The 57,671-nt window shown below is 57.1% G+C and carries 45 protein-coding genes (2 of these 45 only partly in view); 24 read left to right on the top strand and 21 right to left on the bottom strand.

Going from position 1 to position 57,671, the window contains the following annotated elements; genetic code table 11:
• From ACR0AU_RS19125 to ACR0AU_RS19100, 6 genes are all read right to left on the bottom strand, one after another.
• Positions 1-929 carry the beginning of a Tc toxin subunit A-related protein gene (locus ACR0AU_RS19125; protein ID WP_170734058.1) on the bottom strand. Its footprint begins 2,431 nt before the window's first position, so the window shows 929 of its 3,360 coding nt (coding positions 1-929); its start codon is at positions 927-929; the stop codon falls past the left edge of the window.
• Positions 930-948: 19 nt separating this feature from the next.
• Positions 949-7,896: a neuraminidase-like domain-containing protein gene (locus ACR0AU_RS19120; RefSeq protein WP_480796098.1), complete on the bottom strand. Its 6,948-nt coding sequence runs from the start codon at positions 7,894-7,896 to the stop codon at positions 949-951.
• A gap of 28 nt (positions 7,897-7,924) precedes the next feature.
• Positions 7,925-15,892, bottom strand: a complete 7,968-nt coding sequence (locus ACR0AU_RS19115) for a SpvB/TcaC N-terminal domain-containing protein (protein ID WP_480796097.1) — start codon at positions 15,890-15,892, stop codon at positions 7,925-7,927.
• A 296-nt stretch (positions 15,893-16,188) separates the two neighbouring features.
• The gene (locus ACR0AU_RS19110; protein WP_170515080.1) at positions 16,189-16,776 is read right to left on the bottom strand and encodes a Smr/MutS family protein; all 588 of its coding nucleotides are present in this window, start codon (positions 16,774-16,776) and stop codon (positions 16,189-16,191) included.
• Positions 16,776-17,816: a murein transglycosylase A gene (gene mltA / locus ACR0AU_RS19105; protein WP_170408811.1), complete on the bottom strand. Its 1,041-nt coding sequence runs from the start codon at positions 17,814-17,816 to the stop codon at positions 16,776-16,778. The genes ACR0AU_RS19110 and mltA overlap by 1 nt, the downstream gene beginning before the upstream one ends.
• Positions 17,813-18,472, bottom strand: a complete 660-nt coding sequence (locus ACR0AU_RS19100) for a Tim44/TimA family putative adaptor protein (RefSeq protein WP_170399461.1) — start codon at positions 18,470-18,472, stop codon at positions 17,813-17,815. The genes mltA and ACR0AU_RS19100 overlap by 4 nt, the downstream gene beginning before the upstream one ends.
• A gap of 108 nt (positions 18,473-18,580) precedes the next feature.
• Here ACR0AU_RS19100 and ACR0AU_RS19095 point away from each other — a divergent pair, with 108 nt between their 5' ends.
• Both ACR0AU_RS19095 and secB read left to right on the top strand, forming a co-directional pair.
• Complete coding sequence (locus tag ACR0AU_RS19095) at positions 18,581-19,081, top strand: FxsA family protein (RefSeq protein WP_170636831.1); 501 nt, start codon at positions 18,581-18,583, stop codon at positions 19,079-19,081.
• Between the two features lie 54 nt (positions 19,082-19,135).
• A complete protein-coding gene (secB, locus tag ACR0AU_RS19090) occupies positions 19,136-19,639 on the top strand; it encodes a protein-export chaperone SecB (protein ID WP_170399455.1) in 504 nt (167 codons plus the stop codon).
• 25 nt (positions 19,640-19,664) lie between these two features.
• Here the strand turns inward: secB and dnaQ are convergent, their stop codons facing one another.
• Genes dnaQ through ACR0AU_RS19070 form a run of 4 tightly spaced genes read right to left on the bottom strand, consistent with a single transcriptional unit; the run spans position 19,665 to position 22,399 of the window.
• Entirely contained in the window at positions 19,665-20,387 is a 723-nt protein-coding gene (dnaQ, locus tag ACR0AU_RS19085; RefSeq protein WP_170399452.1) for a DNA polymerase III subunit epsilon, read from the bottom strand.
• Complete coding sequence (gene coaE / locus ACR0AU_RS19080) at positions 20,380-20,973, bottom strand: dephospho-CoA kinase (protein WP_170734061.1); 594 nt, start codon at positions 20,971-20,973, stop codon at positions 20,380-20,382. The genes dnaQ and coaE overlap by 8 nt, the downstream gene beginning before the upstream one ends.
• Positions 20,970-21,803 (bottom strand): shikimate dehydrogenase, encoded by an 834-nt coding sequence (locus tag ACR0AU_RS19075; protein WP_170515525.1) that lies wholly within the window; start codon positions 21,801-21,803, stop codon positions 20,970-20,972. Before ACR0AU_RS19075 ends, coaE begins: the two co-directional genes overlap by 4 nt.
• Positions 21,800-22,399 carry a nucleoside triphosphate pyrophosphatase gene (locus ACR0AU_RS19070; protein WP_170734063.1) on the bottom strand — a complete coding sequence of 200 codons (600 nt, stop codon included), beginning with the start codon at positions 22,397-22,399 and terminating at the stop codon, positions 21,800-21,802. Before ACR0AU_RS19070 ends, ACR0AU_RS19075 begins: the two co-directional genes overlap by 4 nt.
• A 404-nt stretch (positions 22,400-22,803) precedes the next feature.
• Here ACR0AU_RS19070 and hemJ point away from each other — a divergent pair, with 404 nt between their 5' ends.
• The 7 genes from hemJ to ACR0AU_RS19035 all read left to right on the top strand — a co-directional run bounded on the left by hemJ (position 22,804) and on the right by ACR0AU_RS19035 (position 30,180).
• The gene (gene hemJ, locus ACR0AU_RS19065; protein ID WP_170399440.1) at positions 22,804-23,253 is read left to right on the top strand and encodes a protoporphyrinogen oxidase HemJ; all 450 of its coding nucleotides are present in this window, start codon (positions 22,804-22,806) and stop codon (positions 23,251-23,253) included.
• 126 nt (positions 23,254-23,379) lie between these two features.
• Complete coding sequence (rho, locus tag ACR0AU_RS19060) at positions 23,380-24,651, top strand: transcription termination factor Rho (protein WP_170399438.1); 1,272 nt, start codon at positions 23,380-23,382, stop codon at positions 24,649-24,651.
• Positions 24,652-24,682: 31 nt separating this feature from the next.
• Positions 24,683-25,969, top strand: coding sequence for a tRNA uridine-5-carboxymethylaminomethyl(34) synthesis GTPase MnmE (gene mnmE, locus ACR0AU_RS19055; RefSeq protein WP_480796096.1), 1,287 nt, complete (start codon positions 24,683-24,685; stop codon positions 25,967-25,969).
• Positions 25,970-25,981: 12 nt separating this feature from the next.
• Positions 25,982-27,850 carry a tRNA uridine-5-carboxymethylaminomethyl(34) synthesis enzyme MnmG gene (gene mnmG / locus ACR0AU_RS19050; RefSeq protein ID WP_480796095.1) on the top strand — a complete coding sequence of 623 codons (1,869 nt, stop codon included), beginning with the start codon at positions 25,982-25,984 and terminating at the stop codon, positions 27,848-27,850.
• Entirely contained in the window at positions 27,847-28,470 is a 624-nt protein-coding gene (gene rsmG, locus ACR0AU_RS19045; RefSeq protein ID WP_170649056.1) for a 16S rRNA (guanine(527)-N(7))-methyltransferase RsmG, read from the top strand. The genes mnmG and rsmG overlap by 4 nt, the downstream gene beginning before the upstream one ends.
• The gene (locus ACR0AU_RS19040) at positions 28,463-29,266 is read left to right on the top strand and encodes an AAA family ATPase (RefSeq protein ID WP_170408801.1); all 804 of its coding nucleotides are present in this window, start codon (positions 28,463-28,465) and stop codon (positions 29,264-29,266) included. The genes rsmG and ACR0AU_RS19040 overlap by 8 nt, the downstream gene beginning before the upstream one ends.
• Before the next feature lie 20 nt (positions 29,267-29,286).
• Entirely contained in the window at positions 29,287-30,180 is an 894-nt protein-coding gene (locus tag ACR0AU_RS19035) for a ParB/RepB/Spo0J family partition protein (protein WP_480796094.1), read from the top strand.
• Here the strand turns inward: ACR0AU_RS19035 and ACR0AU_RS19030 are convergent.
• Genes ACR0AU_RS19030 through rph form a run of 4 tightly spaced genes read right to left on the bottom strand, consistent with a single transcriptional unit; the run spans position 30,170 to position 32,995 of the window.
• Positions 30,170-30,523, bottom strand: a complete 354-nt coding sequence (locus tag ACR0AU_RS19030; RefSeq protein WP_170399420.1) for a YbaN family protein — start codon at positions 30,521-30,523, stop codon at positions 30,170-30,172. The two genes, ACR0AU_RS19035 and ACR0AU_RS19030, sit on opposite strands and share 11 nt — an antisense overlap.
• Positions 30,524-30,526: 3 nt before the next feature.
• Positions 30,527-31,681, bottom strand: coding sequence for a radical SAM family heme chaperone HemW (hemW, locus tag ACR0AU_RS19025; protein ID WP_480796093.1), 1,155 nt, complete (start codon positions 31,679-31,681; stop codon positions 30,527-30,529).
• Positions 31,671-32,285 (bottom strand): RdgB/HAM1 family non-canonical purine NTP pyrophosphatase, encoded by a 615-nt coding sequence (rdgB, locus tag ACR0AU_RS19020; RefSeq protein ID WP_170636838.1) that lies wholly within the window; start codon positions 32,283-32,285, stop codon positions 31,671-31,673. The genes hemW and rdgB overlap by 11 nt, the downstream gene beginning before the upstream one ends.
• Positions 32,282-32,995, bottom strand: coding sequence for a ribonuclease PH (rph, locus tag ACR0AU_RS19015; RefSeq protein ID WP_170399411.1), 714 nt, complete (start codon positions 32,993-32,995; stop codon positions 32,282-32,284). The genes rdgB and rph overlap by 4 nt, the downstream gene beginning before the upstream one ends.
• 112 nt (positions 32,996-33,107) lie before the next feature.
• Here rph and hrcA point away from each other — a divergent pair, with 112 nt between their 5' ends.
• Both hrcA and ACR0AU_RS19005 read left to right on the top strand, forming a co-directional pair.
• Positions 33,108-34,172 carry a heat-inducible transcriptional repressor HrcA gene (hrcA, locus tag ACR0AU_RS19010; RefSeq protein WP_170515497.1) on the top strand — a complete coding sequence of 355 codons (1,065 nt, stop codon included), beginning with the start codon at positions 33,108-33,110 and terminating at the stop codon, positions 34,170-34,172.
• A gap of 10 nt (positions 34,173-34,182) precedes the next feature.
• The gene (locus tag ACR0AU_RS19005) at positions 34,183-34,746 is read left to right on the top strand and encodes a nucleotide exchange factor GrpE (RefSeq protein ID WP_170399405.1); all 564 of its coding nucleotides are present in this window, start codon (positions 34,183-34,185) and stop codon (positions 34,744-34,746) included.
• Between the two features lie 31 nt (positions 34,747-34,777).
• On the opposite strand, the gene mutS is transcribed toward ACR0AU_RS19005, so the two are convergent.
• Entirely contained in the window at positions 34,778-37,390 is a 2,613-nt protein-coding gene (gene mutS, locus ACR0AU_RS19000) for a DNA mismatch repair protein MutS (protein ID WP_170734103.1), read from the bottom strand.
• A gap of 161 nt (positions 37,391-37,551) precedes the next feature.
• On the opposite strand from mutS, the gene ACR0AU_RS18995 reads away from it, so the two are divergent.
• Complete coding sequence (locus tag ACR0AU_RS18995; protein WP_170466734.1) at positions 37,552-39,807, top strand: NADP-dependent malic enzyme; 2,256 nt, start codon at positions 37,552-37,554, stop codon at positions 39,805-39,807.
• A gap of 3 nt (positions 39,808-39,810) precedes the next feature.
• The gene (locus ACR0AU_RS18990) at positions 39,811-40,683 is read left to right on the top strand and encodes a ribokinase (protein ID WP_170734067.1); all 873 of its coding nucleotides are present in this window, start codon (positions 39,811-39,813) and stop codon (positions 40,681-40,683) included.
• On the opposite strand, the gene msrA is transcribed toward ACR0AU_RS18990, so the two are convergent.
• The 3 genes from msrA to ACR0AU_RS18975 all read right to left on the bottom strand — a co-directional run bounded on the left by msrA (position 40,680) and on the right by ACR0AU_RS18975 (position 43,086).
• Positions 40,680-41,351, bottom strand: coding sequence for a peptide-methionine (S)-S-oxide reductase MsrA (gene msrA / locus ACR0AU_RS18985; protein WP_170399396.1), 672 nt, complete (start codon positions 41,349-41,351; stop codon positions 40,680-40,682). The two genes, ACR0AU_RS18990 and msrA, sit on opposite strands and share 4 nt — an antisense overlap.
• Positions 41,352-41,442: 91 nt before the next feature.
• Positions 41,443-41,724, bottom strand: coding sequence for an SCP2 sterol-binding domain-containing protein (locus ACR0AU_RS18980; RefSeq protein WP_480796092.1), 282 nt, complete (start codon positions 41,722-41,724; stop codon positions 41,443-41,445).
• A gap of 135 nt (positions 41,725-41,859) precedes the next feature.
• Positions 41,860-43,086: an argininosuccinate synthase gene (locus tag ACR0AU_RS18975; RefSeq protein ID WP_170426327.1), complete on the bottom strand. Its 1,227-nt coding sequence runs from the start codon at positions 43,084-43,086 to the stop codon at positions 41,860-41,862.
• Between the two features lie 138 nt (positions 43,087-43,224).
• On the opposite strand from ACR0AU_RS18975, the gene ACR0AU_RS18970 reads away from it, so the two are divergent.
• Both ACR0AU_RS18970 and ilvA read left to right on the top strand, forming a co-directional pair.
• The gene (locus ACR0AU_RS18970; protein ID WP_480796091.1) at positions 43,225-43,992 is read left to right on the top strand and encodes a hypothetical protein; all 768 of its coding nucleotides are present in this window, start codon (positions 43,225-43,227) and stop codon (positions 43,990-43,992) included.
• Between the two features lie 57 nt (positions 43,993-44,049).
• Positions 44,050-45,276 (top strand): threonine ammonia-lyase IlvA, encoded by a 1,227-nt coding sequence (gene ilvA, locus ACR0AU_RS18965; protein WP_480796090.1) that lies wholly within the window; start codon positions 44,050-44,052, stop codon positions 45,274-45,276.
• On the opposite strand, the gene ACR0AU_RS18960 is transcribed toward ilvA, so the two are convergent.
• Positions 45,273-45,602, bottom strand: a complete 330-nt coding sequence (locus ACR0AU_RS18960) for an Hpt domain-containing protein (RefSeq protein ID WP_170515482.1) — start codon at positions 45,600-45,602, stop codon at positions 45,273-45,275. The genes ilvA and ACR0AU_RS18960 overlap by 4 nt on opposite strands.
• A 142-nt stretch (positions 45,603-45,744) precedes the next feature.
• On the opposite strand from ACR0AU_RS18960, the gene ACR0AU_RS18955 reads away from it, so the two are divergent.
• Positions 45,745-47,019, top strand: coding sequence for a SpoIIE family protein phosphatase (locus ACR0AU_RS18955; protein WP_170399510.1), 1,275 nt, complete (start codon positions 45,745-45,747; stop codon positions 47,017-47,019).
• Here the strand turns inward: ACR0AU_RS18955 and ACR0AU_RS18950 are convergent.
• Positions 47,016-47,459, bottom strand: coding sequence for an NUDIX hydrolase (locus ACR0AU_RS18950; RefSeq protein WP_170734069.1), 444 nt, complete (start codon positions 47,457-47,459; stop codon positions 47,016-47,018). The genes ACR0AU_RS18955 and ACR0AU_RS18950 overlap by 4 nt on opposite strands.
• Positions 47,460-47,535: 76 nt before the next feature.
• Between ACR0AU_RS18950 and hslO the strand changes: the two genes are divergently transcribed.
• From hslO to ACR0AU_RS18910, 8 genes are all read left to right on the top strand, one after another.
• Complete coding sequence (hslO, locus tag ACR0AU_RS18945) at positions 47,536-48,522, top strand: Hsp33 family molecular chaperone HslO (RefSeq protein WP_480796089.1); 987 nt, start codon at positions 47,536-47,538, stop codon at positions 48,520-48,522.
• Positions 48,512-49,111: a CoA pyrophosphatase gene (locus ACR0AU_RS18940; RefSeq protein WP_170399354.1), complete on the top strand. Its 600-nt coding sequence runs from the start codon at positions 48,512-48,514 to the stop codon at positions 49,109-49,111. The genes hslO and ACR0AU_RS18940 overlap by 11 nt, the downstream gene beginning before the upstream one ends.
• Positions 49,108-50,262, top strand: coding sequence for a CCA tRNA nucleotidyltransferase (locus ACR0AU_RS18935; protein ID WP_480796088.1), 1,155 nt, complete (start codon positions 49,108-49,110; stop codon positions 50,260-50,262). Before ACR0AU_RS18940 ends, ACR0AU_RS18935 begins: the two co-directional genes overlap by 4 nt.
• Positions 50,263-50,456: 194 nt before the next feature.
• Positions 50,457-52,295 carry an ABC transporter ATP-binding protein gene (locus ACR0AU_RS18930; protein ID WP_170734073.1) on the top strand — a complete coding sequence of 613 codons (1,839 nt, stop codon included), beginning with the start codon at positions 50,457-50,459 and terminating at the stop codon, positions 52,293-52,295.
• Positions 52,292-54,124, top strand: a complete 1,833-nt coding sequence (locus tag ACR0AU_RS18925) for an ABC transporter ATP-binding protein (protein ID WP_170734074.1) — start codon at positions 52,292-52,294, stop codon at positions 54,122-54,124. Before ACR0AU_RS18930 ends, ACR0AU_RS18925 begins: the two co-directional genes overlap by 4 nt.
• Before the next feature lie 39 nt (positions 54,125-54,163).
• Positions 54,164-55,387 (top strand): class I SAM-dependent RNA methyltransferase, encoded by a 1,224-nt coding sequence (locus tag ACR0AU_RS18920; protein WP_170734075.1) that lies wholly within the window; start codon positions 54,164-54,166, stop codon positions 55,385-55,387.
• A 22-nt stretch (positions 55,388-55,409) separates the two neighbouring features.
• Complete coding sequence (locus tag ACR0AU_RS18915; protein WP_170515151.1) at positions 55,410-56,195, top strand: ion transporter; 786 nt, start codon at positions 55,410-55,412, stop codon at positions 56,193-56,195.
• Positions 56,196-56,257: 62 nt separating this feature from the next.
• The gene (locus ACR0AU_RS18910) at positions 56,258-56,776 is read left to right on the top strand and encodes a L,D-transpeptidase family protein (RefSeq protein ID WP_170399336.1); all 519 of its coding nucleotides are present in this window, start codon (positions 56,258-56,260) and stop codon (positions 56,774-56,776) included.
• Between the two features lie 7 nt (positions 56,777-56,783).
• On the opposite strand, the gene ACR0AU_RS18905 is transcribed toward ACR0AU_RS18910, so the two are convergent.
• Positions 56,784-57,671, bottom strand: the 3' portion of a protein-coding gene (locus ACR0AU_RS18905) for a sulfotransferase family protein (RefSeq protein ID WP_170734076.1). It continues 546 nt past the right edge of the window; the window shows 888 of its 1,434 coding nt (coding positions 547-1,434); the start codon falls outside the window, past its right edge — the gene reads right to left on this strand; it ends in the stop codon at positions 56,784-56,786.

Here is a 57,671-nt window from a genome sequence, read left to right as displayed (position 1 = left end):
CCTGTTGGCGTTGTGAAATTGAAGGGGAACGCGCCTTCAAGCTCGACCAATGCATTGCCCATCGGATCAAGCCCTTGCGCCCGAAGTTGCGCAAAGGTGCGTGGCGTGGTTGTTCCACCCGCAGGTGAACGCTGCGGCTTGTCGCCCAGTAAATTCGAGGCGAGCACATAGATCTGCAGCGCTTCCATGATGGCTTCGCGCGTGAATTGCTGGAACAGGTTGTCACCCCAGGCAATCAGATTGTCGAGGTACTTCATCACCACGTGCATCATGAATGAAATCGTCCGTGTGCGCGCGACTGCAAAGGGCTGAAACGGGGTGTTTCGCACCGCTTCATACCCATTTAGGATCGCTTCTTTCTCGGCCAGCTCCGCGTCGGTGCATTCGTCGTTTGGGTTGCTGAGCAGGGTCAACAACGTATCGATGGATTGGGCTTCGCCCTCGCGAAAGGCAAGGAAACGCCAATAGCGTGTGGGCACCGGTACATCGGGGTCATTCTCGGTCGGATCGAAAATCAGATGGAACCAGCGTTGCGCTTCGGCGAAACGTTGGGTCTTGGACAAGTGCACCGCAATGGTCAGCGGCACATGGAACATCAGTTCCCAATTGTAGTTGGCATAAGGCCCACCCATCCGCGTGTCAATTTCCTTCGGGAACGAATGGATGTCGATCTTGTCGGTTTCCTGCGGGGAATAGAGGGAATTGAAGAATGACTTGCGCAAGCTTTTGTGAAACTCCGGGGACAACATCCCGGGCACACCCTGTATGTTCAGACGCTCGATCAACTCCGACACGAAGGGGTGGAAGAAGTTTTCAAACGTGTAGTCCCAGTGTTTTTCATAGCTGATAAGCTTGATCTTCTGGGGGCCGAAAATGTCCTGATCAAGCAGGTGATGATAGCCGTAAGTGCTGATCTTGCTGGTATCCATGATCAAAGTCCTTTCCGGATCAAGTGCGACGCATGCGGACGGTGCTGCCCATCGGGCCGATGTCGCGGTCGCCAAAGCGGACCGTGCCACCGGTGCCCAGCGCTGTATGGACAAAGGCGTCTTCGGTCACGAATGCACGAAGAGTGCTCAGGTCGGCGCTGCCAAAGCCGGGGATTGCAGTCACCCGTTCAATCCGGTCGGGCTGCTCGGCAAACGGCTCGAATGCCAGCACCATGGTATCGATTGTCGGGTCAACCTCGGCCACGCGGCCAAAATCAAGCCAAGTCACAACTTCGACGATCCGCTGCTTCGTGGACACGTAGAACACATGTCGCGGGTCGGCATAGAAGAACGGCGACTCCCAGGCTTCTCCATTGGTCGGGTGATGCGGCTGTGTGGCCTGATCGGGCGCCTTATTGGACAGCAACCGATGCGTGATCCCGTCATTGGAATAGATCGCTGTAAGGCGGTTTGACCCGGTCGACGTAATACGTTTCGGCAAGAAATGCGGCGCCTTCTTGGGTGAGCGCGTATCGGGTGTGCTAAACGTGTTGTACATAAAGAACGAAACGCCCAGCCAATCCTTGTACGAGATCGATATCCGCATCCCGTTGGTCCATGGGAATGAAGACAGGCGGATGCCTTTGCGGAAATTGCGCATCTCTCGGGCTGGCACGTTTTCGCGCAGCAACAGGGGCTCATCAGGATCCGAACTGCGCGGCGGTTGCCAAACGCCATCCACCCGTTCAGTCCAGTTCAGCATGACCTTGACGTCAAAGGTGGGTTCATCAACATCCATCAACGATGACGCCTCAACCTCGGCCAGCGGGCCTGATCCCGCATTGGGTGTTCCTTGTGCCGTGTTTTCCGGCATCATCTTGATCCAGAACAGGAACAGACGATTGTTCCAGACCAGCGGCATGACCGGATTATCCTCGATATCCAGCGGGATTTTCTCCCACGCGCTCCACGAGCCGTAGGCACGGGTCCGGTGGTAATAACTGCGTTTGGCCCCGGCGGTGCGCCCGATAACATGCAACACGTCGTCTGCAGCACCGGGATCGCCTTCGATCTTGTAGAGACCGCATACTTCCAGCTTGGCGACCTCTTCCAGTTTCTGCAGATACCCGATCAGCGAGGTGGCTGCGCGTTCCTCGGTGATGTCACCCTGCAGCAACTCACTCATCGCCTCGCGGAAGAAGGGTGACTGGTCGTCGCGCAATTCCGGCTCCATCCAGTTTTCAGGGTACAGGAAGATTTTCCGGTTTGCCTCCCACACGCGGTAACGCTTCATCCACTCCCAATGCTTGGACCGAAGGCTGGATGCAGCCACACGGGGTTCAAGGTTCATCAGGCAGCGCTCGGTAAAGATCTGTACCGAGGACAATGCGTGACGAACCCGCGAAGTGAGCATGCACGGCTCCATCTGCACATCCATCAGGAAGTATTCGAACAACTTTTCGGGCGTGTTGATATGCGCCGCATCCGGACGCCCGCGCAGATCGTGCAGGATATGCGCCACCAATGCATCACGCTGGCGCTTGCGCAGGCGGTCATTGATCGGTTGCAGGATTTTCAGCCAGTCGTCCGGGCTGTAACGCGCACGAAGGGCGGCGCGGAAATTCCGCACAATGGGTCCGGTTGGGGCGGGTGTTGCGGCGGCGATCAGCGCTGTCGCCGGAATCCCAAGTGCCGTCAGCCATTGGGCGATGTCATGAAGCCGCTCCAGAACGGCCAGATCGCCAATATCGGCTGGGGTGAGTCCGAAATGTACCAACAGGGCGGCGATATCCACGGGATCCCAGCGCGTGACTTGGAACAACTCAGCCTCGGCGTCGGCTATGGCGACCGCTGGATTCTCGGCTATCGAGACCAGCCGGGCATTTTCAGGGGCATAAGCCGCCTTTAATCGCGCCATGCGCAGGTGGGCCGTTAGCACCCCCATCAGCGCGGCAGAGGTCGGATCATCGGGTGTACCGGTGACGGGCAGGATGTTTGGCCAGGCCGCACCCGCAATCTGCAAATCGCCATGTGTCGTCAGGTGCAAGATCTCAGCGACGTCAAGTTTCAGCGTTTCGGACAACCGTGCAATGCGGCGCGTGCGCAGGTAGGCCGCGCCCAGATGCGATACAGGATCAGCCGGGTAGAGATGCGAAGCGCCGATGACCTCAGTTCCTCGGCCCGGTGCACTCCAACGCAACGCCAGACGGTCGGTCACATTGGCCACGCCCAGCGCGATTTCGACCAAAGTGCCTGCGCGAAGCTCGATCGCGTTGGTGTTTGACCATATGCCGCCCGCCTCGGTTAGAAGAACAGGTTCGCCCGCGATGCTGAGTGTCACGGTCGCGCCCGCATCAGCTTCGACATCAATGTTGAAGAATCCGTTTTCAGGCGCTTCCAGATATCCCCGTAACCGGATCGAAATCGAAGAACCTGGTGTGGTTTGATTGTCTGGCAGCACTGTTCCAGTGGAGGCAAAATCAATCGCGCCAGATATGGTTTCGACCCGCGCAGGCGGTGCAGTGTGGGCCGGACCATCGCTGATTTCAGCACTCAGACCCCCGGATTCGAGCATCAGGGCATCCTCAAGCGCGGAGCTGGCTGGATCAGTCGCCGCATGGAGAACCTCGGCCTTTTCGAACAGGACGGCTGCCAGATCAGCCTCAACCTCGATCGCGGTACCCAGAAGCTGCAGCGCCACCTGGCGTTTCCGTCTTGAGATCAGCTGCGGCAGGATTCCTTCAAGCAGGTCACGATAGGCCTCGGCCTTTGATGCGGTTGAGCTGCGGTATGCGTCGTGAAGCGGGAGCAGCTCGGGGAAGCGGGTGAAGAATGGCTGTGATTGTGCCTCGCTGGCGTTGAACAAAGCGTCAATTGCTGGCGCGAAGGCAGCAGGTGTCCCGGCGACGGCCTGCAGGGCATCTCTGACAGTGGTCGACATCAGCCCGTTGAAAACCAGAACCTTGCGGAAATCGTCATAAGCGATTTGATCGGGCGCCTCGGCCAGGATCACCGGCTCTAGCGCAGGGGCAGAATGGTCATAGGTAACCTCGGCCGAGGATGTGGCTTCCAGATATCCGAAGAACTGCTCGGTCGCTTCGGCCCCATAGACCAGAGCCATGTGGGACCGGGCAATACCGCCATCGGGATCGTCCACCAGAACAAAGTCATTGGTGATCGCCGCAAACCCTGCACGCAGATCGCGCGCCAGGGTCGTGATGTTTTCTGCGGGCGGTGTCGTCTGGCCACTTGGGTCATGGTTCAACAGCAGCGCCAGCGCTGTTTCCAGCGACAGGCCTAGCTCGGACAGGCGATGCACCAGATCGATAACCGTCAACAGAGCGGGTGCAGTGGCGTCTTGCGGGCCATAAGGGTCAAGACCGGTGGCTTGCAGCAAACGCTCCAATCCCGGCACGCTTTGCTCAAGCGCGCGCGCCAACCAGCCGCGACGGTAGATTGCGCTGACCGTCTCGATGGTCAGGGGTGTCGTGTCATCGAACCCCAAAACAGCGACGATCCGGTTAAATTCCGGACCCGTCAATGAAAAGGCCGCGCGCAAGGTTTCAACCTCGGGCAGCAACAGGGCCGCAGGGTCTGTAAGCACACCGCCAAAACCGTCCTCGGCAAAGGCGGGGTTTTCGCGAGCAGGCCGCTGGAACATTTCACGGAATAGCGCGGCGGTTCCATTGGTGCTGATTGGTCCAAAGAGGGCCAGGATCGGGCGCAGCGCGTCCTCGGGCCTTAGCTCCAGCGCATCAAGGGCCGACATGGCGATGCCCAACTGTGGCAGGAGCTCGGCAAAACCGGCGTCCATGCGAGCCAGGTCTACCTGCGCGTCGGCACCGTCCGGCATCTGGTTCGTCGGATAAAGCGCCGAGATGATAGCATCCGTGTCGGCAATGCTAAGTTCCAGAACACGCCACAGGCGGACGAACCGGTTAATCCGGATAAAGTCATTCCATTCAAGGCGGTTGGACAGCGGATCAGGGTCTGGGTGACGCAGTTCAAGCGCGCTTAGGTCGCACATATCCGACGGGTCTTGCGGATTTGTAAGCACGATCAGACCCATGATCCGGTCGAAAGTAGTGTCATCAAGCAACCATGCCTCGATATCACCCCCAAAGCGTTCAGGCTCGACCCCTGCCGCCATCCGGCTTTGTAGTTCTGCGAAGTTGATCGCGCCGTCCCGGAAGGCCCGGATATCGTCGAAGCCCAGGCCAAGATGCTCAAGCTTCGGGATCAGCGCGGCTCCGGGGTTCACGAACTCGGTCTTTAGGATGTTCACGAGATCAACCGGCGTGATCTCGGTGCGGCGGCACAGGTCGCGCACGCTTTCCAAGCCATCACGCACTTCGGCTGCGCTGGCACCCGCATCAAAACCATAAAGCGAACGCACTGTCAGATCGGGTCGCGCTGACCCGGCAACTGACACGCTTTCGGTCAGGACGGCGTTGAGACCGCGCGAGATGTTCAAGCGCTGCAGCCAGATGTCGCGCCATCCGTACGGTGCATCGTCCAGCGCGTCTGACGAACGCAAGTCGGCCATAACCCGATGTAAAGGCGCGTCGAAACGATTGAACAGGGCCTTCAGTGCCTCCAACGAACGGTCAAACGGCAATGGGATGGGGAACTGGGCGGTGGCCAGCGTGGCATAGGCGGCATCGCGTACAAATTGAGGGCTGGCCAACAACTCTTCAGGCGGTGTTTGACCATCGGTCGAATGACCCTGATATCCACCCAAAGACATGCCGTTGACAACGAAATGCTCAAGCACCTCGTTCACCAAGTCGATGTATGGCACAGGCGTCAGAGTGTTTTCGCAAGTCAGAGGCAGGTGTTGAATATCAGGCCGCCGATCAAGCAACACATCAAGTGGATTGGTGAAGCCGTTCGGAATCTCGGTCGCGGGGCGATCGAGAAACAGCAGAAGATCGACAAGATAGGCTGCGGGGCTGAGGACTGACCGGCAATGCTCGCATCCGCAATAATCCATCGAACCGAAAAGCTCTTCTAATGTGGAGTATGCGAGCACATCGCCAAAATTGTCCGACCCGCCCGGGGTAGGGTTCAAAAACCCGTCAGCAGCGCCCACGCTGGGGCCGATCGCTGGCATCATCCGATGAGTCATATAGGCGGTGGCCAGATTCAGAACCGCTCCATGGACCTGTTCTGCCTTGCGGTAGATCTGCATCGCGACGGCCTCGTTCAGAACGGCCTTGTGGGCGCGCAGGAACTCATCTTGTGGCAGCGCCACGACCGTATAGGCCGAATCCAACCCTGCAGCCAACATGGCATTCATACTGCTGTCGTCGGGCGAGATCTGATAGACCCGCTGAATGCGTGAGATTTCGCGCACCACTTCTGGCGGTTCGTCCAGCGCATTTTTTGCAATAAAGCGCGCAACGGGCTGCTGGCCTATCTGGAAGGTATCGGCATGTTTTGCGAGGAAATCATGCACGTTATTCGACAGCCCTGTATCGACCAATGGCGTCTCCTGCGCCCGGACCATTTCCGCAACAACCGCAGTCGGGAAAGACAGCCGCACCTGAGCGGCCATGAATTCTGCATAGTTGGCGCGTCTTTCGGCGGCATCCCGGCCCTGAACTGCCTCTGGCACGGGGTCGGTGTCATCCATGATCGCGGCCCAGGCATCGGCTTTATGAAAACCCGCCTTCACTAGGCCTCCCAACGTACCGTCCGCATCGCCATCGGTGTCACGGTGCAAGCGTTCGACCAGCTTGGAGTTGTTGAGCGTCAGATAGGCAAGCTTGCCATCGGTCTGCAAACGGGCGGCTTTGTCCTGACCCAACTTACCCTCTACCTCGGTCCAGAATGTATCGAGATCATCACCATGCGCCGCATGGAGCGCGGCAAAAGTTTCGCGCTCGTCATCCCGCGTCAGCGAAAGTGCAAGCAAAGGCTGCATTCCGGCCAAAGCCCCGGGAGGGGGCGTATCCAGCCGCACGCGCGCGGAAACTTCGGTAAATCGGGCAAGGGAGGCATCTGTCTGATCCGCCAGTTTGGCGTCGATCAATCCTTCATCCAGCGCGGATTTCCAGATTTGCGCCACTTTAGCAGGGGGCGTGCGGAAAACCGCGGTGTCATCGGCGGGAACACCTGCACGTAAAAGCGCATAGAACAGGCCAGAGTCGATGCGTTGACCACGCCGTCCAGCGGTCTTGTCAGACAACTGCTGGGATAGCGACGCCAGTGCCACGGCGCGCGCGTCCCAACCTGTTTTATTGGCCAGATATGTGATGTCCTGACGGGTGTCGCTTTCTTCAAGTTTCGACAAGGCACCGTTGAACTGACCAGAGAGCGCCTTGGTCAGTGTGGCGTGTTCTGAAGACAGTTTTGCGGCACTTTCAGCAGGCAGAACCACGGAAAGCTCGGAATCCGGTCCGGCGTCATATTCCACCGCCGAAGCGGCAACCACATCGTCATTCAAACGCACCTGCACCTGAAGGTCTGGTGCATCCTTGCCGCGCTTGGTGATCTGATCTCCGGTAAACACAATCTCGAAGGCACCGCGTTTACCGGTTGTAGCCTTCCCCAGTTCAACGTCGCCGCCGACACCTTTGTCGACAACAACAACAGCAAGGCCATCAACAGCCGCACTTTGCGCACTTATAACGCGACCGCTGACACGGTAGGTGCCAAAATCCGTCGGCGTGTCCAGTCGAGCGACCAGATCGTTAATCACAGCTGCCGTTCTTTTATCGACACTGCCGGTCGGGGACAGATCGGCCTCTTTCTGAACCAGGCGAACGGCTTCAGTGGTGCCTTTTCCGTAGGTCGGTGTGCGGCCATCCTTTTCGCGCGACACGATATCGGCCAGCGCTCGGCGCGCGTTGATATCATTGGCCAGCAGCAAGCCTTCACGCAGCAGTGCCAGCAAAGCGGATTGCAGATCGCCCACCGTAGCGCGGCGCATTCTGGGCTTTAGCGGATGCGTAACTTTGGTCATGAGGAGGTACCCTTTCTGACAACTGCGTTCACCATTTCAAATGGCCTTTGATACCCTGGCCTTGCAGGATCGACATCGTGCCTGCCGCGCCCAGGCCAAGGTATCCAGCGGACCGTCGGAAGAAGCCGCCAACGCCGCCCTGACGATGGCCTGCATCGATTTCGTCCACCCAAAAATCGGCCGCTTCGCGCGCGGCGGTTTTTTCGCCTTTGATTGCGGAGCGAGCTTCGGTTCCGGCCAGTGCAATTGAGCCGAAAGCTGCGAGCCCGGCGGCAAGGACCGATCCGGCACCACCACCCGTGACGAGCTTGCCCGACACCGAGACCACGTTGAGAGTGCCCGAGGCTGTGCCCTCGACCACATTTGCAGTGCCCACGCCGGTCTCGCCTTCGGCGATTTGCGTGATCCCTGTGCCAACCTGAATGCCGCTGGCCGCCATACCGATCACCATGAGCCCACGGCCCATGACCCCTAGGATGGCGCGGCCCCCGGACAGGGTCTGCGACACTGCCTTGCTGCCCCGCATTGCTTTGGCGAGCTTGGAAATTGAGGTGATTTTGCCTTGCTTATTCACCATGTTCATGGTGTCGACTTTTTGCACCATCGACGCAGTATCGGGCGCAGCGCCCGGGCGGTAGACTTGCACGGTGCCCTTGATCATGCCGGTATTGGTGTCGAATGAGGTCAACATTCCGTTCCCCTGTTTCGGGATCTCGATCAGCGTCCAATTGCCGTTGCCATGCGCCACCAGGTGAGACCGGACTCCGGCGACCTTCACACCCTGGGCATGGGTGGTGTTGACGTCTGCAAAGGAAACCATGGCAGTGGGCGGGTGCGTGTGTGCGATAGCCGTCGTTCCCTTTGGAATCGAGACCTCGGGCTTGGTGGCCGTGCCCTTCAATATCTTGAACGTGTTGTTCTCTTTGATAAGGGCAAACTCCTGCACGCTGCCTTCGGTGTTCCTGACCTGAGTCGCCAGCGCATCAAGCGTCTCAAGACCCTTCTGCAACGATGCAACTTCAAGGCCTCCGTTGGGCACAGTGGGCGGCGCAGTGCCCTCGGGATCGTCGAGCGTTACCGGGTTGTTATAGGCATAGGCATAAAGGTTCAGCCCACCTTCAATTCCGATGGGATCGGCGCTGATCCATCGGCCGAGCCAAGGGGCGGCATAGCGGGCACCATGATGGTTAAGCCCGGTTTCGGCATCCCGCTCCATCGCGGTATATCGAAAACGTTTCGGACCTAGGCCAGCGGTGGCAACGCCTTGATAGGTGGTGCTGCCGAAGGGGCTGTATTCCTCGTAAGACAGAACATTGCCATTCTCGTCCAGTTCGATCCCCACACTGCCCACATGGTTACTGTGCTGATAACGAATGACGCGGCTGACCGCACCACCGGCGATCGTCGTCTCAACCAATGCGATACGGCCAGCTTCGTCCCCCACATGCAGGGTCTCTCGGGTCCGCGGGTTTGCACCCGGTTCGCGGATAATGTCGAACCCACCCAGCGAGATCGTTTCGCGCCGAATGGCTCCTGCAGCGGTTTCTGTCACTTTTCGGATGCGAGTCCCGTCAGATGCGTAAACAAAGAATGTGCGGTCCCCTTGGTGCGCCAGGCCGTCCGCATCATCAGGTCCAACTGCCTGACGGCGGCACATGCGCAGTTGGTTGTCGTGGTCCCATGAGATCTGATCGAGATGAGAAAGGCGCAGCATGTTGCCCATCGCATCATAGCCGTCACCGCCCTGACTGATGATATCATTCAAGGCACCGACCGATGTTTGACTTAAGCGGTTCGAGGATACCCCCGCGGCCAGATCGCTGTCCTCGCCATAGGTGTAGGTCCGCGTCCAACCGGGCGCCACCGGATCAGAGCCCCGGTGGCGCATCTCAATCAAGTTGCCCGCAATGTCATAGTGAAAACGCTCAAGATACCGGCCAAGGGCGAAACCATCACCGCGGTGTGGCAGCCGGGTTCGCGCGGCGTCGTTATAGCTGTGGGCGCTGGGTGCGCCGCCTTGCTGGCCCAGATGTTCGCGGCCCGTCGCCTCGATCAAACGATGCAGGGCATCAAACGTATAGTCGTTAGAGGCATCAACACGGCGATTGCGGAAAAAGATCTGCTGTTGCGCGCTGTCGCGGATGTGGGTCACGTGGCCAGACACATCGTATATCATGTGCTGCGCCTGCAAGTGGCATCCTGGCCAGCCTGCAACTGGCGGTGTCGGACAGTCCAAGCCAAAACCCGTTGCATCGCGCCGGGTGATGATGCGTTCGGTGAGACGGGTCAACGGATCATGCAGGATTTCTGTTTCAACCGCGTTGCCATAGATGATGCGTTCGCGGTCGCCCCAAGGGTTATATGCAATGCTTGAGACCACGGCATGATCCGCAGTGGCGGGATCCAACAAAGTGTCAGGTGCCGCGGGTCGTGCGTGCCAGGTGTCCACCCGATCAAGCCGCGAGGACGGGTTATAGCGGTACTGCACAACCTGGATGCGCGCGCCCGGCGATTGCGATTGCAGCGGCACCAGTTGGACCGGACGGTCCAGCGCGTCAAAGCGGGTTTGCCCTGCGAAAATCTCGGGCTCAGTCGCCACGGGTGTGGCCCAATCGAGCGTGGTGCGAAACTCCTGCGCCAGTTGCCGCTGGCTGCGGATTGGGTTGCCTTTGAAATCATGGGCCAAAATTTCCATCGTGCCGGATTGGTCGCGGCTGATCGCAATGCGTTTGCGATGGTTCAGGGCTTCGGGCGTCGGCAGCGATTCTCCGTAGATCGTTTCATCGATCCGCAGCTCAGGACCCGCATTGATGCTTAGATGAGTGGCGATGGGTCGGCGCAATACATCGAATTCGTGGCGCAGCCGGTGGTCGCGCGCATCCCACGTAAACGCCGTTTCGCCACTTACATCCGTTAGCCGCCAACGGGTACCGCCCTCCATACTGTCGGTCCGAATGGCGGTGCTGAGCATGTCGAAAGCGGTACGCTGAACCTCGCGCCCAAGCTCATCCCAGGTTCGGCGCGTATTGCCTTCGATATCGATTTCGGTCGCAACGCGGTGGAGTGTCTCGGTCGGTAGGGTGCCCGGGGCCGTGTTGCTGTAGAGCGTGCGGTTCGTGGTGAGGCGCGCGATCAGCGCACCACGGGTATCCGCCAATGCCCGCATCGGTGTGGCATCATAAAGCGCCGATTTCGATGCAGCCTCAGTGGCGCGCTGCCGGTCTTCGGGATCGGGGAAACGGGTAGCCAACGCCTGCGCTTGCGCCGGATCAGTGCGCAGCGCGTGCCAAGTGGGTAAATAGGCAGCCTGCGGCAACCTACGGAAATGGTCGCCAAGATCGGGGTCTTGGGCGGGATCCGAAATCAGTACAGTATCGCCCTGGTCCCATGTCGTCTGGTCCCAAACAGAAAACCGGTGTTTGCTCCATGTATGATCGGGATTCAAAATCCCGATCTCTCTGCCCAATGCGTCGTAGAAGAAAATTGGGCTTACACCGATGCGGATGTCGGACTCATAGGTCGGGCGATCTGTGAAGAACGGTTCGAACTGTCGAACAATATTGCCTTTGTTGTTGCGCACTTGCCAGCTGGTACCGACCCAGCGTGGCGACGGCGATGCGGACATAACCGGTCGACCATCAGGACCCAACAGGATGTTCCCCGAGCCATCACGCGTTGGGACCGGACCGTCTTCGGCCTGAATCTTGCGTTGAATTTCCTGCCCCATCCCATCTGTAAAGGTGAGTTCGGCCAGGAACGGTGTGGTTTGACCCGGCAAAAGATCACTGTCGTGAACCTCTCGATGCAGGGAAAGACCGATGACGGGTGATGGGACAGGATCCCCACGAGAGTGATAATAGGCCCAGGGATCATAAACATAACGCATTGTCGCGCGCCCAAGTGCTGCCAGAGCTTCAGGTCCACGCGGATTAGTCAGCACTTGGGTGCGTGCTGCAGGCACCAGTGTCGGATCAAAGCCATCCAGCCTGTCACCTTCGTCGGGCCCATCGACCTTGCCCATTCGGGCCATGCCGGTCACGCGGCCATAGGCGTCAAAGACCACCTCGCTGCGATTACCGTTCTCATCGGTCAATACCAAGGCTTGCAAAACGCGATAATCCTGTCGGCGTTCGGTGATTGCGCCTGCTGGACCGGTCGAGCGTACCCCTGCCGACATGCGATTGCCCAATGCGTCCTGCGTTTCCTCGATCAGCAGGTCGAAAGCGTCATAGCGGGCTGTTGTTTCCGTATGTGTTGCAGGCTGATGGAACGGGTCCCGCAGGCGATGTGGTCGAAAGAAATGCTGTCGTGCAAATGCCAGCTCTTGCGCGGGCGTATCACCGCTTGAGGGCGACAAAAGCTGACGGTCCGATGGGCGCCACCACTGGCCGTCGCCGTCAATCTCGGTGTATCCCGCCTGCGCCATCTCGGCCGCACCAACGCGGCCTCCATAAACCTGCGTGACAAGACCCGGCGTGAAGGCCAGTTGGAAGCTTTGATGGAGAAGCCCCAAACTGCCCATCTGGCCAAGCGGCAGTGGGCCGGTCAGCGTATCATCCCTGAAGTACTGACGGCGGTGTTCGATCAGACGACGCTGCACCTGACCCGCGGTTGGGGTCGCTTCATAAGCAAGATCGGCTGCAGCGTTCGCCTCTGTCTCGATCTCATCAAAGGACAAACGCGTACCCGGCGCTGGGCTTAAGCCGGTAAGCTCAAAGCTTTGTTCTTCACATGACACCGGGGCGCGGTAGGTTTGATCTGTCGCGATCAGGTCCGTGACGCGCCGCGTGTGTAATACCGCATGTAACTGCGCCTGACGCGCCTGATCTTCAGGCGTCAGCGTCGGATCAGGTGTTTGCCGGCCATACATGACATCGACGCGGCGCAGTTCAGTCCCAAACGGGTCAACCTCCAGTATGACCTGATGCTGAAGGCGTGGGTCATCGGGGATCCGCTCATAATGCGCGGTTAGACTTTCCCGGGCATGGGTCAGAAACACGGCATGACGGTTGGGTCCACGGGATTGCAGAAGATGCACAGTCTGCGTTTGCTCGACCACCTGATAGGGGTGACCGTTGGGATAGCCGGGCTTCGCCCTGCCATCGAGCGCATAGGTTTCACGCCGAAGCACCGTGCCGCGAAGCGCGCGCGCAGCCTCGCGGGTTTCTCCGGTTGTCAATCCGGGTGGCAACACCGTGTCTGGCAAAAGCCGCCGTCGCGCTTCAACATCGTCGTCACGCCAAGCGGGTGCGCGCCAGTATTCCCCACGATCCTGCCCATCAAGCAGACCAGCCAAGACATCGGGCAGACTACCTTGGTCGAGATACACGCCGGTATGAAACCATGTTCTGGTCAGTACGGGCGGAACATGAGATGCCGGGTCTTCGTTTGATGCCAGTGGCCCCAGCGCATCTGACGAGAGCGTCGCAAATTCCTCGGTGTCCCATTGTTCGACCATGCCGAACCCGCGAAACTCACGCTCGACCCCGTCGAAATGACCATGGTGAAAGGCAAAGCGAGATACGAACCGTGTCTGCGCCACACGATCATGTGTGACGATGCGATCAACGACCTGCACGGGGAAGGGCAGCCGGGTGGCCCAAGGACGACCCTCATAAAGGTCCTGCAGATAAAACCGCGACGACGAGGCATAGCGCAATTCGGTCTCGCCACCGAAATTGTTGACATATCGGGTCATGAGGTGCGGTTTTTGTCCGCCCATCAGATCGACGTAACGCAGAGGCTGACCTGCGTCGCGGGACAAAGTAGAGGACCACACAAGACAGGCGGTGCCCGTTCCAAATAGATCGAGCAGATCAACCGAAGTTTCGGTATCAAGCGGCGGCACATTCCCTAGGCGTCGACGCGGTGCAAGCCGGTTGCCAGACATGTTGAAATAGAGGTCGATACCTTCTGCACCCAGATAGACAATGTCGGTGGTGCCCGAGCCGTCGATATCCGTCAGGCGCAGGCGGCTGCGGTCGAACATCTCGAGGCGATCAAATTGCGGCGCGTCGTCCATAGCCACTTTGGTGCCGAAACGCCCATATCCGCAATTGGGCCAATAGGCGACTTCACCACAGCGGATACGAACCAGATCAGACAATCCGTCGCCGGACATATCCGCCAGAAAAATTGCAGCCTCAGGATCGGAAAACACAAGTCGGGGTCCGTCAGTGTCGTTCCATGGCTGCGCTTGCCTGCGCGCGGGGCCAAACCCGGCCTCGCCTTCAGAGGGGTGCCAGACAAAAGCGGTGTCCTCGGTCAGAAGAATGTCTGCAAGGCCATCGCCAGTCAGGTCAACCATCTTCATGCTGTCATTGGACGCATCTACATGTGGCCAATATTCAAACGCGCGGAAGTCGGACCAACCTGATTGCGCGTCGCGCTCATGGAACCCCGGGGTTGTCCGGTCCATTACCACCAGATCCGGGCGACCATCACCAGCAAGGTCCATCCATTGGCCTGACTCAGCAAATGCAGGCCGCTCGGCAACCAGCACGGGGGCCGCAAAGCGCGCCGTGCCGTTCATTGGCCCAAGGTTGCGAGTGTAATGCCAGGCACCCGGGGTCGAGGTCAGAATTCCACCAACACTGTCACCGTCCAAATCAACCCAGTTTGCCGGATCGGTAAGTCCGGCCGGAGCGCCTTCGGTCTGCCCGCGGTCAAGGCTGTGCACAATATCGTTCACCTCGGCCCGGCTATATGTGAATTCCACGGGCGGAATCGCCTGACGCCGATAGGCAAGGAACGTGGCTCCGTTCACATCGCGCGGTGCAACAGTATCGTCCGGAGCGAAGCCCGACTGCGCGACCGCCATGAGGAATGAGCCATAGCGCGTACTGCCGAGGTGCTGACGCTCGTCATCAGTGTCAGCACCGGGAGGGGTGAAATCGTCATAGGAAAACTCAGTTGCCTTCACGAGACCGCGATAGCCCGGTTCGCCCGTCGGCAGGTCGGGGATATCGTGAAATGTCAGAATTCGATGGCAGCGGCGATAGCGCCGAACCTCAAAGCCCGCGCGGTAGCTTGATGTGGGGTCCGGGCGCACTTGCCAATTTCGGCCGGGATCAGCGGATGCATGGACAAACTCATTCTGCGCGTCCGCCGCCACGTTGGGATCAGGTGCGATTGGCATCAGGTGGTCTTCGCCATAATCGAATACGACCGTGAACAGCCATCCAGCTGCATTCACATCCGGATCAACCAAACGAGAGACCCGATTACCATAGCGGATGCGTTTCAGGTACCGCTCGGCTGTGCGGGACCGATTGGCTTCGTGCGCCTGCGCCTGATCGATGCCAACTGCGTCTTCGGCGACATGCTCGTATCGGATGGCGTTGCCTTTGTCGTCGAAGGTCTCGGACAACAACCAGCGAAATACACGGGCGGGGTCGTTCGGGTCTGCCACCCTTGATAGGCCTGACGCGCCATAGATCGAAGTGACGTTTTCGCGCGACGTGACACGCCAATGCGCGATACCCGTCGCCTCGTCTGTCCACCGCTCAATGCGGGCAAAAGTGCTTTCGATCCGTGGGTGGAACCTGTGGATGGTCACACCTGGAAACCGCGCGCGATCTTCCCATTGTGCCCCCTGAGAATCGAGCAGCGGCACCAGATCTTCAGACCCCGAAATCAGGAAGACATCAGATCCGGCGGCATCGTCGTATTGGGGCAGGCCTTTTTCCGTTTTGCGCGTGATCTCGGGCAGCGAAAGTGACCATCCAAAGCCGAAAATGCCGCTGCTGGTGCCAGCCTCATAGCTCAGTTGCAACTCTGGTGTGAAACCACCGCGCCCGGGGCTGACAGGAACCGGAATCGTCAAAGACGCAGACCCGGTCACCGGGTTCGAGGTAATCTTTTCACCAATACCAGAAATCGCGCCACCGCCTTTCGGCAGATTGAGCGACAGCACATCTTTGTTGGCGCCATTGTCACCTGAAATGGCGGAAGCTTCCGACCTTTGGGGTCGGGAAATGGCAGTGGAGCCCAACATTTGGCCACCATAAATTCGTCATAAAAATATCAGCGCCACAGGGGTGCTTTACGTAGGGTAAGCAATCGGAAACCGCTGGGTCAATGCAATCAGATGGGATCGGCGATTGTCTGCCATACCGTTCTGGTTGTGTTGTTAAGCACAACCTCGCAAGCCTTGGACAAGGCTACAAAGTTTCATTGCGCCGGTGGTTTATCACCGGGTTGCTGGGTCCGAAAGAAACAGAACCGGTACGGGTAAGGCAGGCTTTGCGGGCGATGCCGATCCATGTGGACCAGCTAGAATCAGCGATCCGGCTAGCGGACGCGCCTGAGGTAAACGTAATAGGCGCCATCACCGCCATGGCTTATATGTGCGGGTGTTACCTGCAGCACCGCTTGTGCAAGTGGCGGAATAGACAACCAGTGGGGCACCTGATTGCGCAAGACCCCACGCGGCGTTGGAATGGGTCCCGGTTCGTCCCGGTCCTTGCCCTTGCCGGTGATGACAAGCACCAGCCGTTTGCCCTGTGCCTGTGCGGTCAGGACGAACCGAACCAATGCGGGATGGGCTGCGCTCATGCGCATCCCGTGCAGGTCCAGCTTGCCTTCGGGCTTGAGCTTGCCGCGTTTCATGCGACCAAAAGACTTGGTGTCCATCTGCACCGGATTTGTCCGTAAACCTTCGGTGATCGATGGCTTCAGGTTATTCCGTGACGGTTTGGTTGGCGCAGTCTGACCCAGTTCAAAGGCTTCTATCCGCGCCTTGGGCGTTTTGGTCGGTTTGGGCTTGGGCAAGGTAGTGGGGTGCACAGTCTGAGGCAGTTCGGGGTGCAAACGCTCAGCCTGTTTGGCCACCTTGCGCCACAAATCGATCTCATCCGCAGTCAGTTTGCGCCGGGTCATCAGAACTCATCCGGTAACAGGGCGTAGGCCCTCTGGATCGGCAACAGCACAACCATACGGCCGGGATCCTTCAAGCGACCGGCGGCCTGCCCGGCATCATCCCCTGTGCCAAAGAAAATGTCGGCACGTTGCGCACCCTTGATCGCCGATCCGGTGTCTTGTGCGATCATCAATCGGCGCAGCGGGTTTTTGCCATCCTTTTCTACCCAAACTGGCGCGCCCAAAGGTGTATAAGCCGGATCTGCCGCGATACTGCGCATCGTGGTCACTGAGCGGTTCATGGCGCCTAACGGCCCGAACTCGGGCGCGACACGCGTCACTTCACGGAAGAAAACATACGAAGGGTTGTGTAGTAACAGCTCAGCCCCGGCTTCAGGGTTTTTGCGTACCCAGGTCCGGATCATCTGCGCGCTGACCTGGTGCGCGCCCAGCGCACCCCGTCGGACCAGTTCCGCGCCGATCGAGCGATAGGGATGCCCATTCGCACCGCCATATCCAACCCGCAATGCACCGCCATCGGGCAGACGTATCCGGCCCGAGCCTTGAATTTGCAGAAAGAACAGCTCAACAGGGTCATCGACCCACGCTATCTCAAGGCCCCGACCTGTCAGGGCGTCACCGGTCAGCAGGTCACGGCGACTGAGCCACTTGCCCGCCTCTCGCGCCTCGGGCGGCATCCGGTAGAGTGGATAGCGGTATTTGTCAGTTGGGGTTTTCGACCCATCCAGTTCAGGTTCAAAATATCCGGTGAACAGGGCGTCATCGCCGTCTTCGACCAGAACAGGACGAAAGAACAGCTCGAAAAAAGCCCGCGCCGCGCCAGGTTCATAACTCTGAGCCACGCCACACAGCGCCTGCCAATCAGGATCGTCCAGATCACCACAGGTGTTCAGAAAAACCGAAAGGGCCGCCCCGTGATCGTCGGCGGCCCAGCCATCGAGGTCATCGAATGACAGGATGGATCGCGTCGCCTCGGCTCCGGCGGCGCTGGCAGTGGTCATGACGACCCCCAGAAATAGCGACCGGAGCGCTGCAATCATGCGTCCGTGGCAACAAGCAGCCAGTTCGGATCGTCCGCGCCCATGACACGGGCAAAGGTCCAGCTGTCCTTTTGGCGTTTGACGGTGTTCGGGTTGCCTTCGACAATATCCCCGCCGCGATCGCGCACGACCGACGTCAGCTCACCGATAAAGCGCATGGTGATCTCGGCCTGATTGGTATCCTTATCGAAGGTCGCATCGACCAGAGTGGTTTCACGCACCCCGATGAATTCGGCTTCGATGGTCAGACCTTTGTCTTCGCGATCCGCAACAACCGATACAAAACTGTCGAATACTTCTTCGGACAGGAACGGCTGGATTTCGTCCAGATTGCCCTTTTCAAAGCCCATCACGATCATCTCATAGGCGCCGCGCGCGCCCTGTACAAATTCGCTGACAGAAAAACTGGGTTCGACCCGCTTCATTGCGGCCAAAGTTTGCGCCTGTTCACTGTCTTCGGCTACATGGTCGGTGATGTCGTGATCTGGCCCGCCTTCAATCACTTCGAAATCACGGCGCGCGCCATTGGTATCAGGCTGTTGCTGAAGGGGCGGTTTCTCAAAACCTTCGCGTGTACCCAACACGCTTTTCAAGCGCAGGATCAGGAAAATGGCAATTCCGGCCAGCACCAGAAGCTGGATCAGGGGTGAGTTCATTTCGTCCTCTTTTCAGAACCCGGGCTTTGTATACGCTGCCCTCTGCCACTATGTAGGTGACAGTCGGGGCCAAGTCCACAGCCCGGACCATGCTAAAGGATACCGCAAATGTACTTGTTCTTGGCTTTTTTATTGGTTCCGATCATCGAGATCGCCCTGTTTATCCAGGTTGGCGGTCTGATCGGGCTTTGGCCGACGCTTGCAATCGTGGTTCTGACTGCCGTTCTGGGCACGGTTCTGGTGCGGACACAAGGTCGCATGGCGCTGGCGAATTTGCAGCGATCCTTTGCCGAATTGGACGACCCAACCGAACCGCTGGCCCATGGGGCGATGATCTTGCTGTCCGGTGTTTTGCTGCTGACACCTGGGTTTTTTACCGATGCCATTGGTTTTGCGCTGCTTGTTCCCGGCATCCGGGTCGCAGTGTTCCGCTATCTCAAGTCTAAGGCGACCATCACGCATTTTCAAATGGGCAGCGGCGCACAATTCAGGTCGGGGCCAAACCCGTTTGATCAGGACGATGTGATAGATGGCGAATTCACCGAGGTTCGCCCTCGCCAGAACTCCGGAAAGCCGTCGAAGTGGGTGGAAGGCCCGCACCAGCATTGAGCTATCCGGCCCAAATTGCTAAGCAGTGCCGAATTTCAATTCCGGAGAAGTTTCATGGCTGACGAAAGCCCTGCAGAAAACACCGCCGCACAGGCAGCCCCTCAGATCCAGATGCGCGTTCTGGGACAGTTCATTCGCGACATGTCCTTTGAAAACGTCATGGCGCAAAAAGGCGTCTCAGGCGACGTACAGCCCGAGATTTCAGTTCAGGTCAACCTGGACGCAAAGAAGCGCACGACCGAGCACCAGTATGAAGTCTCGATCAAGCTAAAACTGACATCCAAGGCCAAGGGCCTGGAAGACGTCCTGTTCCTGTGCGAAATCGACTATTGCGGCCTGTTCCACGTGGAAGGTGTGCCCGAAGATCAAATGCATCCGTTCCTGATGATCGAATGCCCGCGCATGCTGTTCCCGTTCCTGCGCCGCATCGTCAGCGACATCACACGCGACGGTGGCTACCCGCCGGTCAACCTGGATAACATTGATTTCGTGGCGCTCTATCGCAACGAACTGGCGCGCCGTCAGGCGGCCGCTCAAGAGCAAAAAACCGACGCCTAAGGTTTTGGTCCGCGTCTGGTTCGTGTCAGGCGCGGGTCCACAGGGCGTTCTCGCCCAGCTTTTCAACAAATTTCTGATGTGCTGCGCGCTCATCCTCGGTGATCCGGGATGGCAGGGCATCCGGTCGCGCTGTCGGGCGCCATTCCTCACCACCGCCAGACGCTGCACTTGCCGACGTTGACAATCCAAAGTCGGGCTGACGGCCTCCGATCAGCTCCAGATACACTTCGGCCAGAATTTCCGAGTCAAGCAGCGCGCCGTGCAGCACCCTGTTCGAATTGTCGATGCCAAACCGGCGGCACAATGCATCCAACGAAGCGGGTGATCCCGGAAACCGTTTGCGGGCAATGGCCAGCGTGTCGATTGCCTGATCCATCGGGATCAGCGACACCCCCATCCAGCCCAGTTCGGCGTTCAGAAACTTCATGTCGAACGAAGCGTTGTGGATCACCAGCTTGGCGTCACCCACGAATTCACGAAACCCTTGCCCAACCTTGGCAAAGACAGGTTTGTCCTTCAGCGTCACTTCGCCCTTTTCCGGCGGGCGCGGGTTTTCCAGCAGGTCGGGGCCGATGCCATGCACACCAAATGCCTCTTCCGGCATAGAACGCTCGGGGTTGATGTAGACGTGATAAGTTTCTCCTGTGGCAACGTGGTTCCACAGCTCAACCGCGCCGATCTCGACGATCCGGTCGCCGCTTTCGGGATCAAACCCTGTGGTCTCGGTATCGAGTACAATCTCACGCATCTGCCAACCCTGCCCGTATCTGCCTGACGATATCCTGCACCTGCGCGCGAGCATGGTCCAGAGTATCCGTGACAATCACGAAATCCGACCGCCCGCATTTCTCTTCGTTTGGCATTTGCTTGGAGCGAATCTGCTCAAACTGCGCCTCATTCATCGTGCCGCGCGCCATGACCCGTCTTTTTTGTTCTTCAGCAGAGATTGAAACACAAGCAACAGCATCCATCGCCGCATCACCACCGGTTTCAAACAACAGCGGAATGTCGAATACCAAGATATCGGCGGACGACGAAGAACGAAATGAGGCGCGATCCGCCGCTACCAGAGGGTGTACGATTTTTTCAATTGTTTTTAGCGCGTCAGGATCATTCGCAATGATTTGCTTCAATGCATCCCGGCTGACCGCATCCTCGGCAATGGCGGTGGGAAACGTAATCCGCACGGGCTCAACCGCCGCGCCGCCCTTTGCATAGAGCCGATGCACCGCAGCATCCGCATCCCAAAGCGCACAGCCTTCATCTGCAAACATCTGAGCGGTCGTGCTTTTTCCCATTCCGATTGATCCGGTGAGCCCCAGCGCAAAACTCATGCCAAGGCCGCCGCGCGGGTTTCAGCGTCCACTTCGGGGCGAACACCGAACCAGCGTTCAAACCCGGGAACAGCTTGATGCAGCAACATTCCCAGCCCGTCGACCGTTGTACATCCAACCTCTTCCGCCTGTTTTAACAGATGCGTTTGAAGCGGCGCGTATACCAGATCGGTGACAACAGCGCCGGGTTGCAATCCATCCAGTGGAACGCGTAACTCTGGCTGCCCTTGCATACCCAAAGACGTGGTGTTCACGACTAGTTCTGCGTCTTCGATCACATTTCCCGCCTGCACCCAGTCAACGACCGTAATCCGTTGGCCGAACTCTTCCTTCAAATGATCCGCACGGGTGCGGGTGCGGTTGGTCAACAGGATTTCAGGCACTCCGGCTTCTGCCAGCGCTTGAAGCACCGCCCGCGCAGCACCGCCCGCACCAAATACAACCGCAGGCCCATCCTGCGGGTTCCAATCGGGCGCACCGCTGCGAAGATTGGCCATGAACCCGTAGCCATCCGTATTATCCGCGTGAATTGAACCATCCTCGCGGAATACAAGCGTATTTGCCGCCCCGATGACTGAGGCACGGTCCGAGACATGATCCGCCAACCGCAAAGCAGCCTCTTTATGCGGTACGGTCACGTTGGCCCCAACAAACCCAGCCTTGGGTAGTGTCCGCAGAACGGTTTCCAGATCGGCCGGGGCGACATCCATTGGGATGTAGTGCCCCACCAATCCATAGGTTTTCAGCCAATGCCCGTGCAGTTTTGGCGAGCGGGAATGTGCAATGGGTTGCCCAATCACGCCGGCCAGAGGAACGCGATGCTCCGTCATTGATCGATTACTCCCTTTGCGGCCAGAAAATTGAGCAACTCTAACAGGGGCATACCCAAAACATTAAAATAGTCGCCGTCAATGGTAGCAAACAGGCGCACGCCTTCTTCTTCCAGTTTATAAGCCCCCACTGCGTGCCGAATACTGTCCCAGTTCCGCGCCACGTAATCACGTAAATAAGCATCCGAGCTGGCCCGCATCCGCAAACGCACCTGACCGACTTGCCGCCAGATGGGCTCACCATCCTGATAGATCACCGCCGCCGACAGCAACATATGTCGCTTGCCGCGCATTGCTTTAAGCTGCGCCAGTGCTTCTTCCGGCGTTTCCGGCTTCGACAGCATCTGACCTTCGAAATCCAGAACCTGATCGCAACCCAGAACCATAGTGCCGGGCACTTTGTCACTGATCTTACGTGCTTTCATTTCGGCAAGCGCATCGGCAACATCACGGGGCGGAGCTCCCTCAGCCATCAGGGCGCGTTTGGCTGTGTCTTCATCCACCCGCGCGATCTGAACCGAAAACGGGACGCCTGCGTTTCTGAGCAACTGCGCGCGGATCACGGACCCTGAGGCAAGGACTATGGGGACAGTCATGTGGAAAACCCCGTGTGAAAATCAATGAGTAGTCTCGAATGGTTTGTATGGCTTTCCGGTTGACACGCAACCCCGGGAATTTGGCGCAAGACTTCCCCGAGTCGCCCGGATCCTGTCCAGACGGGACAAGGATAAGTTGGAATACTCGGATAAGCATCCCGTCCCGGATTGTTCCAATGGTTATCCACAATTCAGCCCGAGCTTCTATCTCATAATTTATTGTTATTAATAATTTTTTTTTCTTGATCAACAGATTCTGCGCCGATGTGCTTCACTTTTTCCACCTGGGGAAAAAGGCAGGACAAAAAAGTAATCCACCGAATTTGACCTCCCTACAAAACCATCATCCTTTTTCTTTCTTATTTTTTTTATTAGGAGGGTTTCAGGTAAGCCCGGAATACCCAATGACCGATATTCTTTTCGCAATATACCCTTGGGTGAAATCGCTGCACATCATGGCCGTGATTTCATGGATGGCTGGTTTATTCTATCTGCCCAGATTGTTCGTGTATCACGTTGAAAAGGCGCAAGCCGTAGAGGGTGCGCAACAGATTTTCTTTGAAATGGAAGAAAAGCTGCTGCGTGTGATCATGCGCCCCGCAATGGTCGTGGCCTGGGTTTGCGGGCTGATCATGGTGTTCACGCCTGGTATTGTCGGATGGGATTGGAGCTGGCCGTGGGTCAAAGGCGCAGCAGTGATCGGCATGACATGGTTTCACCATTGGCTTATGGCTCGGCGCAAGGACTTTGCTGAGGGGCGAAATAAGCTGACTGGGCGGCAGTACCGCATGATGAATGAGGTTCCGACCGTTCTAATGGTTGTTATCGTTCTAGCGGTCGTTGTGAAGTTCTGAGGGCCTGTTTGACTCTTCTTAGGTAAGCGCTTATCTAACGCGTAACGCGCCCGTCCGGGCGAGGTATCTTCCGTTCTGAAATTCCACTCTGGTGCCGCGATCCAAGCGGCCGAGGTTCGTATCATCATGACAACTGAATCCCTGAATCTGGCCGATCTGAAGGCCAAAAGCCCCAAAGACCTTCTGGCCATGGCCGAGGAGCTTGAGGTCGAAAACGCCTCAACCATGCGCAAGGGCGAGATGATGTTTCAGATTCTGCGCGAACGTGCGGATGAGGGCTGGACCATCGGTGGCGACGGCGTGCTGGAGGTTTTGCAAGACGGGTTCGGGTTTCTGCGTTCGCCCGAAGCGAACTATCTACCCGGACCGGATGACATTTACGTTTCGCCTGACATGATCCGCAAGCATTCGCTGCGCACTGGAGATACGGTTGAAGGTGAGATCAAAGCGCCTGACGAGAATGAACGTTACTTTGCGCTGACAAATGTCACCAAGATCAACTTTGAAAATCCGGACAAGGCCAAACACAAGATTCTGTTCGACAACCTGACGCCTCTGTATCCGGATGAGCGTCTGAAGATGGAAATCGAAGATCCGACCATCAAGGACAAGTCTGCTCGCGTGATCGATTTGGTTTCGCCGATTGGTAAAGGTCAGCGATCGCTGATCGTGGCGCCTCCGCGGACTGGTAAGACGGTGATCCTGCAGAACATCGCGCATTCCATCGAGCAGAACCACCCGGAATGTTATCTGATCGTCCTGCTGATCGACGAACGCCCGGAAGAGGTGACCGACATGCAACGCTCGGTGAAGGGTGAGGTTGTGTCTTCGACCTTTGATGAACCCGCGACTCGCCACGTGGCCGTGTCGGAAATGGTCATCGAAAAGGCCAAGCGCCTGGTCGAGCATAAACGAGATGTTGTTATTCTGCTCGATTCGATAACAAGACTTGGTAGGGCATTCAACACTGTGGTGCCATCTTCGGGTAAAGTTCTGACCGGTGGTGTGGATGCAAATGCTCTGCAACGGCCCAAGCGCTTCTTTGGTGCTGCGCGGAACATCGAAGAAGGTGGATCGCTGACCATCATCGCCACCGCCCTGATCGACACCGGCAGCCGGATGGACGAAGTGATCTTCGAAGAATTCAAAGGCACCGGTAACTCGGAAATCGTTCTGGATCGTAAGATCGCAGACAAACGCGTGTTCCCGGCAATCGACATCCTCAAATCCGGCACCCGGAAAGAGGATCTGCTGGTCGACAAGGGTGATCTGGCCAAGACATTCGTTCTGCGCCGCATCCTCAATCCGATGGGCACAACAGATGCAATCGAGTTCCTGTTGTCGAAGTTGAAACAAACCAAGACGAACGGCGAGTTCTTCGATTCAATGAACACCTGACAAGGTTCTGGCACTGACGCGGGGGCTATCAATGGATACGATTTTCGCCCTGGCCAGCGCCCAGGGCAAAGCAGGCGTGGCTGTGATCAGGCTTTCTGGTCCGCAGGCATATGCCTCCGCCAATGAGTTGTCTGGCGGGGGCCTGCCAAGGCGTGGAATGACAGTACGAACACTCAGCGCGTCGGATGGATCGCGGTTGGATGAGGGCTTGGTTCTGACGTTTCAGGCCCCGTCCAGCTTTACCGGCGAAGACGTGGCCGAGCTTCAGATTCACGGAAGTATGGCGTCAGTCAACGCTGTGCTGACCTCTCTTTCGGATATGGACGATCTTCGGCTGGCCGAACCTGGTGAGTTCACGCGTCGTGCACTGGAAAACGGCAAGATGGATCTGGCGCAGGTCGAAGGCCTTGCTGATCTGATTGATGCAGAAACCGAAGCACAACGGAAACAAGCGCAGACGATTTTGGCTGGTGCTTTGGGCACATTAGCAGAAGGTTGGCGGCGTGATCTGATCCGCGCGGCCTCCTTGTTGGAAGCCGTGATTGATTTTGCTGATGAAGAGGTGCCGACAGATGTATCACCTGAGGTTCGGACGTTGATCTCTGGTGTGATGGCCGAATTGACCCAAGAAGCCAAAGGTGTTCGGATCGCCGAGCGCATTCGCACCGGCTTTGAGGTCGCCATAGTTGGTCTTCCGAACGCAGGAAAATCGACCTTGCTGAATGCGTTGGCAGGGCGGGAAGCCGCTATTACCTCGGAATATGCCGGGACAACCCGTGATGTGATTGAAGTTCGTATGGACTTGGACGGATTGCCTGTCACGCTGCTGGACACGGCCGGTTTGAGGCAAACCGATGATCACGTTGAAAACCTGGGAATTGAACTGGCGCGCAAACGGGCAGAGGCGGCCGATCTACGAGTATTTCTGTCGGATGAGCCTGATCAGCTAGGTGTACCGATGCAGGCAGATGACATTCATGTTCTGCCAAAATCTGACCTGCGTGAGCCCTTTTCCGGTGGTATATCGGGAAAAACCGGGCACGGGATTGACCAGTTGATAGACAACATATCGCGTGTACTGACTGTTCGAACAGCTAGCCATGGTATTGCAACGCGGGAACGTCACCGTATTGCGATGACTAAAGCATCGGACGCACTTGCGGCTGCGCGAGATGTTCTGGAATCAGGTCCGGACATGTATGATATAGCTGCTGAAGAGTTGAGAACGGCAATTCGGTCGCTTGAATCTTTGGTTGGCAGGATTGATGTCGAAACCCTTTTGGATGAAATCTTCGCAAGTTTCTGTCTGGGAAAATAGGGAGTGTTTCACGTGAAACATTCGAGATTTGATGTTGTAGTCATTGGCGCTGGACATGCCGGTACCGAAGCTGCCCATGCGGCAGCACGGATGGGTGCGAACACGGCGCTGGTTACTTTGTCCGAACAGGACATCGGTGTCATGTCCTGCAATCCTGCGATCGGAGGGCTAGGGAAAGGTCATCTGGTCCGTGAAATCGATGCAATGGACGGGGTCATGGGTCGTGTGGCTGATCGTGCCGGCATTCAGTTTCGTCTATTGAACCGACGTAAAGGACCAGCTGTTCAAGGCCCAAGGGCGCAAGCGGACCGTGCGCTTTATCGGACCGCGATGAAGGAAGAAACGAAAAAACAAGACAATTTGTCGGTGATCACTGGGGAAGTGATCGATTTCCTAATGGATGGTGACTGCGTAATCGGTGTCAAACTAGCCGACGGTTCCGAGGTCCCAGCTCAGACAGTTGTTCTGACGTCGGGTACATTTCTGCGCGGTGTAATTCACATAGGAGACGTTACAAGGCCAGGTGGACGCATGGGGGATCGTCCATCGGTTAGGTTGGCTGAGCGCCTTGACGCTTTTGAATTACCGACGGCACGGCTGAAAACAGGTACGCCACCGAGGTTGGACGGACGAACCATAAATTGGGATATACTTGAACGACAGGATGGCGATGCAGAGCCAACACTGTTTTCATTCATGTCCCAAGCGGTGACGGCGCCGCAAATCGCCTGTGGAATAACTCATACCAATGCTCAGACGCACGGAATAATCGAGAAAAATCTATCGCGATCAGCAATGTATGGAGGTCATATTGATGGTGTTGGTCCCAGATATTGCCCTTCAATCGAAGATAAAATCGTCCGATTTGCGGAAAAGGAGTCACACCAGATATTTCTGGAACCAGAAGGCGTGCGGGATCATACGGTGTATCCAAACGGGATTTCAACGTCTTTGCCCGAAGATGTACAAGTCGAATATGTCCAATCCATCGTAGGATTGGAAAGCGCGGTAATCCTACAACCCGGATACGCGATTGAATACGACTACGTTGACCCGCGCGTTCTATCTGCGTCTTTGTCTGTGCCCGATGTTCCTGGTCTATATCTTGCAGGACAGATCAATGGGACCACAGGATATGAGGAAGCGGCCGCGCAAGGCCTCGTTGCAGGTTTGAATGCAGCTCTGGAAACACAGGGACGTGCGCCAATACATTTTACACGCTCAGACAGCTATATTGGCGTGATGATTGACGATTTGACAACTCGGGGCGTTGCCGAGCCTTATCGGATGTTCACATCCCGTGCAGAGTTTCGCCTATCACTTCGTGCTGACAACGCAGATCAAAGACTGACTCCGATTGGCGAGCAGCTGGGCTGTGTGGGTGAACTCCGCCGCAAGGTTTTTGCTGAGAAATCAGAAAAGCTTGAAAAAGCAAAGAATAAACTGACAGAGACCACATATACGCCAAAGCAAATTCGCGAAGCTGGTATCAGCATAAATCAAGACGGAAACCGGCGTGATGGAATGGCGGTTCTTGCTTTTCCAGAAGTATCGTTTGAAGACATGGTTTTGCTCGAACCCGATCTACAGAATACAGACGATGAAATTCGCCGTCAGGTCGAGCGCGATGCGTTGTATGCAAACTATATTGCGCGCCAACAACGGGATGTCGAAGCAATGAAGCGCGATGAGGCGCATGAAATTCCTCGGGATTTCAATTATTTTGCGCTTGATGGTCTGTCGAATGAAATGAAGCAAAAGCTATCGCAGGCGAAGCCTGCGAATATTGCGCAGGCGAGTCGGGTAGAAGGTGTCACGCCTGCGGCTTTAACTCTCGTCCTGGCGAAGCTCAGGCGTGATGTGAAAGCCAGAAAAGCATGATTTATCAGAACGTCGCTTCTGCGGAGGCTCTGGATGTTTCACGTGAAACATTCGAACGCCTGGTGATCTATGTATCTCTGCTTGAAAAATGGAACCCAAAAATCAATCTGGTTTCAAGAAATAGTCTTGAAGAGATTTGGATTCGCCATATCAAAGACTCCATTCAAGTTTTTCAGAACGCAGATCGGGTAGATCATTGGGTGGATTTAGGCAGCGGAGGCGGCTTTCCTGGCATGGTCTGCGCCATCATGGCAATTGAATCTGCGCCTGAAACGCGTTTCACATTAGTCGAAAGCGACCAACGTAAATCCGCATTTCTTCGAAGTGTGACCAGAGAGAGTGGCGCCAATTGTTCCGTGATCTCTCGTCGAATTGAAGCCATTGATCCCTTGCATGCGGACGTGCTTTCAGCTCGGGCTCTGGCTGATCTGACCACTCTAATGTCATTTTGTGACAGGCATTTAAGTAAAAACGGTACAGCGTTGTTGCCAAAAGGCGCAACCTGGAAAAAAGAGCTGGAAGATGCGCGCAAAGAATGGAAATTCGAGGCTGAACCCATTAAGAGTTCAACAGAACCCCAAGCCGTTATCCTGAAAATCAAAGGAGTTGCACGTGGTTGATCTGTCTCGTCCTGCTGGGCCTCGGATTATCGCGGTTGCTAATCAAAAGGGCGGGGTCGGGAAAACCACTACAGCGATCAATCTGGCAGCCGGATTGGCCGAGGCCGGATGCAAGGTTCTTGTGGTCGATCTCGATCCTCAGGGAAATGCCTCTACGGGTCTAGGGGTCGAAGATCGCGACTGGACGACATATGATCTTCTTCTCGACGATGCACCCTTGGAAGCTGTGGTGCAGGAGACCGAGATCGGTAATCTTTTTGTGGTTCCGGCGACCGTAGATCTCAGCTCGGCAGATATTGAGCTGATCTCGAATGAAAAGCGCAGTTATTTGCTGCATGACGCGCTTCGACAGACTGCAATTGATGCTTTCGATCTGGACTTTGTGCTGATTGATTGTCCGCCGTCCTTGAACCTGCTCACCGTAAACGCAATGGTAGCAGCGCATTCCGTCCTTGTACCATTGCAAAGTGAGTTCTTTGCGCTGGAAGGCCTGTCACAATTGATGTTGACCATTCGCGAGGTTCGTCAGACCGCCAATCCTGACCTCAGAATCGAAGGTGTTGTGTTAACGATGTATGACAACCGCAACAACTTGTCCCGTCAGGTCGAAAAGGATGCGCGTGACAATCTGGGTGAGATGGTATTTAAAACCAAGATACCCAGAAATGTGCGGGTCAGCGAAGCACCATCTTACGCGCTTCCTGTGCTGCAATATGATTCGGGTTCGCTCGGGGCGATGGCTTACCGGTATCTCGCCCGAGAGGTTATGCACAAGAACAACAAGGTAGCCATTTAAGTGGCCGTGAGGAGGGCAACATGAATGCCAGGAAAGGAAAACCCCGAGGATTAGGTCGCGGGCTATCTGCGTTGATGGCTGATGTCGCGCCAGAAGCTGACGGTCGGATTGTATCTGAACCCCGCCGTCCGGATCTCACGGTACCGATCGAAAAACTGCAGGCGAACCCAGATCAGCCGCGCCGCCGTTTCGCGCAAGAGCAATTGGATGAGCTTGCGGCCTCGGTCAAGGAAAAGGGTATTATCCAGCCGCTGATTGTCCGCAGCATCGATGGCGGCCAATACGAAATCGTTGCGGGTGAACGGCGCTGGCGTGCTGCGCAGATGGCGCAACTGCATGATATTCCGGTTATTGTTCGTGAATTTGATGACACCGAAGTGCTTGAGGTCGCGATTATCGAGAACATTCAGCGCGCAGATCTGAACGCGGTGGAAGAGGCGGCAGGCTTTAAGCAATTGATGGATCGCTTTGGTCACACGCAAGAAAAGCTGGCCGAAGCGCTTGGTAAAAGCAGAAGCCATATCGCTAATCTGCTGCGTCTTTTGTCACTCCCATTGGATGTACAATCCCTTGTAATAGAAGGAAAATTATCCGCCGGTCATGCAAGGGCGTTAATCACGGCAGAAAACCCATCGGAGCTGGCGAAACAGGTGGTTCGTGAGGGCCTTTCGGTGCGTGCGACCGAGGCATTAGTGAAAAAGCAGCAAGGTGGGACGGATAAGCCGGCTCCGAAATCCAGAAGCCTGAATGCTGGGAAGGACGCAGACACCCGAGCGCTTGAAAAGGATTTGTCTGCGATTCTGGCGATGAAGGTGACGATCAACCATAAGGCCGGATCTGAATCCGGGCAGGTTGTGTTGGCTTATGAGAACCTGGATCAGTTGGATGATCTGTGCGCAAAGCTCAGCCGTTAGGTCGGGTCCAGATAAAGAGCATCACAGCGCTGAGCACAATGGCCTGAATGATCAGGACGTGAGAAGGAACCGAAAGCAGAACCGATAAGCCAAATACGGCGGCAACCGAAAGGGTGGCCGCCTTTTTTGCACCGGGTCTGATCGCGCCAGAGCTTTGCCAATCGATGATCATAGGGCCAAAGGTTCGATGGCTCAGCAACCAGTTATGCAGCCGTGACGATGAGCGAGCAAAAAAGAACGCGGCCAACAGAAGAAATGGCACCGTCGGCAGCAGCGGCAGAGCGACTCCGATCATGGCAAGCGCAACGCATAATAACCCCAATCCGGCCCAGAGAAATTGCATCTGTTACTCCAACAGCTCTCGGATTACCGCGTTGAGCACGGCGCGCCCGTTTGAAGTGGCGCGCAATTGAATGCCATCAAGGGTTAGCATGCCCAGATCGATCAGCGAATCAAGTTTGTCATGCGAAAGTTCTTCACCTGCAAGCCGAGTATATCTGTCTATATCTAGGCCCTCGACCAAACGCAGACACATCATAAGGTATTCTGAGGCTTGTTCACGTTGGCTAAGCTCGAACCGATTGCTTTCGCCGTGCCCGTTGGAGGCAGCCTTCAGCCATTTGTTTGGTGAAAGGTGAGTTTCTGTTGCGAATTTTTGGCCACCCTTTGTGATCCGCCCGTGCGCGCCGGGTCCAATACCGATGTAATCACCATAGCGCCAATAGATGAGGTTATGCCGTGATTCCGCTCCGGGCCGGGCGTGGTTTGAAATCTCATAGGCAGGCAGCCCATGCGCTTCGCAGATTTCCTGCGTTGCCAGATACATATCTGCGGCGTTGTCATCCTCGGGCAGACCGCGCAGCTTGCCCAGGGCATAGCGATCACCAAACGCTGTGCCTTCCTCAATGGTCAGTTGGTATAGCGACAGGTGATCAACTGCCATCGATAGGGCTTCGGTCAGCTCAGCACGCCAGGCGTCCAGAGTTTGATGCTGGCGGGCATAGATCAGATCAAAGCTCACACGGTCAAAGCAAGAGCGCGCGATATCGAAGGCAGCGCGAGCCTCGGCAACCGTGTGAATGCGCCCCAGACGACGCAGGTCATCGTTGTTCAAGGCCTGAACACCCATCGAGATGCGGTTCACGCCCGCATCATGATAGGCGGCGAACCGCCCGGCCTCGACCGAGCCTGGATTGGCCTCAAGCGTGATTTCCATATCGTTGGCCGATCGCCAAATGGCGCGGGCCTTGTCGATGATAGCTGCGACGGTCTCAGGCGCCATCAGTGATGGAGTTCCGCCGCCAAAGAAGATTGTGTTCAAAACCCGGTCAGGAGTTTCTGTGGCCGAGAGGCTCAGTTCACTGAGATAACACTCAAGCCATTGTTTTTGATTAATATTCTTGGAAACGTGGCTGTTGAAATCGCAATAGGGGCACTTGGCCTCGCAAAAGGGCCAATGCACATAAAGGCCAAAGCCCCCGTTTCGCCAATCATCCGCCAAAGCAGCCTTTCACGAACATCTCCACCGCGCGCCCGCGATGGCTGATCTTGTTCTTTTCCCAGCGATCCATTTCAGCAAAGGTAATGTCGTGCCCCTCAGGGACAAACATCGGGTCATAGCCGAACCCGTCCTTGCCACGGATCGGCCAAGTCAGGTGACCGGGCGCGATGCCCTCGAACACTTCGTCATGCCCGTCGGGCCAGGCCAGAACCAGAGTGCAGCGAAACTGGGCCATACGCGGGTGGGGGGCGTTTTTCGCCTCTAGCTCATTATGGGCGCGAGTCATCGCCATCAGGAAATCGCGGCCACTGCCGGTTTCGGCCCAATCGGCGGTGTAAACACCGGGTGCGCCGTCCAATGCATCGATGGTGATCCCGGAATCGTCCGACAAGGCAGGTAGGCCGGTCGCCTTTGCAGCTGCGTGGGCTTTGATCCGGGCGTTACCGACGAAGGTGTCCTCGGTCTCTTCCGGTTCTGGCAGGTTCATTTCGCCCGCGCCGACAACCGTTACGCCAAAGGGCTCAAGCAGATGCGCCATCTCCTCGAGCTTGCCTTTGTTGTGGGTGGCGACCAGCAGTCGATCACCTTCGAACCTGCGAGTCATGCGGTTGCAGCTTTCTGGGCAGCAGCAAGTTCACCCACGCCTTTCTCGGCCAGGTCCATCAGTTGATCCATTTGCGCGCGGCTGAAAACGGAACCTTCGGCGCTCATCTGCACTTCGATCAGCTTGCCCGAGCCGGTCATGATGAAATTGCCGTCAACGCCAGCTTCGCTATCTTCGGGATAGTCCAGATCTAGCACGGGCTGACCGGCATAAATTCCGCATGAAACGGCGGCAACAGGGTCTAATAAAGGGTCAGAGATCACATCGCCTGTTTTCATCAGCTTGTTCACAGCCAGACGCAGCGCCACCCAACCGCCAGTGATCGAGGCACAGCGGGTGCCGCCGTCGGCTTGAATGACATCGCAGTCAACAGTGATCTGCCGTTCTCCCAAGGCAACCCGGTCTACACCGGCGCGCAAAGCGCGGCCGATAAGGCGCTGGATTTCCACGGTGCGTCCGCCTTGCTTGCCGCTGGCAGCCTCGCGCCGCATCCGCGTATTGGTCGCGCGGGGCAGCATGCCATATTCAGCGGTGACCCAGCCCAGGCCCGAGCCCTTTATAAAAGGCGGCACCCGATCCTCAATTGTGGCGGTGCACAGCACATGCGTGTCGCCCATCTTGATCAGGCAAGAGCCTTCGGCATGTTTGGTGAACCCCGTTTCAATTGAAACGGCGCGCATTTCGTTTAGATCACGTCCTGAGGGTCGCATGAGAAATCCTTTATCTGCTGGGTTGGGGATACCGTCCTGCGGCGTTACGATGCAAGCCCGATTGACCTTTCATTTGCCTGCGATTTAATGACGATCCAGCAGAGGGCCGCCGATGAGCGAAGCAAGCAAAATTCTGGACGAGATGAATGACCGGTCGCGTGAGGTGTTCCGGTTGATTGTCGAAAGCTATCTGGAAAGCGGTGAACCCGTGGGCAGCCGGACTCTGACGCGCACATTGTCCGAGAAAGTCAGTGCTGCGACCGTACGCAATGTGATGCAGGATCTTGAATTTCTGGGTTTGCTCGACAGTCCGCATGTCAGCGCTGGTCGAATTCCAACACAGCAGGGGCTGCGCATGTTCGTGGACGGATTGCTGGAAATGGGCGATCTGGGTGCGGATGATCGGCAGAAGCTGGACGAAACACTAGGCTCTAACGCGGGCGATGTAGGGGGTATGCTCGATCGCGTGGGCTCGGCTTTGTCACACGTGACACAAGGGGCTTCGCTGGTTCTGACGCCAAAGCATGAGGCCGAGATCAAGCATATCGAGTTCGTCTCGCTTGGTCATGACCGGGCCTTGGTGGTTTTAGTGTTTTCGGACGGGCAGGTGGAAAACCGGCTGTTTACACCTCCGCCTGGCCAAACACCCAGTTCGATGCGCGAGGCAGCCAATTTTCTGAATGCACTCATCGAAGGTCGAACGCTTGGCGAAGTGCGGCGGCAGATGCTGTCGCAGATCGACGCGCGGAAACAGGAAATCGATGTTCTGGCGCGTGAGATGGTCGAGAGCGGCATTGCCGCATGGGACGGGGACGGTGGCGACTCGGCCCGGCTGATCGTGCGCGGGCGTGCGAATCTGTTAAATGAGCCGGGTCAGGCAGAAGAGCTTGATCGAATCCGCACCCTGTTTGACGACCTTGAACGCAAACGCGATATCGCCGAATTCCTTGAATTGACCGAAGAAGGCGAAGGTGTGCGCATTTTTATTGGCTCTGAGAACAAACTTTTCTCACTTTCGGGTTCCTCTTTGGTGGTGTCTCCATATATGAACGCTGATCGTAAGATAATCGGTGCGGTTGGGGTCATTGGACCCACACGTCTGAATTACGGGCGAATCGTACCAATCGTGGATTATACGGCGCAACTGGTCGGCAAGCTGATTTCCGACCGGAGCTAGAGGGTAAGAGATGGCAGAGCCCAAGAACGAAGATTTTCTGGACGACATCATGTCCGCCGAGGCGGAAGAGTTTGCCGAAGATTTTGCTGAGATCAGCGATGAGGCGCTTGAGGTCGATCAACTGCGTGCTGAGCGCGATGATTACAAAGACAAGTTCATGCGTGCGCTGGCCGATGCCGAAAATGCGCGCAAGCGTGGCGACAAGGCGCGTCGGGATGCGGAACAGTATGGCGGGTCAAAACTGGCCCGCGACATGCTTCCGGTTTACGACAATATGAAACGCGCGCTTGAGGCCGCGACGGATGAGCAGAAAGAGGTTGCCGCCGGCTTGCTGGAAGGTGTCGAGTTGACCATGCGCGCGCTGAAGGATGTGTTCCAGAAGCATGGGATTGAGGTGATTACGCCTCAGGTCGGGGACAGGTTCGACCCGAATGTGCATGAGGCGATGTTCGAGGCCCCTGTGCCCGGAACCAAGGCCGGCGACATCATTCAGGTGTCGGCAGAAGGCTTCATGCTGCACGACAGGTTGTTGCGACCGGCGCAGGTTGGGGTGTCGTCAACGCCCGCAAGCTGAACAGTTCCTGGGTCAACCGGGTTCGAGGCGGTCAGGATCTGGCCGCCTCTTTCAGTTTGTAGATCAAGTCCAAGGCTTCGCGGGGGCTGAGTTCATCTGGAAGGATGGTTTCCAGCATATCAGCAACGGGCGAGGTTTTTGGCGCAGGGGGAGGCGGCGGCGCAGCTGAAAACAGGGGCAGATCGTCGATCAGTGCTTTCTGCTTACCGCCTTCACGTTCGGTTTTTTCTAATTGATCCAACACGATACGGGCGCGGTCCACGACCGAGGCGGGCAAGCCAGCCAATTGTGCAACCTGGACGCCGTAAGACCGATCGGCAGCGCCTTTATGTACCTCATGCAGAAAGATGACTTCACCCTCCCATTCTTTGACTGCAACGGTCGCGTTTTCTACACCGTTCAGACTTCCAGCGAGTGCAGTTAATTCGTGGTAGTGGGTGGCGAACAATGCGCGACATTGGTTTGCCGCGTGTAGGTGTTCCAGTGTGGCCCAGGCAATGGAAAGGCCGTCGTAGGTCGCGGTGCCTCGGCCGATCTCATCAAGGATTACGAGCGCGCGGTCGTCGGCCTGATTCAGAATAGCTGCGGTTTCGACCATTTCGACCATAAAGGTCGAGCGGCCCCGCGCCAGATCGTCTGACGCTCCGACGCGGCTGAACAATTGACTGACTAATCCGATTTGCGCCCGTTCTGCCGGAACATAGCTGCCCATCTGCGCCAGTAGGGCGATCAGCGCATTCTGGCGCAGGAAGGTTGATTTACCGGCCATGTTGGGACCGGTGAGCAACCAAATTGCAGCGCCTGCATCGGCGCTCAGATCGCAGTCGTTGGCGATGAAAGCATCGCCGCTTTGCTGCCTCAGGGCATGCTCGACCACCGGGTGACGGCCTCTTTTGATGTCGAATGCGCGTGACCCGTCGACCTTTGGACGGCACCAGCTTTCGCCGCGAGCCAGATCGGCGAGTGCAGTGGTTAAATCCAGCTCAGCCAGTCCGCGCGCGGCCTGATTTAGCCGTGCGGCAACATCCAGAATAGCCCTAGAAAGTCTTTGATAGAGCCGTTTTTCGATCTCTAACGCGAGATTTCCGGCATTGAGAATCTTTGTTTCGATCTCGGACAGCTCCACCGTGGTGAAGCGCACCTGATTGGCGGTGGTTTGGCGGTGGATATAAGTCTCGCTAAATGGCGGGTTCAACATTTTCTCGGCATGGGTTGCCGTGGTCTCGATGAAGTAGCCAAGCACATTGTTGTGTTTGATCTTCAGTGACGTGATGCCGGTATGCTCGGCGTATTTCTGTTGGAAACCTGCGATGACCGAACGGCCTTCGTCACGCAAGGTGCGCGCTTCGTCCAATTCGCTATCAAACCCGGGGGCGATAAAGCCGCCATCGCGGGCCAGCAAGGGTGGATCGGCAACCAATGCTTCGTCCAGCAAGGTCAACAGATCGTCAAATCCGACAAGGTTCTGGACGGCAGTGGCCAACAGAACAGGCAGATCCTGTGAGGCACAGGTTTCGGCGATTGTTGCGGCTTGTTCCAATCCATTGCGGATAGCGGCCAGATCACGCGGGCCGCCTCGATCCAGCGAAAGACGAGACAAAGCGCGATCCAGATCGGGTGTTTTGCGTAAAGCTTCGCGCAGATCTGAGGCGATCAGGCTATCTTCGACCGCTAAAGATACTGCGTCCAGTCGGGCGTGGATCACATCCAGATTACGCGAGGGGCTGGACAGTCGCTGTTCCAGAAGTCTTGCGCCACCTGGCGTTACTGTTCGGTCGACCACGGACAGCAGCGACCCGGCGCGTCCACCAGACAGTGACCGGGTCAGCTCCAGATTGCGTCGCGTTGCGGCGTCGATCTGAACCACGCGATCCTCGGATTCCTTCAGGGGAGTTTGCAGCAGGGGCAGTTTGCCCTTTTGCGTGATCTCCAGATAATCGATCAGCGCGCCCATGGCCGAAACCTCGGCGCGCCCGAAGTTCCCGAATGCATCCAGAGCGCCCACGTGAAACAACCCGCAGATGCGTTTCTCGGCTGCAGCGCTGTCAAAACTGGCGCGTCCGACAGGCGTAAGCGATATGCCAAGGTCCATGACGGTTTCATGCAGCTTTTCCTCGGACCCATCGGCCACGATCAGCTCAGATGGGGCCAGCCGAGCGAGTTCAGGGCTCAACCGGATTGACGTCAGCGGCATCACGTGAAATGCACCGGTTGAGATATCGGCCCAGGCCAGTGCGGCTTCGTCCCGAACCTCGGCATAGGCGGCCAGAAAGTTGTGCCGCCGCGCCTCTAGCAAGGCATCTTCGGTCAGTGTGCCGGGCGTCACCAGACGCACAACACCGCGCTTTACCACCGATTTAGAGCCTCTTTTCTTGGCTTCCGCCGGGCTTTCCATCTGCTCGCAGACCGCGACGCGGAACCCTTTTCGGATCAGGGTCAGCAAGTAGCCCTCGGCAGAATGCACCGGCACGCCGCACATCGGGATATCGTCGCCATTGTGTTTGCCGCGCTTGGTCAGCGCGATATCCAACGCCTCAGCCGCGTTCACCGCATCCTCGAAGAACATCTCGTAGAAGTCACCCATGCGATAAAACAGCAGGGCATCTGTATGAGCCTCTTTGATCTCAAGGTACTGCGCCATCATCGGCGTGACTATGGACAAATTCGGTCCCCTTCTGGCGTGTTCCGGGCGCGACCTTACAAATCCCGCATCTTCAGTAAAAGGTGAAAACTCATTCTCGTTGAGGCGCGGCCCCGCCTGCGTTATGAGGCAAAAGCCCCAAAGTCATGGAAACGACCTGTAAGATGCCCAAAGCGAAGATCACCAAAGAAGAGGCGCTGGCCTTTCACCTAGACCCGACCCCCGGCAAGTGGGAGGTGCAGGCCACCGTACCCATGACCACGCAGCGCGATCTTTCGCTAGCTTACAGCCCTGGCGTTGCGGTTCCCTGTGAAGCCATCGCTGAAGCACCAGAGACGGCGTATGACTATACAAACAAAGGCAATCTGGTTGCCGTGATCTCGAACGGTACCGCCGTTCTGGGCCTTGGAAATCTGGGTGCGCTGGGCTCAAAACCGGTGATGGAAGGCAAATCGGTCCTGTTCAAGCGGTTCGCTGATGTGAACTCGATCGATATCGAGCTGGATACCGAAGACCCTGACGAGTTCTGTCGCGCTGTGCGCCTGATGGGTCCGACCTTTGGCGGTATTAATCTGGAAGATATCAAAGCACCCGAATGTTTCATCATCGAACAACGCTTGAAGGAAGAGATGGATATCCCGGTCTTCCACGATGATCAGCATGGAACAGCAGTGATCTGCGCGGCGGGTCTGCTAAACGCATTGCACATCTCGGGCAAGAAGATCGAAGACGTAAAAATCGTCCTGAACGGGGCAGGCGCTGCAGGAATTGCCTGTATCGAACTGCTCAAGGCCATGGGTGCACGGCATGAGAATTGCATCGTCTGCGACACCAAAGGCGTGATTTATCAGGGCCGGACCGAGGGTATGAACCAGTGGAAGTCGGCCCATGCCATCACGACTGATCTTCGCACTTTGGAAGAGGCCATGAAGGATGCGGATGTATTTCTGGGCGTGTCGGTCAAAGGGGCGGTGACACAAGACATGGTCGCCAGCATGGCTGACAATCCGGTGATTTTCGCCATGGCGAACCCTGACCCGGAAATCACCCCGGAAGAGGCGCACGAGGTGCGCGTTGATGCGATCGTCGCGACGGGCCGTAGCGATTATCCGAATCAGGTGAATAACGTTCTGGGTTTTCCCTACCTGTTCCGTGGTGCGCTGGATATTCATGCCCGTGCGATCAATGACGAGATGAAAATCGCCTGCGCCCACGCTCTGGCGCGATTGGCGCGTGAAGATGTTCCGGATGAGGTCGCAATGGCGTATGGCAAGTCGCTGACTTTTGGGCGCGACTACATCATTCCAACGCCTTTTGATCCGCGCCTGATCCACCGTATCCCGCCTGCGGTTGCCAAGGCCGGTATGGATACCGGCGCGGCGCGACGTCCGATCATCGATATGGACGCTTATGAGCTGAGCCTGAAATCCCGCATGGACCCGACGGCCAGTATCCTGCGCGGCTTGAACGCGCGGGCGCGTCAGGCGCAAAGCCGGATGATCTTTGCCGAGGGTGACGATCCGCGCGTATTGCGCGCGGCCGTAATGTACCAACGCTCGGGCTTTGGTAAGGCTTTGGTTGTGGGCCGGCCAGACGACGTAAAGGAAAAGCTCGAATCCGCTGGTCTTGGGGACGCGGTGCGTGAAATTGATGTGGTGAATGCCGCCAATACCGCGCATCTCGAGGCCTATAAGGATTTTCTGTATCAGCGCCTGCAGCGTAAGGGCTTCGATCACAAAGATATTCACCGACTCGCTGCACGGGATCGGCATGTGTTTTCGTCTTTAATGCTGGCGCATGGTCATGCGGATGGTCTGGTGACAGGGGCCACTCGTAAGTCGGCGCATGTGCTGGACCGTATCAACCATGTGTTCGATGCGGATGCCGCCCATGGCGCGGCGGGGGTTACCGCATTGCTGCACAAAGGACGGATCGTTCTGATTGGCGACACGCTGGTGCATGAATGGCCGGACGAAAATGATCTGGCCAACATCGCAGAACGTGCCGCTGCCGTGGCGCGCCACATGGGGCTAGAGCCCCGGGCGGCCTTTGTCAGTTTCTCGACCTTCGGTTACCCGGTGTCTGAACGTGCTGAGAAGATGCACCGTGCTCCGGCGGTGCTGGACGAGCGCGGCGTCGATTTCGAGTACGAGGGCGAGATGACGGTTGATGTGGCCCTGAATGTTGATCAGCAGGAAGCCTATCCGTTCCAACGACTGACCGGACCAGCCAATATCCTGATTGTTCCTGCACGACACTCGGCCTCGATTTCGACCAAACTGATGCAGGAAATGGGCGGCGCCACCGTGATCGGCCCGATCCTGTCCGGCGTCGACAAGCCGATCCAGATCTGTTCGACGGTCTCGACCGCAAATGACATTCTGAACATGGCCATCCTGGCCTCCTGCGATATCGGGTAAATCATGACAATCTGGAACCTTGGCTCAATCAACGCGGATATGGTCTATGCCCTGCCGCATTTGCCCGAAGCGGGTGAGACACTGGCGGCCAGCGGGCTACAGAGGTTTCTGGGTGGCAAGGGCGCCAACATGTCTGTGGCGTCTGCACGAGCCGGATCGCGGGTATCCCATATCGGCGCGGTGGGCTCGGATGGCCTTTGGGCGCGGGATCGGCTGACCGAGTATGGCGTTGACACGCGGCATATTGCCGAGGTGGATGTACCGACCGGTCACGCGATCATCGCGGTAGATGCGCAGGGTGAAAACCTGATCGTTCTGTATCAAGGCGCCAACCATGCCATCTCGAACGACCAACTTGGGCAGGCGCTGTCCTCGGCGGTTTCAGGTGATCTGCTGGTGATGCAGAACGAAACCAATGCGCAGATTGAGGCCGCTAAACTAGGTTGCGAAATGGGGCTGACTGTCTGCTACGCCGCCGCCCCATTTCAGGCAGACGCAGTTCAAGCGGTTTTACCGTATCTGGATTTTCTGATCCTCAACGAAGTCGAGGCCGAGCAATTGCAGGATGCAACGGGTCTCGCCCCTTCAGACCTGCCGGTCGAACATGTGATCGTCACCTTTGGCTCAAAAGGTGCGCGCTATTATCAGCAAGATCATCAACCCCAAGCGTTTCAGGCCCATAAGGTCAACGCTGTGGATACCACCGGGGCAGGTGACACATTCACCGGCTATGTGTTGGCTGGAATGGACCGGGGTATGCCGATGGCGCAGGCGATTGCCCAAGCAAACCGTGCCGCGGCCCTGATGGTCACGCGGCACGGCACTGCAGATGTCATTCCTGATCTGAAAGAGGTGTGCGAAGCGCAGTTTGACTAGGACCCTGCAAAGGGCGCTTCGTTGCCCCACAATTGTTTGACCCGCGCATCGCGACCGCAGGCTTCGCGGTAGGCCTTATAGGCGTTCTTTTGGCGCTTGGGGCCAAAGCGGGTCAGTACCAGCTTGCTACCCTTGTAATAATCCTGGTGATACGCCTCGGCTGGATAAAACGTTCCGGCTTGCAGGATCGGCGTGACCACGGTCTGCCCCAGCGCGTTTTGTGCGCTGGTCTTGGCTTGCTGTGCCTGCGCCTTTTCCCCTTTGTTAGAGACGAAAATTGCTGTGCGATAGCTGTCGCCGCGATCGCAGAACTGGCCACCCGCATCCGTGGGATCGACTGAGCGGAAGAACATGTTCAGCAAGGTTGCACGGGAAACGCGGGCGGGATCGAAGGTGATCTGGACCGCCTCGTAATGCCCTGTTCCGCCTTTCGAGACCTGATCATAGGTGGGACTATCCGTCTTGCCACCGGTATAGCCCGAGACCGCGCCGATCACGCCGGGCACGGACTCGAAATCGGATTCCACGCACCAGAAACAGCCACCGGCGACTGTTAGCGTTTCAGTGCCAGCGGCCGGAGCAGGTAAAGCGCGCAGCATTGCTGCCAACAAGATCAGCACAAACAGAAGTGAAGGTTTCAGGCAATCAAGGTAAGTGATCCGGGTCATGGCAGGTCTCCTTCCGAAACCAAGCTGCCCGCAGATTTTTGCGCTTGCAATGCGCTGACATGATTTGTCACGCGCTGGTGAGACGAGTTTATCAGCCCAGCAGCTGCCCCAGCTTCATCGCAACACCCATGTTGCCCGAGATTTTCAGCTTGCCCAGCGCAACCCCGGTCATTGGGTTCAGCTTACCGTTCAGCAACATAGAGAGGTTCTCGCGCGAGATGCGGATGGTGCAGTCTGTGTCCCGATCCTGGGTTGAGGCAGTATTCTCCGCCAGAACGATCACACCCTCATCACCACAATCGAACTTAAGCGATCCGTCAAAGTTTTTGCCGTTCAAACCCTTTTGAATTCCGTCGGCGATGTCTTGCAGCATTATCCGTCCTTCCCTGATTGACGTATGCGTAAAGACAATCGCCTGATCCGGGCAAGCCCGACCCGACGGAAACCCGGCAAAGAAAAACCCCGGTGCCTGATCAGACACCGGGGCCAGATCTAAAATTCTGAACGCTTACTTGCTCAGCCGTTTGTCACGCGCGGCCAGAAGCTTCAGGCGCAGTGCGTTCAACTGGATGAAGCCTGCCGCATCTTTCTGATCATATGCACCAGCGTCTTCCTCAAAGGTCACGTGCGCCTCGGAGTACAGCGAATGATCCGACCAGCGGCCCACGGTTGAGGCAAGACCTTTGTACAGTTTCACGCGAACGGTGCCGGTGACATGCTCTTGCGACTTGTCGATGGCTGCCTGCAGCATCTCCCGCTCGGGGCTGTACCAGAAGCCGTTATAGATCAGCTCGGCATATTGCGGCATCAGCTGGTCCTTCAGATGCATCGCGCCGCGGTCCATGGTGATGGACTCGATCCCACGATGCGCTTCCAGCAGGATGGTGCCGCCGGGGGTTTCGTAAATACCGCGCGATTTCATGCCCACGAACCGGCCTTCGACCAGATCGAGACGGCCAATGCCGTGCTTGCCGCCATATTCGTTCAGCTTGGTCAGGATGGTCGCGGGGCTCATCGCCTCGCCATTGATGCTGACCGCGTCGCCTTTTTCAAAACCGATCTCGATAAACTCCGGCTCGTTCGGCGCATCCTCGGGGTGGACGGTGCGCTGATAGACATAGTCGGGTGCCATATCGGCGGGGTCTTCCAGAACCTTACCCTCGGACGAGGTGTGCAGCAGGTTGGCATCGACCGAGAACGGGGCCTCACCACGCTTGTCCTTGGCGATCGGGATCTGGTTCGCCTCGGCAAATTCCAACAGCTTGGTACGGCTGGTCAGGTCCCACTCACGCCACGGCGCGATCACCTTGATTTCGGGATTCAGTGCGTAAGCAGCCAGTTCAAAACGAACCTGATCGTTGCCCTTGCCAGTCGCGCCGTGGGCCACAGCGTCAGCACCGGTCGCTTCGGCGATCTCGACCAGACGTTTCGAGATCAGAGGCCGTGCGATCGAGGTGCCCAGTAGGTACAGCCCTTCGTACTGTGCGTTGGCGCGGAACATCGGGAAGACAAAGTCGCGAACGAATTCCTCGCGAATATCTTCGATATAGATGTTCTCGGGTTTGATCCCCAGCAGCTCGGCTTTCTTGCGGGCGGGTTCCAGCTCCTCGCCCTGACCCAGATCGGCGGTGAAGGTCACGACCTCACAGCCATACTCGGTCTGCAGCCATTTCAGAATGATCGAGGTATCAAGGCCACCGGAATAGGCCAGAACAACTTTCTTGGGCGCGGACATCTGATTTCCCTTTGTACGTAGAACGACTGGCCCCTAGCGGGTTTTGGACGTGGGGGCAAGCGGCGTGCATTGACGCAGGGCGGGAATTGCGGTGAAACGGGCGGATAGAGAACAAGGATTGGTTGAGAGGGCGGTTTCATGCTGGGGCTGGAGATTTTCGTACATTCGGTGAAGATGGTTTTGAGGAACCTGACGCAGGCGCTACAGATTTCAGTCGTACCGGCGCTCATTGGCGGCTTTTTAGCCATCGGCCTGTTCTTCCTGTTTGGCATTCCTTTCGAAGAATTCAACAGTGAAACCAATGGCTTCCCTGAAGGCGTAACGGCCGCGTCCTTCACCGGATTTCTGCTCTGCCTTATGGCCGTTGTCTTTGGGGTCATGCTGTGGATTGTCGTGTCGTGGCACCGTTTCGTTCTACTTGAGGAATATCCAAGCGGTTTGGTTCCGCCTTTCAGGTTCGACCGTGTGCTCGCCTACTTCGGACGCCTTCTGATGCTCGGCCTAATCGCTCTTATCATCATGATACCGGGAGCGCTGATCATGGGCATGATGGCGCAATCCTCTGTGGCGCTGGGAATTCTGGTTTGGCTGGGTTTGATCATCTTTCTCACGATCGGATTCTATCGGGCCTCCCCGATTTTACCTGGCGCAGCGATCGGAAAACCAATAAAGCTGTCTGAAGCGTGGCAAGCAACCTCGGGCGCAAGCGGAGCCATCGCACTTCTGGTCGTCTTATCCATCCTCTTCCAAATATTGCTTCAGCTACTGGCGTCTTTGCTGCTTTTCGTCCCGATCATCGGTGTCTTGTTTGTCTTATTTGCGAGCATGCTGATCGTCCCACTGATCAATGTCAGTATCCTGACGACGATCTATGGTGTGTTCATCGAAAAGCGCGAGCTGGCCTAAGCCCGTACACATATGTATTCCTTGCCCTTTCGACGATGATGGGGCAGGGAATCCAACATGACTGATTTCACGACCCGCGCCCGCGCTGCCGAAAAGGCAATGCGCTCAGTGTTTCCGGCAACTCCGTTGCAGCGGAACGCCCATCTGTCCGACCGTTACGGCGCGGATATCTGGCTCAAGCGCGAAGACCTCAGCCCGGTGCGGTCGTATAAAATCCGCGGTGCGTTCAATGCGATGCGCAAGCAGCAGGGGCAGGGCCTTTTCGTCTGCGCCAGCGCTGGCAACCATGCGCAGGGCGTGGCCTATATGTGTAAGCATCTGGGTGTGCGGGGTGTGATCTTCATGCCGGTGACCACGCCGCAGCAGAAGATCCAGAAGACGCGCATTTTCGGCGGCGACAATATCGAGGTTCACCTGATCGGTGACTATTTCGATGACACGCTGGCTGCGGCGCAAAGCTGGTGCGCAGAACAGGGCGGATATTTCCTGTCTCCGTTCGATGATGCGGATGTGATCGAGGGGCAGGCCTCATTGGCGGTTGAGATCGAAGAGCAATTGGGCCGAGTGCCCGATCATGTAATTCTGCCGGTTGGCGGCGGCGGTATGTCTTCGGGGGTGGCGACCTGGTTTGGGGACCGGGCGCATTGCCTGTTCGTGGAACCGGCCGGCGGGGCGTGTTTGCGCGCGGCGCTGGCAGCGGGGCACCCGGTGGTGCTGGATCATGTGGATACATTTGTCGATGGCGCAGCAGTAGGCCGGATTGGTGAGAAACCGTTTGAATTGCTGAAATCGCGGCATCTGTCGGATGTGCTGACTTTGTCCGAAGACCGCATCTGTACCACAATGATCGAGATGCTGAATGTCGAGGGCATCGTTCTGGAACCTGCCGGTGCGTTGGCGGTTGAGGCTGTGGGTGACGTGCAAAGCTTTGTGCGTGGCAAGACGGTGGTCTGTGTCACCTCGGGCGGGAACTTCGATTTCGAGCGTTTACCAGAGGTCAAAGAGCGTGCGCAGCGTTATTCCGGGGTCAAGAAATACTTCATCTTACGCCTGCCGCAGCGTCCTGGCGCTTTGAAAGAATTTCTGGGTATTCTGGGGCCCGAAGACGATATCGCACGGTTCGAATACATGAAGAAATCGGCGCGCAATTTTGGTTCGGTGCTAATCGGGATCGAAACCCGCAAGCCCGAGAATTTCATGCGCCTGTTTGCGCATCTGGATGAAGCCGGGTTTACTTATACGGATATCACCGAAGACGAGACGCTGGCACAGTTTGTGATCTAGCGCAGGTTTTCGGCCAGACCGGCCTGAAACAGTTTTTTCGACTCGTCGTAGGCCGCGATAATCGCCAGCAAATCAACGGCGGCGCTTTCACCTGCGGCTGCGCGTCGCTCACCGTCCTGGCACAGTTTCGAGAAACTATCAAAGCCAAGACTCAGCGCGCTGCCCTTCAGGAAATGTAGGTTCTGTTCGATCTCGGAGGGGGCAGTGTCATCGCGTAGCTTAGTGATAACTTCCTGAACCTCGTCCAAAAAGATTTCGACAACCTCGGTGAACTCGTCTGCGCCGACTTCATCACGTAACTGTCTGACTCTGGACCACTGAATCATGCCACCCTCTTGCGGTTGCATATTGTTAGACCGTCGCGGGTAAAGATGGGGTTAAATCGCGGCCATTTGGTTTTTCATAGGATGTTAAGCTGAGAGGCATAGCGTTGCGACAACTGGAGAGTTGAGCAAGTACAGGGACTTCATGGTGCCGGATGCCAGTCAAGTAGAGGCCCGGGTCGAGCTGGATTTTGGCGCGATCCGCAAGGTTCTTGTTGTGGACGACAGCCGTCTGCAGCGGCGCATTCTGGTGGCCTCGCTAAAAAAGTGGGGATTCGAGGTTCTTGAAGCCGACAGTGGTGAAGCCGCGATAGAGCTTTGCACCTCGGACCCGCCTGATCTTGTTCTAAGCGACTGGGTCATGCCAGGTATGGGCGGGCTTGAGTTTTGTCGCGCCTTCCGAGAGCTGGACAGTGAGCAATATAGCTATTTCATTCTTCTGACCTCAAAAAGCGAAAAGCAGGAGGTCGCGCGCGGTTTGGACGCTGGGGCAGACGATTTTCTGATCAAGCCGCTTGAGGCTGATGAGCTGCGTGCGCGCATATCGGCCGGGGCGCGTATTCTTGACATGCAACGCGAATTGTCCCGAAAAAACCAATTGATCGAAACAGCGCTGAACGAACTGAAGCTTGCCCATGATGCGATCGATAAAGATCTGATGCAGGCCCGAAAGATTCAGGACTCGCTGGTGCCCGAATTGAAGGGAACCTTTGGCAACTCACAGGTCAGCCTGCTTCTGAAACCTTGCGGTCATATCGGCGGTGATCTGGTGGGGATGTTCTCGCCCGGTGTCAATCGGCTGGGGTTTTACAGCATCGATGTCTCCGGCCACGGGATCACCTCTGCGATGATGACGGCACGGCTGGGCGGGTATCTGTCCAGCACGCATTTCGATCAGAACATCGCGATGGAGCGTCGTTTTAATAAATTCTACGCCCTTCTGCCACCCGAAGAGGTCGCGTCGTTGCTCAACTCGCGTCTGATCGCCGATGCCGGGATCGAAGAGTATTTCACCATGGTCTATGCCATCATCGATCTGCGCAACGGACATCTGAAAATGGTGCAGGCCGGACACCCGCATCCGCTGTTGCTGCGCCGTGATGGTAAAACCGAGTTTCTGGGCGAAGGCGGGTTGCCCATTGGTTTGCTGCCTGAGGCGCAGTTTCAGCAGACGGAAACCTATATGCAACCGGGCGACAAGCTGCTCTTGCATTCGGACGGGTTCACCGAATGCCAGCTCGCCGACGGCAGTCTGCTGGATGATGACGGGTTGAAGGCGATGGCTGTTGAATGCGCCGCCGATCACGGTGGACCGGAATTCCTGGATGACATGTTCTGGCGTCTTACACAGGTGATGTCACCGGACAGCGGAATTGCGGATGATGTCTCTGCAGTGTTTTTTGAATATAACGGACCTTAAAGCCCATGCAGGTGGCGCTGGGCGAAATGGGCGTCGCCCTCATTGCCCAACAGATGAACGGCATCTGCGGTCTCCATCCAAATGGCCTCGTGAAGGTCTTCGGTCGGAGGGCCTAGGCGTCTGACCGGGTGGGCGCGGTAAATCAGGCAGACCTTCTCGGCCCACAGATCGTATTCCGGCATGTAGGTATATCGACGAAACGCACCCACTCTCCGGGGCGCGGCGATCAGCCAGCCGGTTTCTTCGTAAACCTCACGGTGAAGCGCTGTAATGGGTGATTCCCCCGGATCGATGCCGCCGCCCGGCAGCTGCAGATCGGGTCCGGGTTCCAGCTGACAGGTCAGCAGCAATCGGTTGCCTTGTGGCAATAGGGCATAAACGCCGGCCCGCCGGGTGTATTTTCGCTCTGCCTCGGGGCTTTCACCGAACCGTCTGATCATGTAAGGCCCCTTTCAACCCAAACTGTTCAACCTATATGGTGGCGGTATGCCAACCTGTGGCGCTTAAGGAAACCCCATGTCTATTGGAACCAAAATCGCGTGGGACGATACCGTCCTGCCCTTTCAACTCGATATACCCGACATGCGAGGCCGCGTGGCCCGGCTGGACGGCGTGTTGGGCGGCATCTTGAAACAGCACGACTACCCCGAGGTGGTCGAGGCGCTGGTGGCCGAGATGGCCCTGCTGACTGCATTGATAGGGCAAACGGTATCGCTGCGCTGGAAGCTGTCTCTGCAGGTGCAATCCAAGGGCGCGGTGCGGATGATCGCAACCGATTATTATGCGCCACAGTTCGAGGGCGAACCCGCGCAGATCCGCGCATATGCGAGCTTTGACCGCGACCGGCTGACCGATGCAGCCCCTTTCGATCAGGTGGGTGACGGGTACTTCGCCATCATGATTAACCAAGGTGAAGGTACACAGCCTTATCAGGGCATCACCCCACTGGCCGGGGGATCACTGAGCGCGTGTGCGGAAGCCTATTTCGCGCAGTCCGAACAGCTGCCGACCCGGTTTTCGTTGAGCTTCGGCAAATCGACTGAGCCCGGTGTCGGTGAACACTGGCGCGCTGGCGGGATCATGCTGCAGCACATGCCCAAAGCCTCGCCCTTTGCCGCTTCCGGGGAGGGCAGCGGAGAGATCCTGTCTGCCTCGGATCTGGTGGATGGTGAAGAGGGCGAGAACTGGGATCGCGTCAAAATCCTGCTAGACACCGTGGATGATCTGGAGATGATCGGGCCATCCGTTGCGCCAACCGACCTTCTGGTGCGTCTGTTTCACGAGGAACAGCCTCGCGTCTATGATGCACAGCAGGTAAAATTCGGTTGCACTTGTTCCGAAGATCGCGTGCGCCAAAGCCTGTCGATCTATTCGGCGCAGGATATTGCGACAATGACCACGGACGAAGGCACCGTCACAGCAGACTGCCAATTCTGCGGTGCGCACTATGTGCTGGACCCTGCGACCGTCGGTTTCGAGGCCGAAGGCCCGGATGGCGCGTGATCTGATCACAGACCTTACCGAGGCGCTGAGCCGTGATGGGTCCGGGTCCAGTGACTTTGATCTGAACCCGGAAACGGTGCTGCCGGCGGGGCGCAAACTGCGCCCTGCGGGCGTGTTAGTGCCTGTTTCCGTGACCGGAGACGCACCCCGGTTGATCTTGACCAAACGCTCTTCGGCGTTGAAACACCATCCGGGCCAGATCGCCTTTCCGGGTGGAAAACAGGATGAGGGCGACATCGACGTTACTGCGACAGCTTTGCGCGAAGCACAGGAAGAAATTGGTCTTCCGCCAGAACTACCCAGTATTCTGGGTCATCTGCCCACTCATGAAACCGTGACGTCCTTTTCGGTCACGCCGGTTGTTGCGATCCTTGAAGCCAGTTTTGAACCAGTCGCCGAACCGGGCGAGGTGGATGAGATCTTCTTCGTTCCGCTTGCGCATGTCCTGAACCCAGAGAATTATGTCGTCGAGTCGCGCCGTTGGCGTGGCCAAAGACGGTATTACTATGCTGTGCCCTATGGCCCCTATTATATCTGGGGTGCGACGGCACGGATGCTGCGGGGATTGGCAGCGCGGATGAGTGAATGAAGCGGATCACAGAAGATTGGTTAACCGACCAAGCCACGCAGGATGTATGCACCGCCCTGACCAACGGCGGGGCGCAGGCGCTATTCGTCGGTGGCTGTGTGCGCAATGCTCTGCTGCAGGCGCCGGTTTCTGACATTGATATCGCCACAGACGCTGGGCCGGAACACGTCGTGGAACTGGCGCAGAAAGCTGGGCTGAAGCCGATACCAACAGGGATAGACCATGGCACCGTGACGATTGTCAGCAAAGGTATCCCGCACGAGGTCACGACGTTTCGCCGTGACGTCGAAACGGATGGTCGGCGTGCTGTCGTCGCCTTTTCCGACAAGGTCGAAGAAGACGCCGCGCGTCGTGATTTCACCATGAACGCGCTTTATGCCAAACCTGACGGCACAATCCTTGATCCGCTGAACGGTTTGCCGGATCTACAGGCGCGTCGCGTACGGTTCATCGGGGAGGCCAGTGATCGCATCCAAGAAGACTACCTGAGATCGCTCAGATATTTCAGGTTTCATGCTTGGTACGGGGATGTGGACGGTGGCTTTGACTCCGCTGCACTGGATGCAATAGCTGCAAATTTGGACGGGTTAGAGACACTTTCGCGCGAACGGGTCGGGGCCGAGATGCTTAAACTGCTCGCAGCGCCTGACCCCGCGCCGTCGGTGGCCGCCATGCGCATCACTGGCGTTTTGGCGCAGCTCTTACCCGGGGCTGATGACCGGGCGCTGGCGATCCTGATTCAACTGGAACAAGACGCCCATGCAGCGCCCGAAGCGATTCGTCGTTTGGCCGCGATTGCATCGCCCGAAGTGGCCAAAACCCTGCGTCTCAGCCGCGCGCAACTGCAGCGTCTGGCTCGGATGCGCGACGAAGCGATGGCGACGACCAGTGTCGCAGAATTGGGTTATCGCTATGGGTCGGAAGGCGGATTGCACGAGACACTTTTGCGTCATGCATTTCTTGAACAGCCTTGGTCCGAAGACCTGAACCGAGCTTTGCAAAAAGGGTCCGCGGCCAGTTTCCCGATCAAGGCGGCGGATTTGATCCCCGCCTTCTCGGGCCCCGCGCTGGGCGCAAAACTGGCCGAGCTTGAGGCGCGTTGGATCGCGTCGGATTTCGCGCTTAGCCGCGAAGAATTGCTGGCCGACTGATTTGAAGTCTCAAAAAGGGATGACAAACCCGATTTGATTTGGCAGGGTGCGCCTGACTCATATGGAGGGAGGAATGCGAATGTATTACGGGATCTGGTTCGGCTAAAGCCCGGAACACTTTGACCCGTAGGGGTGGTGTTCTGGCGCCATCTTTCTTCGCATGACCTATTTTCTGCTCAATCGGAGCACTCTCCATGTTTCGCTACTTCGAAAATCTCATTGACCCTTTTGTTGCCTATGAACAGGTAGACAAGCCACCGACGCGGCTGTGGCCTTTCATGCTGGGTTACTCGCAGCCTTTCAAACGCGTTTTTGTATTGGCCGCGCTGATGTCCGTGGTCGTTGCGGCGGTCGAGGTCGGGCTGATCTTCTATATGGGCCGCGTTGTGGACCTGTTGGGCAGTTCTCCCGCCGAATTCTGGCGGGCGCATGGAACTGAGTTGATCGTGGTTGCCGCGCTGATCCTGTTCATTCGCCCGATCCTGCAACTTGTTGACGTGCTGTTGCTCAACAACACAATCTTGCCGAACTTTGGCACGCTGATCCGTTGGCGCGCCCATAAACATGTTCTGCGTCAATCGGTTGGCTGGTTCGAGAATGACTTTGCCGGGCGCATCGCAAACCGGGTTGTTCAGACCCCGCCCGCCGCGGGTGAGGTGGTCTTTCAAGTCTTTGACGCGATCTCGTTCTCGATCGCCTACATGATCGGTGCGGCCATTCTGCTGATGGCGGCTGATCCGCGACTGTTGCTACCATTGCTGATCTGGCTGGTGTTTTACGGTGCGCTGGTGCGCTGGACCGTTAAGCGGGTCGGCCCGGCATCTCAGGCGGCGTCGGATGCACGCTCGACCGTGACGGGCCGGGTGGTGGACAGCTATACCAACATCCACTCGATCAAGATGTTTGCCCATGACACTCAGGAACAGGACTATGCGCGCGAGGCGATTGCGGAAACCCGCCGCACTTTCCAGATCGAGATGCGGATTTTCACCATTATGGATGCCGCGCTTGTTGCGCTGAACGGTGTGCTGATCGTGGGAGTCGTCGGTTGGGCAATCCTGCTTTGGGCGCAAGGTAGCGCAACGGTGGGAGTGGTGGCCGCCGCCACGGCACTAACACTACGGTTGAATGCCATGACCGGGTGGATCATGTGGGCGCTGACCAGCTTCTTTCGCGAATTGGGTATCGTTGCCGAGGGTATGCAGACCATCGCGCAGCCCATCGATCTGTTGGACGAACCTGATGCGAAACCTTTGCGGCTTGGTAATGGCCAGATCGAAATACGCGATCTGTCTCATCACTATGGACGAGAAACCGGTGGTTTGGATCACGTCAACTTGACCATCCGGCCAGGCGAAAAGATCGGCCTGATCGGCCGCTCCGGTGCCGGAAAATCGACTCTAGTAAAGCTACTTTTGCGATTTTACGATGTCGAGAAGGGCGCGATCCTGATCGATGGCCAGGATATCTCGAAGGTTACGCAGGACAGTTTGCGCGGCCATATTGGTATGGTTCAGCAGGACAGTGCTCTGTTACACCGCTCGGTTCGGGCCAACATCCTCTATGGTCGGCCTGATGCGACCGAAGAACAGATGATTGCCGCTGCGAAACAGGCCGAAGCGCATGAGTTCATCCTCGATCTGCAAGACCCGGAGGGCCGCACTGGCTATGATGCGCATGTGGGCGAGCGGGGCGTGAAACTGTCCGGCGGTCAGCGGCAGCGTGTAACGCTGGCGCGGGTGATCCTGAAAGACGCGCCGATTTTGCTATTGGACGAGGCGACATCTGCCCTAGATTCCGAAGTCGAAGCCTCGATACAGGAAACACTCTACGGCATGATGCAAGGTAAGACCGTGATCGCCATCGCGCACCGGCTCAGCACGATTGCTCAGATGGATCGCATCCTTGTGATGGATGGCGGCCGGATCGTTGAACAAGGTGGTCATTCCGATCTGTTGGCGCAAGGAGGGCTTTACGCTCAGTTCTGGGCGCGGCAATCTGGAGGCTTCCTAAACCCGGAGGCCGCTGAATGAGGATTGCCGACCTCATCCAACCGTTCAAAGACACAGAAACGCCCCCGCCGCAAACGCTGGGGGCGTTCATCCGTTGGAGCTTGTCCGGCGCCTGGCCGATGCTGTTCGTCGCAGCAGCCTTCTCGGCGATCGCGGGTGCGATGGAGGCTGGCACCGCCTGGGTCCTGGGCCGCGTCATTGATCTGACCACCAACAGCAGTCCTGAGGCGTTTCTGACCGGCGGCAATCTCGCGATCATTTTGGGTGCTGTCGCATTCTTCATGCTTCTACGCCCCGCATTGTTCGGCCTGTCGTCGGTGGCAAACAACTACATCGTCATGCCCAACATCACGCCATTGGTTTTGGCAAAACTGAACCGCTGGACGCTGGGCCAGTCGGTGACCTATTTCGATGACGATTTTGCTGGACGCATCGCCCAAAAACAGATGCAGACATCAAACGCCATGACGCAAGTGGTGTCCGAAACAATCAGCGCTATTGTCTTCGCTATTGCCTCACTTACAGGCTCATTGCTTTTATTAGGGTCTATTCATCCGCTTGTGATGCTGCCATTTGTTGCCTGGCTTGTTGTCTATTTCTTGCTGGTCCGCTGGTATCTTCCACGCATACGCGTACGCTCTGCCGCGCGGGCGGGGGCGCGGGCGATGGTATCGGGGCAGGTGGTCGATACGATCACCAACATCAAAACCGTCAAGCTGTTTGCCCATTCCGAGTTCGAAGATCAAACCGCCCGAAATTCCATGGTCGACCTGCGTGAACGGTCGCTGGAATTCGGCAAGCTGTCGGCCAGTTTCCGGTTCATCCTAATGACCCTGGCGGGGGTGCTGCCGGTCTTGTTGATCGGCGCGACACTGTGGTTGTGGCAGGCGGGCATCGCGACGGCCGGGGACATCGTGGCGGCCGGGGCCGTGGCGATACGCATCTCGCAAATGACCGGCTGGGTCAGTTTCACACTGATGGGCCTTTACGCAAATGTCGGTGAGATTGAAAACGGAATGCACACACTGACCAAGCGCGTTCGGGTCGAGGATGCTCCGAACGCATCGACACTTGTGGTCTCAGAGGGCGAGATTGCCTTTGACAGCGTCAGCTTTGCCTATGGCCGCGATATCGGTGGTGTTGCTAATCTTAATTTCACTGCCGCACCGGGTGAAAAGCTGGGCATAGTCGGGGCCTCAGGTGCGGGGAAATCCACTTTGGTTTCACTTTTGCTAAGGCTCTATGACGGGGAACATGGCGTTATTGCCATCGACGGGCAGAATGTCTCTCACGTGACTCAGGACAGCCTGCGTCAACAGATTGGGATGGTCACGCAGGAAACCGCGATGTTCAATCGTTCAGCGCGCGAGAACATCCTCTATGGTCGTCCTGACGCGACCGACGATGAGCTGATAGAGGCCGCGACCAAAGCCGAGGCGCATGAATTCATACTCGGTCTAGAAGATGCGCAAGGACGCAAGGGCTATGACGCGCATCTGGGCGAACGCGGCGTGAAGCTGAGCGGCGGGCAACGACAGCGGATCGCTCTGGCTCGCGCTATCCTGAAAGACGCACCGATATTGGTTCTGGACGAGGCGACGTCGGCGTTGGATTCCGAGGTCGAGGCAGCGATTCAGGCGGCACTGCACCGGGTGATGCAGGGCAAGACCGTGCTGGCTATTGCCCACCGCCTATCCACGCTTAGCGAGATGGATCGGATTATTGTTCTGGATCACGGTCATATCGTTGAAAGCGGCTCACATGAGGCTCTGCTGGAGCGTGGCGGGTTGTACGCCCGGTTCTGGCATCGCCAATCGGGCGGCTTCATTCAGGCCGAGGCTGCAGAATAAAGGGTTTTGTTGCGCTCAAACCCCAGTTATCAGGCCTCCATGACGCAGCAATACACAATAAGCCGCCTTGGACATCAGGGCGACGGAATCGCCGATGGTCCGATCTATGTGCCACGCACTCTGCCGGGTGAAGTGGTCAGCGGTACGTTGCTGGGTCAGTTTCTGAACGATATTCGCGTCGAAACACCCTCGGATCAGCGGGTCAAGGCACCCTGCCGTCATTACAAGGCCTGCGGCGGCTGCCAGTTGCAACATGCGACCGATAATTTTGTCGCCGAGTGGAAAATTGAGGTGGTGCGCAACGCGTTGGCCGCGCAGGGGCTCAATGCCCTGATGCGGCCCATTCACACTTCGCCTGAACGATCCCGCCGTCGGGCCACCATCGCCGTACGGCGCACCAAGAAGGGTACGTTGGCCGGGTTTCATGGTCGCGCTTCTGACACGATTACCGAAATCCCGGATTGCCATTTGCTGCACCCAACCTTGATTGCGGCCATCCCGGTGGCCGAAGCCTTGGCGTTGTTGGGTGGCAGTCGGAAAGGTGTGTTGGCCGTAACGCTGACCCTGTCCGAAGGCGGTTTGGATGTTGCGGTCAAGGGCGGCAAACCGCTGGATGGACCGTTGGAGCTGGCGCTCGCGCAAGCGACCGAGCATCACGGCCTTGCCCGGCTTAGTTGGGATGATGAGGTTATCGCCATGCGTGTACCTCCGATCCAACGCTTTGGAACCGCTGGCGTCACCCCACCGCCCGGAGCGTTTTTACAAGCCACAAAAGACGGAGAACAGGCTCTATTACAGGCTGTTTCCGACGCTACGTCGGGGGCAAAGCGGATTGTCGATCTGTTCGCCGGATGCGGGACATTCTCTCTGCCGCTGGCACAGACTGCTGAAGTTCATGCAGTCGAAGGTGAGACCGAGATGACGAAGGCCTTGGATCAGGGCTGGCGCAAGGCGCAAGGTTTGAAACAGGTCACAGTCGAGGCCCGAGACCTGTTCCGCCGCCCGCTCATGCCCGATGAACTCAAGAAATTCGACGCCGTTGTGCTTGACCCGCCGCGCGCTGGGGCCGAGGCGCAGGTGGCCGAGCTGGCGCAGGCCATGCGCCCGGTGGTTGTTTATGTCTCGTGCAACCCGATCACCTTCGCCCGTGACGCAAAAATGCTGGTTAACGCCGGATATGCCCTTGAATGGGTACAGGTGGTTGACCAATTTCGATGGTCGTCACACACCGAACTTGCCGCTCGGTTCATTTTGAACAAATAACCCTGAGATAAGGACCGCCCGCATGGTGATCGCCCAACGACTGCTGCCCATCATCGAAGCACCGGCTTTCGGGAAATTCATCACCGGTGTGATCCTGTTCAACGCGGTACTGCTGGGGATGGAGACATCGCCCACGCTGATGGACGCAGCGGGTCCACTGATCGTGACGTTGGACAAGCTGTGCCTTACCATATTCGTCATCGAAATCGTCATGAAACTGATCGCCACAGGGCGCCGGTTCTTCACCAGCGGCTGGAATGTGTTTGATTTCGTGATCGTGGGCGTCGCCCTAGTTCCCAGTGCAGGGGCGCTTTCGGTTCTGCGGGCACTGCGTATCCTCCGGGTCCTGCGCGTTATCTCGGTCGCGCCGCGCCTGCGCCGAGTGGTCGAAGGCTTCATCTCAGCCCTGCCGGGCATGGCCAGCGTGTTCCTGCTGATGGCGATCCTGTTTTACATCGGCGCTGTGATCTCCACCAAGCTTTTCTCGGGCACGTTCCCCGATTGGTTCGGTGATCTGGGTCTGTCGGCCTATACGCTGTTCCAGATCATGACGCTGGAAAGCTGGTCCATGGGCATCGTCCGCCCTGTGATGGAGGTGTATCCTTACGCCTGGCTTTTCTTTGTTCCCTTCATCATGGTGACCACCTTTGCGGTGGTGAACTTGCTGGTAGGTCTCATCGTGAACTCGATGCAGGATGCCCACCATGCCGAGGATGAGGTCAAGACCGATGCCTATCGTGATGAGGTTCTTGAAAGGCTGGAATCGATTGAACGCCGACTGACGGAACAGTCGAACAGCAAAAAGTGATTTAAGTTTCGCGAAAATCTGACATAATAATTGACAAAAAAGAGCATCAGGCAGTGAAAATAATGGATCGTCGAGCATTCGGAATGGGCGCAATGGCAACGCTGAGCCTTTCAGCATGTGCCTCAGCCAAACCCAGATTTCTTTCTTATCGCGGGCCCGAGGTGACCTCGATGGTCATCAACAAAGGTGCACGCAAGCTGTATTTGCTCCATAACGAGCAGATTTTGCGGGAGTATGATATCGATCTAGGATTTGCGCCCACCGGCACGAAAAACAAAAAAGGCGATGGCCGTACGCCCGAGGGTACCTATCTGATCGACCGCCGCAATCCGCGCAGCAGGTATCATCTATCGTTGGGTATATCGTATCCCAATTCGGAAGACTTGGCTAAAGCCAAGGCCGCAGGTGTTGATCCGGGCGGCGACATCTTCATTCACGGACAACCCAATCTGCGATCCGAGTTCAAGCGGGCGAAGAAGACCCCGGATTGGACGGCAGGTTGTATTGCGGTCAAGAATGATGAGATCGAAGAAATCTACGCAATGGTGAATGAAGGAACCGTGATTACTCTGCGTCCCTAAGCAAGGTTCAAAGCGGTTTCCAATCACCAAATCCAAATACTGTATAGTCGCGCTGGTAGGCTTCTTGCGCCAGCGCTTCAAGCTGTGCGTCGTAAATCTGATCCAGTGAAAACGGCGCGTCCGGCTTGGCCTTGTTCGGGGTTGGCGCGGCTGTGTGCCCAATTTTGTAGGCAAGATCGGGCAGGGCGGTTGCCATCTCATCCTCGCGCAGGATCAGGTCGGGCATGGTGAAACCGGCCATGCCCTCTAGCGTTTGCGCTTGTCCACACCATTCCCCATCCACGCGGATCGGGGTCTGGCCCGCCAGAATACTGCGCAGCATGCCCAGAAAGGCCGCGAACGCCTCGGAATGCTGATCGCGGGTATAATTTCTGAGATCACCCTTGGCAGGCAGCGGCACCTTGTACCGTCGGCTCAGCATATTGCGAATGCTGACATATGCGCCGGGGCCTGTGTGCAGAATACGGTCGCAGAACACAGCGTGCGCGCGCGCCAGCGGATGGCGCAGCACCGTGAATTTGCGGTGACCGGGATGATCCTGCATCCATTGACGGGTCTGTTTTTGATTGCGGCCGGTGATCAGGTCGGCTTGAGACACCCCGTCTAGATCGGCAATCCACTGCACCACTTCAGCCTCGGGGCCGCCGCGCACCGGAAGGTACATCAGCGAAGTTTGCGCAGCACCCACATAGCGCGAAACAGCCGGCCCGCGGTGCGGCTCGTAACTTGGGATATGGTGTAGCTTGAAGCGGTCACGTTGCGACAGGGCCAGCTCCATATCATCCGGATTGGTCACTTTCGACCGGGCAGGCGCTGGGTTTTGACGTTTGAGATGCTGGTTCAGCTCCTTAAGACGTGCGCTGACGCCAAGCCACGCGGCAAGGCCGTTCAGAAC

Source organism: Ruegeria sp. CG1, from assembly GCF_056537265.1.
The sequence above is the reverse complement of the archived record's forward strand: the minus strand, read 5'-3'. Positions and strand labels throughout refer to the sequence as shown.

Excerpts from the sequence above, each read along its gene's own strand:
- ACR0AU_RS18925 (WP_170734074.1), top strand. The coding sequence starts at position 52,292 with ATGAGGATTGCCGACCTCATCCAACCGTTCAAAGACACAGAAACGCCC.
- ACR0AU_RS18915 (WP_170515151.1), top strand. The coding sequence starts at position 55,410 with ATGGTGATCGCCCAACGACTGCTGCCCATCATCGAAGCACCGGCTTTC.
- ACR0AU_RS19120 (WP_480796098.1), bottom strand. The coding sequence starts at position 7,896 with ATGACCAAAGTTACGCATCCGCTAAAGCCCAGAATGCGCCGCGCTACG.
- ACR0AU_RS19070 (WP_170734063.1), bottom strand. The coding sequence starts at position 22,399 with ATGACTGTCCCCATAGTCCTTGCCTCAGGGTCCGTGATCCGCGCGCAG.
- ACR0AU_RS18920 (WP_170734075.1), top strand. The coding sequence starts at position 54,164 with ATGACGCAGCAATACACAATAAGCCGCCTTGGACATCAGGGCGACGGA.
- ACR0AU_RS19030 (WP_170399420.1), bottom strand. The coding sequence starts at position 30,523 with ATGCAATTTCTCTGGGCCGGATTGGGGTTATTATGCGTTGCGCTTGCC.
- ACR0AU_RS18955 (WP_170399510.1), top strand. The coding sequence starts at position 45,745 with ATGGTGCCGGATGCCAGTCAAGTAGAGGCCCGGGTCGAGCTGGATTTT.
- ACR0AU_RS18995 (WP_170466734.1), top strand. The coding sequence starts at position 37,552 with ATGCCCAAAGCGAAGATCACCAAAGAAGAGGCGCTGGCCTTTCACCTA.
- ACR0AU_RS18960 (WP_170515482.1), bottom strand. The coding sequence starts at position 45,602 with ATGATTCAGTGGTCCAGAGTCAGACAGTTACGTGATGAAGTCGGCGCA.
- rsmG (WP_170649056.1), top strand. The coding sequence starts at position 27,847 with ATGATTTATCAGAACGTCGCTTCTGCGGAGGCTCTGGATGTTTCACGT.
- hslO (WP_480796089.1), top strand. The coding sequence starts at position 47,536 with ATGTCTATTGGAACCAAAATCGCGTGGGACGATACCGTCCTGCCCTTT.
- rph (WP_170399411.1), bottom strand. The coding sequence starts at position 32,995 with ATGCGACCCTCAGGACGTGATCTAAACGAAATGCGCGCCGTTTCAATT.
- mltA (WP_170408811.1), bottom strand. The coding sequence starts at position 17,816 with ATGATTGCAGCGCTCCGGTCGCTATTTCTGGGGGTCGTCATGACCACT.
- msrA (WP_170399396.1), bottom strand. The coding sequence starts at position 41,351 with ATGACCCGGATCACTTACCTTGATTGCCTGAAACCTTCACTTCTGTTT.
- ACR0AU_RS18910 (WP_170399336.1), top strand. The coding sequence starts at position 56,258 with ATGGATCGTCGAGCATTCGGAATGGGCGCAATGGCAACGCTGAGCCTT.
- ACR0AU_RS19100 (WP_170399461.1), bottom strand. The coding sequence starts at position 18,472 with ATGAACTCACCCCTGATCCAGCTTCTGGTGCTGGCCGGAATTGCCATT.
- dnaQ (WP_170399452.1), bottom strand. The coding sequence starts at position 20,387 with ATGCGTGAGATTGTACTCGATACCGAGACCACAGGGTTTGATCCCGAA.
- ACR0AU_RS18935 (WP_480796088.1), top strand. The coding sequence starts at position 49,108 with ATGAAGCGGATCACAGAAGATTGGTTAACCGACCAAGCCACGCAGGAT.
- ACR0AU_RS18990 (WP_170734067.1), top strand. The coding sequence starts at position 39,811 with ATGACAATCTGGAACCTTGGCTCAATCAACGCGGATATGGTCTATGCC.
- ACR0AU_RS19005 (WP_170399405.1), top strand. The coding sequence starts at position 34,183 with ATGGCAGAGCCCAAGAACGAAGATTTTCTGGACGACATCATGTCCGCC.
- ACR0AU_RS18980 (WP_480796092.1), bottom strand. The coding sequence starts at position 41,724 with ATGCTGCAAGACATCGCCGACGGAATTCAAAAGGGTTTGAACGGCAAA.
- ACR0AU_RS18930 (WP_170734073.1), top strand. The coding sequence starts at position 50,457 with ATGTTTCGCTACTTCGAAAATCTCATTGACCCTTTTGTTGCCTATGAA.
- rho (WP_170399438.1), top strand. The coding sequence starts at position 23,380 with ATGACAACTGAATCCCTGAATCTGGCCGATCTGAAGGCCAAAAGCCCC.
- mutS (WP_170734103.1), bottom strand. The coding sequence starts at position 37,390 with ATGATGGCGCAGTACCTTGAGATCAAAGAGGCTCATACAGATGCCCTG.
- ACR0AU_RS19035 (WP_480796094.1), top strand. The coding sequence starts at position 29,287 with ATGAATGCCAGGAAAGGAAAACCCCGAGGATTAGGTCGCGGGCTATCT.
- ACR0AU_RS19075 (WP_170515525.1), bottom strand. The coding sequence starts at position 21,803 with ATGACGGAGCATCGCGTTCCTCTGGCCGGCGTGATTGGGCAACCCATT.
- rdgB (WP_170636838.1), bottom strand. The coding sequence starts at position 32,285 with ATGACTCGCAGGTTCGAAGGTGATCGACTGCTGGTCGCCACCCACAAC.
- coaE (WP_170734061.1), bottom strand. The coding sequence starts at position 20,973 with ATGAGTTTTGCGCTGGGGCTCACCGGATCAATCGGAATGGGAAAAAGC.
- secB (WP_170399455.1), top strand. The coding sequence starts at position 19,136 with ATGGCTGACGAAAGCCCTGCAGAAAACACCGCCGCACAGGCAGCCCCT.
- ACR0AU_RS18975 (WP_170426327.1), bottom strand. The coding sequence starts at position 43,086 with ATGTCCGCGCCCAAGAAAGTTGTTCTGGCCTATTCCGGTGGCCTTGAT.
- ilvA (WP_480796090.1), top strand. The coding sequence starts at position 44,050 with ATGACTGATTTCACGACCCGCGCCCGCGCTGCCGAAAAGGCAATGCGC.
- ACR0AU_RS18940 (WP_170399354.1), top strand. The coding sequence starts at position 48,512 with ATGGCGCGTGATCTGATCACAGACCTTACCGAGGCGCTGAGCCGTGAT.
- ACR0AU_RS19095 (WP_170636831.1), top strand. The coding sequence starts at position 18,581 with ATGTACTTGTTCTTGGCTTTTTTATTGGTTCCGATCATCGAGATCGCC.
- ACR0AU_RS19110 (WP_170515080.1), bottom strand. The coding sequence starts at position 16,776 with ATGACCCGGCGCAAACTGACTGCGGATGAGATCGATTTGTGGCGCAAG.
- hemJ (WP_170399440.1), top strand. The coding sequence starts at position 22,804 with ATGACCGATATTCTTTTCGCAATATACCCTTGGGTGAAATCGCTGCAC.
- ACR0AU_RS19115 (WP_480796097.1), bottom strand. The coding sequence starts at position 15,892 with ATGTTGGGCTCCACTGCCATTTCCCGACCCCAAAGGTCGGAAGCTTCC.
- mnmE (WP_480796096.1), top strand. The coding sequence starts at position 24,683 with ATGGATACGATTTTCGCCCTGGCCAGCGCCCAGGGCAAAGCAGGCGTG.
- ACR0AU_RS18970 (WP_480796091.1), top strand. The coding sequence starts at position 43,225 with ATGCTGGGGCTGGAGATTTTCGTACATTCGGTGAAGATGGTTTTGAGG.
- hrcA (WP_170515497.1), top strand. The coding sequence starts at position 33,108 with ATGAGCGAAGCAAGCAAAATTCTGGACGAGATGAATGACCGGTCGCGT.
- ACR0AU_RS18950 (WP_170734069.1), bottom strand. The coding sequence starts at position 47,459 with ATGATCAGACGGTTCGGTGAAAGCCCCGAGGCAGAGCGAAAATACACC.